Raw genomic sequence first — 57,671 nt, forward strand, 5'->3', positions numbered from 1 at the left:
TTATGCAGAACTGTATAACAGCCAGTTCACTGGGGAAGCAGAGGGTTCGCGATAAATGAATTATCGAATGATCTTCCTGAATGGCTTCGTGATCAAAAGCTGACTTTTTGAGCAACCTCATATAGGTGAATGTCACCGGACATACCTTCCTGGAGTATAGTAATGTAAATGCACTTCTTACAAACCAGGAAGGGAGAATGAGGATGATCCAACTTCCTCCGGGAGAGGCTTCCCAACTGCATACCTTAAATCTAACCATGATGGAGAGGGATATATTGCGGCAGATGCAGCTTAGCCCGGAAACGTATGCATATGAATCCCTTGCGGTGCTGGAATTCGAACTGACGACCAGAAGCAGGATTATAGAGGCGGCAAAAGATTTGAATAACAGCGGTGCCAGCTTTGCCACCTTCGAGGGATCCTACTGTAATGAACGCTACTGGCAGCTTCAGCCTAACGGGGCTTTCCGGCTGCGAAGCGGCGTGACGCCGGCAGAAGGAATCACTGACATTTTCCGAAACGGCCGCCTCTATGCCTTCGAGTGCGCAACGGCAATGGTTATTGTGCTGTACAAAGCTGTGCTCGGAGCGATTGGCGAAGCATCCTTTAACACTTATTTTGGCGGACTGGTACTTTATGACTGGCAGTATGACAGTGACTTGAGGATTATATCTAGGACGACAGGCACGTCTTATCCGGGTGATGTCCGCTATTTCAACAATCCGGATTTCAATCCGACCAATCCCGAATGGCGGGGAGAAAATGCGATCCAGCTTCCTGGCGGCTTATACTATGCCCATGGACTCGGTATCCGCCGCCCCGAGGAGATTCTACGCATACTTAATATGCGCAGGAGACCGGGAAGCCTCACTCCGGCATATCTGCTGGAGCAGTATGAGGTTCTGGATTATGCTTATACTTACAGGCTAAAGTCCGGTGTAGCGAGAATTGGCGGACAGGTCTTTGTGCTTGGGTGAGATCGAACGATGTTGTTCGGTCGGCCCAGGCTTTTTTTCTGAAATGCTAGGTCATTAGGGTGTATATAAGCCGACGCGGGGCCTATTCACAAGCCGAAGCAGTTATGGTTTTCTGGATAATAGCGGCATGCCGTAGTATCTATATAAGTTGAACTATCTAAACTACGTAGAAAGGGCATAAGTGTGAAGTGTTACAAGCTTTCTGTAAGAAAGCTACTTCGGAAGCATAAAGCGTAAGCGTTCGCCTTTGTGAATGGATTTCTACCTTATAATATCTTAGTTCAATAGAGAAATCCGCGAACAACAGCGATCGTAAGCACACTTCTCACGTTGCCCTCAAAACGTAAAATTCAATAGTTCAACTTCTCTAAATGCGCTGCTATTCATTGTTCAGGAGGCATTATACATGGAAAGCAAAACCATTCAAAAGCGCAGGCTCTTACCTGTTATACAGGCAGTAGTATGTCTTTGCTTGCTTGCAGGCTTGGGCAGCGGGGCTGGGGTTCGCAGCGTATCGGCCGATGGCGTACAGGCTGTATTTAAAGATACGGCTACCCATTGGGCCCGCCCGGAGATCGAAGCTATGGTAAGCCAGGGGATTCTTGACGGGTACCCTGATGGCAGCTTCAGACCGACAGAACCGGTTAAGGTCGACCAATTTGTCAAAATGCTGATTCTCTCGTTCAGCGAGCAGCACCCCAACCAGGAGCGAAGCTGGCGCAGCAGCTTTCTAGATTCGTTGACCGAAGAGAATAGAACCATCCTTAAGCAGGACTACCGTTATTTTGACTTCAAGCCTTCCATGACCGGATATTGGGCGAAGCCTTATATTGATGTTGCAAGCGACTTGAATTTCTTAAACAAGAGCCGCTACAGTGACTTCCAGGCGAACATGACCCGGGAAAATGTGGCGGAGTTGATCTATTATACACTGCAGGAAACAGAGTACCTGGAAGATGCAGATTTCAGCCTGTCTGTTGCCCGTAATTACGGGGATTTAACCAGCGGCAACGAACGAATGCAGCGATTTATTGCAGAGTCGCTGATCAAGGGAATTATGGAAGGATATCCTGACGGTAATTTTGGGGTAGGCCGTTATGTAACGCGTGCAGAGGCATTGGTTATTTTGACGCGTCTAACGGACAAATCTAAGCGGATTCCGATGAAGCCGGAGAAGGATCAACTGCAGCGTATTGTGCCGGCATCCACCGGGAGCTACAAAATTGTGGCCTTTCCGGATCAGAAGATGCTGGACATGTACGATACATTAGTGGAGGCAGGCAAACTGAGGGGAACCAACTATAATTTGCAGGATACGACACTGCGGCTGTTCAAGGATGATAAGGAGAAGCAAGCTGTGCTCAATGCCTCTGCCATGGGCAATCTGGGTGCGAGCGCCAATTCGGCTTCGGCTAAGGAAGAGGTGGCGCTATGGCTTGATCCTGCTTATAACACCTATGGGATCACGGTCAGACTGCGGGAGGGGACACTGGCCCGTAACAAGGAAGCCATCGAGTTGTTCGGCAACCGGCTGTTTACTTATGAGGCGATTGCCTTCCATCGCTGGTTCAACTCCATTTGCGAGGAGGTAGAAGCCGGCCGGCCGATCGCTTCCAAGCAGGCAGAGGTTGGCGGATATACCGTTAATCTTCTGGTGGACAGCGAGAACAAGACGGCCGTATTCTCGATCGCTGCCACAAAATAAGCAACGGTAATAGGCTGCCCTGGATAGTCTGAATGACTGGGGCGGCCGCTTTTTCCGAGAAAAATGTAAGCGTTTCAAAATAGGGATTGTATCCGGGGGTTATTTTTGCTACAATGCTTTTGAAAAGCTTTTCAAAATGAAAAGGATGAATACAAGATGAAAGCAACCATACGGGATGTAGCTAAGCTAGCAGGTGTATCCATCAGCACAGTGTCCAGAGTAATGAACTCGCCTCAGAGCGTGATAGAAAGTAAGCGCCGGAAGGTACTGGAGGCTGTGGAGCAGCTGTCGTACCAGCCTAATTCTTTTGCACGCGGGTTGATATACCGAAAGTCCTTCACGCTAGGCCTGCTTATTCCCGATATTGAGAACATGTATTATGCAGGTATCATTCGCGGAATGCAGGAAGCTTGCAACAAGCTGGGTTACAGCCTGATGATCTGCAATACCGACCGGGATTCGGCACGTCTGCTATCGTACATCGATACGTTTCATGAGAAGCAGGTGGACGGTATCGTGTTCGCTAGCGATAGAATGTCCCCCGAATATTATGATAAGTTGTCAGCCTATCGAATTCCCGTAGTGATGCTGTCCTCCCATAGTGATGAGTTCGAGATTCCGTCGATTGAGGTGGATGATGAAGCTGCGGCCTATGATGCCGTTAAATATCTAATCGGGCTCGGTCATCAGAAAATCGCGATGATGGGCTTCAACGATGTCAACTCCGTCTCCGGACCGCCGCGGCTTAAAGGCTATTTGCGCGCACTCTCCGACGGGGGAATTGATGCCTCAAGCCTCTTGGGCAGAGTTAAGCATGCCGCTCATTATTTCGAGCATGCCTACGAAGCCGCTCATGAGCTCTTTATGGAGTATCCCGATACCACAGCCGTCTTTTGCGTTGCCGATGAATTTGCTATGGGGACGATCTCTTATCTGAAGGATCAGGGGGTGTCCGTCCCGGAACAGGTGTCAGTTATCGGCTTCGACAATATCCGGATGGCCGGAATTTATATTCCCAAGCTGACGACGATTGCCCAGCCTACCTTTGAACTCGGATACCGTTCTGCCGAGAAACTGCATGAGCTGATCACAACTGGCCAAACGGAGATCATGAGGGAGAAGCTGCTGCATAAACTGATTATTAGGGAATCAGCAGGGACGGTGAGCTAGCTCACTTTCACTGTCTCATTTTGAAAAGCTTTTCACAATCAAGGTATCAATGTTGCAAGCGCATACATTTTAATAGATATACTATAAAAATTTTTCAGACTACCTCGTGTTAAACGCAAGCAACTCTGCAGCAATAAGATTGTCTAGCCTAATTCCATCATTCTTTAGGGATGACACACCCAACCGGACCCTTACCCAACGAAGCCTACCTTTACTCGCATTCGCAACATGCAACATAAAATTTTGAAAAGCTTTGCAAGGAGGTGATCCGAACCAAAGGCGGATAAGAAAGAACAGGATGTTGAAGCGCAAAATCACATGCATGAACCGATTTTGGCAGTGAAAACAATTAAAGGGGATGTAACGAGATGAGAAAAGCTAATAAGCGGAATTATTCACTTCTTCTGATTCTTTGCCTGTCGATAACCATGCTGCTTAGCGCCTGCGGGGGCAATAAAGCCGCTAATAATGAACCTCCAGTCCCGGCGCCAAGCAACAATGCCGGATCCAATAATAGTACGGATGGAAATGATGCTGCAGGAGACCAGGGCGGTTCCCCGCTAGAGCTGGCGTTTAAAGGCGAATACAAGGGAACGAAGGTGACCATGTTCGGACCGTTCGTAGATGCGGACCAGGTAAACTTCGAGACGAGCATTAAGGAATTTGAGGAGAAAACGGGTATCGATATTCAATATGAAGGCTCCAAGGAATTTGAAGCAACGATCAACATTCGCGTTGATGGCGGCAATGCGCCGGATATCGCCGATTTTCCGCAGCCCGGCCTGCTCGCTTCGATTGCGAAGACCGGCAAGGTGATCGATCTGACACCGATTCTGGATCAGGAGAAGCTGAAATCGAACTATAACCAGAGCTGGCTGGACATGGCGACGATGGAAGGCAAGGACGGTCAGATTATGGCCGGTATTTGGAACCGGAGTAATGTGAAGAGTCTCGTCTGGTATCCGAAGAAGCAGTTTGAAGAAGCAGGATATCAAGTTCCGGAGACATGGGAGCAGTTGATGGACCTCACCGAGCAAATTGCTAAGGATGGCGATCCGGCTTGGGTGATTGGAATTGAAAGCGGAGCAGCAACAGGATGGCCTGCAACGGACTGGGTCGAGGATATCATGCTTCGTACGACAACTCCTGAAAACTATGATAAATGGGTAAGCGGAGAACTGCCGTTCACATCCCCGGAAGTCAAGCACGCTGTGGAAAAAATGTCAGAGATCTGGATGAATCCGGACTATGTGTACGGCGGGACCAAATCGATCGTAACGACTCCGTTCGGCGATGCTCCCGCTCCGATGTTCGACAATCCGCCGAAGGCATGGCTCCATCGCCAGGCGAACTTTATTACAAGCTTCTTCCCTGAAGGGACGAAGGTAGATGAGGATTACGACTGGTTCTACATGCCGCCGATCGACGAGCAATATGGCAAGCCGGTATTAGTGGCGGGCGATATTTACGCCATGTTTAATGATCGGCCTGAGGTTCGCGCAGTCATGGAGTTCTTTACTACCGGGGAATCCATTAAGAGCTGGGTGCAGTCGGGCGGCGTGATCGCGCCGATGAACGATGCCCCTCTGGACTGGTACAGCTCCGAGTCTGACCGCCGGATGGCGAAGCTTGTGCAAGAGGCTTCTACACTTCGCTTCGACGGCTCCGATCTGATGCCGGGTAAAGTCGGCGCAGGCACGTTCTGGAAAGGAATGACCGACTATGTGAGCGGGGCCGCAACCCTAGACCAAGCCATGGAGCAGATTCAATCCGGCTGGAGCAATTAGAATGAATTCAGGAAGGATGGCGCCTTGCCAAGGATAGGTTCGGCAGGCGCCGCCTTCTTCATTTTCGGCTATGGCTGTGGCAGCCAGTAGCCCAAGGAGGAGTAAGACATGAGTTCACAGACGACGCCGGCCGCACCGATGAAGGCTCCTTCGTCCGGACCGTCCGAGCGGAATGTCCCGGTTAAGGCAGTTCTGATTTCCTTGCTCGTCATTCTCGTCAACATCGTGGTCCATGGAGCCATCTTTTTATTTTTCCGCGATTCGGGATTGAATCCGCTGGTGACCGCATTCCTCGCGGTCCTGTGGGGCGTGCTGGGCGTGTACGAGATTTATTATTCTCTGAACTGGGCAGCCGAGCAGTATCCGGACCGGGTCCGGCGCAAGGTACTGCCAATCATATTTATCGGCCCGGCAATACTGCTCTTGGGCTGGCTGGTATTCATGCCTGCGCTTCGCACGCTCTATTTGAGCTTCTTCAATGCGGCTTCGGACCAATTTGTCGGTCTGGACAATTATGCCGCGATCTTTAGCGACAGACTGATGGGAATTGCACTGCGGAACAACCTTCTATGGGTGTTCATAGGCACTCTTGCCTGCGTTACCCTTGGTCTGTTGATTGCCATTCTTGCGGATCGAAGCAGCTTTGAAAAGCTGGCGAAATCGATTATTTTCATGCCGATGGCCATCTCCTTCGTTGCTGCAGGGGTTATATGGAAGTTCGTGTATTATTATCAGCCGGGGAATGAGCAAATCGGCTTGTTGAACGCAATCGTTACCTTTTTCGGCGGAGAGCCGCAGGCATGGACGAGTATGCTTCAACCGTGGAATAATCTGTTCCTCATTCTGATTCTCATCTGGATGCAGACGGGCTTTGCGATGGTGATCTTTTCTGCAGCGATCAAGGGCGTACCCGAGGATATTCTAGAGGCTGCCCGGGTGGACGGAGCAGGAGAGATCAAGATTTTCTTCCGCATCATGATTCCTTATATTTCCGGTACAATACTGACGGTAACGACGACAATTATCGTATTTACACTGAAAATCTTTGATGTCGTCATGGTCATGACCGGAGGCCAATACGACACCGAGGTCGTAGCCACGCAGTTCTACCGCCAGTTCTTCATGTACCGTAACTTTGGCTACGGATCAACCTTGGCGATTGTCCTGCTTATCGCGGTCATTCCCGTAATCATCATCAATTTGCGCCAATTTCGCAAGCAGGGGGGATTCTGATGGTCGGCCGCAAAAAGAGAAAGTCCAGCAAGCTGCTTGTCAATCTGGTGCTTGGCTTCATTTGCCTGATCTGGCTTGTTCCGACGCTCGGCTTGTTCATTTCCTCCTTCCGCCCGGCGGCAGATATCCTCAGTACCGGATGGTGGAAGGTGTTTCCTCATCAGTCCTGGGTGAAGTCTGGAGAGACGGTACAGCTATCGGAGGATCTGGATCTTAGGGAGCCCATTGAAGTCGGCGGAAAAACCTTCACGGACGAGCAACTGAAGTCCGGCGTCATGGTCGATGGCGAACGGCTGATGTGGGAGAACCGCCGGGCTCGAACGTTAAGCGTAATGGAGCAGGGCTGGCAGTTCAATCCGGCCTTGACGCTGGATAATTACAAAAACGTGCTGTCCGGCAAGGAATACCGGCTCAAGGCGGCAGACGGCAGCGAGACGGTGCAGCGCGGCAGCGGATTGTCCCAGGCGTTCTGGAATACGCTCACGATTGCGGTGCCTGCGACAGTGATTCCGGTTTTGATCGCTTCATTTGCAGCTTACGCCTTCGCATGGCTTCGTTTCCCGGGGAGGAAGACGATCTTTGCGATTATTATCGCAATGCTGGTCATTCCGCTGCAGGTAGCGCTGATTCCGGTGCTTAAGGATTACACGGCATTGGGGCTGAACGGGAGTTATTTGGGCATCTGGCTTGCTCACACCGCCTTCGGTCTGCCGCTAGTGACCTATTTCATGTACAACTTCATTAGCCAACTGCCGAAGGATCTGTTTGAGTCGGCGTTCATTGACGGAGCCAGCCATTTCACGATCTTCTCCAGGCTGATCTTGCCTTTATCGGTGCCTGCGCTGGCGTCCATCGGCATTTTCCAGTTCCTGTGGGTGTGGAATGATTACCTTGTCTCGCTGATCTTTATTGGGAACCGGCCGGATGTGCAGGTCATGTCCATGAAGATTGCCGACCTTGTCGGCTCACGGGGCAATGACTGGCATCTCCTGACCTCGGCAGCGTTCATTTCCATGCTAATGCCGCTGGCGATATTCTTCCTTCTGCAAAAATATTTTGTTCGAGGGTTGATGGGCGGCTCGGTCAAGGGGTGACGATTCATCTGGTAACCGTAATATACAGAGAGGTGCCGGGCAGAGATTGCTGCCCGTACCACCGGAGACGGAGTTGAAAATGAACATGAGCTTGAATACTAGAATATATGCTTCTGGTCAGGAACCGCTGTATCGCGATGAGTGGTGTATCCGGGAGACGGGACATCAGGAAGAGGATCATCAGAAGAACGAAAGCTTGTTTGCCTTGGGGAATGGTTATATCGGGATGCGGGGCAATTTGGAGGAAGGTTACCGTGGTACGGCAGGCTCCTCCGTTATAGGAAATTATCTGAACGGTTTCTATGATACGGAACCCATCGTGTATCCGGAGGGGGCTTATGGATATCCGGACCAGAACCATGCCATGCTGAACGTACCTGACGCCAAGGCGATTCTTCTGCTAGTAGAGGGAGAGCTTTTTCATCTGCATACCGGCATTGTGCTGAAATCGGAACGGATTCTCGATATGCGCAGCGGGATGCTCTGCCGGCATATAAAGTGGGAGTCACCTGCCGGGCATCAGGTTGGCATCACAACCCGAAGACTGGTCTCGCTGGAGCATAAGCATTTGGCAGCCATGGAATATGAGGTAACGGCGCTTAATTTTTCAGGGGAGTTATCCTGGATATCCCTGATGAATCCTGTAGTTGCCGGTCCGGAGGGTTCGTCTGATCCTCGGGTAGGCGCGCGGCGGAGCGAGCCGAGCTTGCTGCTTGAGGACAGCGGCTTCCGGGAAGACGGGCTAATGTATTGGATGAGGCATCGTACCCGGCGGACACGGTTTGCACTGGTTACCGCGATGAGCCATTCCTTGGAGGTTCCGGGAGGTGAAGTTCCTGTTCAATATAGCGATGCGGGCCAGCTTGGGATTCGGTTGGACTTTCGCCTGGAAGCCGGGCAATCCGGCAAGCTGACGAAATTCATAGCTTACCATACCTCGCGGGACTATCCCGAGGAAGAATTGCTCAAACTTAGCCGGGAAATGCTGGAGTCCGCCCGCCAAGGCGGCTTCGGCTCCTTGGCGGGGGAGCAGCGGCAGGCGCTCGACTACTTCTGGGGGAAAGCGGATATAGAAATCGGCGGAGACCCGGAAATGCAGCAAGGCGTACGCTTCAATGCCTTTGGCCTGCTGCAGTCCACCGGGCGGGACGGGATGACGAATATCGCGGCAAAAGGTCTGACCGGCGAGGGCTATGAAGGACATTATTTTTGGGATACGGAAATGTATACCCTGCCGTTCTTCACATATACGCTGCCGGAGATTGGAAGAAAGCTGCTGGAGTTTCGCTACAGGACGCTGGATAAGGCTAGAGAGCGGGCTGCCGTCATGTCACAGAGAGGCGCGCTGTACCCTTGGCGGACGATAGCAGGCGAAGAGAATTCGGCCTATTTTCCTGCCGGAACGGCTCAGGTCCATATTAATGCTGATATTTGCTACGGTCTGCAGCAATATGTGCTGGCAACCGGCGATGAGGCCTTTCTTGCGGCGATGGGGGCGGAAATCCTGTTCGAGACTTCCCGGTTTTGGGTTGACCTTGGACATTACAATCCGGCGCGCGGCGGTGCGTTCTGCATTGATGCGGTAACAGGACCGGATGAATATACGGCGATTGTCAATAACAATGCCTATACCAATCTCATGGTGCAGGAACAGCTGCGTTTTGCTTGCCGAACCGCAGAACTGCTGCGTTCAAGCTATCCGGATCATTATGAGCGGCTGAAGCGCAAGATCGGACTCTTGGAGTCTGAGATTGCAGAATGGAAGCGGGCCGGGGAATCGATGTACGTGCCGAAGGACGAGGGGCTTGCTGTTTATGCCCAGGACGATACGTTCCTGCTGAAGAAAAAATGGGACTTTGAAGGCACGCCGGAGGACAACTATCCGCTGCTGCTGCATTACCACCCGCTTGTGATCTATAGGCATCAGGTACTGAAGCAGGCGGATCTCGTCATGGCTCTCTTCCTGCTTGGAGACCGCTTCACAATGGAGGAGAAGGTACGGAATTATCAATATTATGAGCCGCTTACAACGCATGATTCCTCTTTGTCGCCTTGCATCCACAGCATTGTTGCTTCCGAAATCGGCGAGACGGAGGAGGCGTACCGGTATTTCCGCCGGACGGTAAGGATGGACCTGGACGATGTGAACAGAAACGCGAAGGACGGGTTGCATACGGCCGCAATGGCCGGGGCATGGATGGCAGTGGTCCAGGGGTTCGGAGGGATGCGGATGTATGGGGACGGCGTCTTGTCCTTTTCGCCTACGCTTCCTGCCAATTGGAACAGTCTTCGCTTTCGGGTGGCCAAGGAGGGAAGAATGCTTGAGGTCTTTATCAGCCATGAGGAAGTTGCCTATTCCTTGGTTGAAGGGGAGGCACTGAGAATCCGGCACGGTGGACAAGAGGTGGAAATCCTGCCTGAACGAGGTGTGCGCTTAACTTGAAATGCGCTATAATGCCTGTATATAGCTACCTTTTCAGGAGGCATAATGGAGGCGGGAATCTTGTACAAGACGCGAGAAGAAGATATTCGCTACGTGATTTTACTAACCTTGAATACCGGTAAACAAATGTCGGAGGCGTTAATCCGGGCTCATGTGGAGCACCTAAAGCAGTTGGATGATCAGGGCAAGCTTGAACTGTGCGGCCCGTTTGCCGACTATCGGGGCGGGATGGTCATTCTTAAGGGGGTTGCGTATGATGAAGCCAAGGCGATTGCCGAAGCCGATCCTTACGTCTCATCCGGAACGGAGTCTTATGAGCTGAGGACCTGGGAGCTATCGACGGCATCCAATGGTCACATGGGCATGGGTTAAATGATTACAATGAGTTGTTGCATCATAAAGAACTGTATCCGGGACGGAGCTCATCCGCCATCGGGTGCGGTTCTTTTTTTGCAGAAAAATAGGCAGAAAAATAGGTTAACCAATGGACGCTGCAGAGGAAAAGATACAATAACACCTTGTTTCGATAAAAATACACACCGGAATGTAAGCGCTTCTATTCTAAGATGAGAAGGTAATCCATTCAGACAAGGAGGTCGCCAAATGAAACGTTGCAAAACGCTGATCGCCGGGCTCTTATCCCTGTTGCTTTTATGCGGGATATTGCCCGTCTATCCGGCGGCAGCTTCCTCAGGAAGCGGAGCCGCTGACATTCCCGCAGGGAAGGTATTGATCAAGAACAAATGGAAGAACAACTATCTGTACGAAGCCTCGAACGGGACCGTCAGGTACGGCATGACCAACCCGCAGGATGAATCGGCCCATTGGACGGTGGTCACCGAGAACGGGAAGTCGGTGATAAGAAACAGCAAGACGGGAAATTACATCACGGCAGCGCGCACCCCGGAGCGCAATCAGCCGCTCATGACATCTTCACAAGCGGATACCGATGCGGAGAAATGGTTCATTGATCTTTCCAATCGAAGCGGTTATTTGATTATCCGCAGCGCTACCGTGCCGAGCGGCAATCTGGTCATTCACGAAGAGGATCAGCTTGGGTTCGCGGAAGTAAGCGCGGATATCAACATCACCTTCGAGAGTCCGCAGTGGGCGTTTATTTCGCTTGATGAGTCGCCTGTACGAATCGAAAGCCTGATGCGGCCAGGGCATGTTATTTATGAAGAGGAGGGACGGGTCAAGCATGGAGTGATCGCAGCCGGCGATCCGCAGTCCCACTGGTTTCTGGAGGATGACGGAAACGGTCAATTGCAGATCCGCAATCAGGCCACGGGACACGTTATTTTGCAAAATGAGACCACTTATGAGGGGATCGCTGCTGGAGAACCCGATGCCGACAACCGGGCACTAAGCCTGTGGCAGATGGCAGATGCCGCTACTCCGGAGTACGTTGTATTTCAGAATGTCGGATTGCCGGGCAACTGGATGAATCCTCAATTCGAGGATGACAATGTCCGGTCAAATGACTGGGCTGGCGGAGCTGACGGGGTAAATGCCCTTTGGAAGGTCGAGCCTTATTTAGAAGAGTTGCCTTCGGTTCGAATCGGAGCTTACACGGATGAGGCGACCGCTACAGATTATCTGTATGAGGATCAGGGTCAAGTAAAGCATGGAGGTATCGGCAGCAGCGGGTCCGATCCCGATTACCTCTGGATTATCGAGGATTATGATTTCAGCAAGCGAATCCGGAACGCAGGGACAGGCCATTATCTGAAGCTTGAGGGCGACAGCCTGCTTGCAGAATCGCTGCTTGCAGCATCGACTGCTTATGAATGGTCGTTCACGGATTCAGATGCCTACGATGACTACAAGACGATCGGCAGTACTGCCAGTCAGGGGAGATATATAGCGATCGGAACATCGGGGGGGCAAGTGAGAGCAGGAACGGATGCCGAAAGCCTGGAAGCTCAATGGGAGCTTATTGATCCCTCCTTGCCGGCAGGTGAAGGAGAGCGGTATATCCGGATTCAAAACGCTTGGCAGCCTTTCTATCTGTACGAAAATATGGACAGCACTTTGAAATATGGAAATCTCCGCAAGGAGGATAAGCGGGATCAGTGGCTGGTCATTAAGCATCAGGGGAGAAAGCTGCTCCAGAACCGCGAGACCGGAAACTACATGAATATTGCTGATATGCCGGACGGGCATATTCAGGTTACAGCCCTGAGCGATCCCGAACAGGCTCCGCAGGCATACATCTGGAGCGGCAAAAATCTGGGCGGAAACACTTATCTGCTCAGCAATGCTACGGATAAAGTACCAGGTGAGCCGTTCACGAAATTCTTATCTCTGCAAAATCTGACAAAGTATGCTGAGTATAGCGTGATTAATCCGAATTGGGGCAGCCCGCAGTGGAGATTCCTGCCCGTGACAGAGCAAGCAAGTCCATACTTCCGTTTTCAGTTGAAGGACTTCCCGGGCTTGTACCTAAGAGATGCTGAGAATGAGAATTCGGTTACGGATGCGACATACGGACCCATCGATGATGCTTATTCTATTTGGTATTTGCAGCAGCCGGCGGGAAGCAGTGCCTATATGCTTAAGAACCAAGGCAGCGGCAGATTCCTGTCCATCCAGAACCTGGCGGATCAGCAGGTGGAGAGCGAGGATGAGCCGATGCTGCCGGTGGAGACCCGGAGCGAAGTATACGAGGTGTGGGGCAGTATTAAATGGGTTATAGATCCGAAGGCGGACAATGGGAATGTAACCCTTAAGAGCGGCTGGACCGGGCACTACTTATATGCGGTTACGGACGAGAACGGCCAGGCGCTCCTGAAGGTCAGCCGTGCCGAAGGGGCATCGAATCGTCCGGAGGCCCAGTGGATGGCAGAGTCTGTAACCCTTCCTGAACAGCCGATTCCGAATACGCCGGTAAGAATCAAGAGCGCAGTCGAGAATTCCTATCTCTATGAAAATCCGGGAGGCGTCGTCATGTACGGCTCGCTTGCGGACAACAACGGGTATTCCCACTGGGTGATAACAGAAGAGGGCGGTGTCCAGCAGATCCGGAATCGGGCTACCGGACATGATCTGACTTTGAATGAGGACTACATGTTCCTGGAGAGCGTGTTGGATCATCCTGCGGATCAGGGGAGGTCTGACTGGTTGGTCGAGCGCTCGGATGATGGAAAGAATGTGACCATTCGAAGTGCTAGCAGCAGTTATAACGATGAGTATATTCATTTGGAGAATCATCTCGGTTATGCGGAGCGCGGATTGCTTCCGACATCCTATGGGACGGTGCAGTGGTCGCTGGAAGCAGCTCCGCAGGATTTCATCACACCACCCATGGCAGAGGAGCGCAATTTGAACACCTCGACCCCCATTCAGAATGATACGAACGAAATTTATATTTCCTTGAAGACAAAGCCTGATAAAGTACTGGCTGATCAGGCTGGACGATTGGTGTATGCAGACGCTGGGGATACGGCAGCCGCAAAGAGCTGGCTGATGCAGGATTTTAACGGACGGCATTTACTGAAGAACACGACCACAGGCCGTTATCTGACTTTGAGTGGGCAGCTCCAGCCAGCCCTTGCTTCTCAGGCGGGATCGTTGGGAACGCAATGGACTGTTGAGACTAGGGGCGGCTTCTACACACTTGAGAATGCCTCGGCATCAGGTTATTTGTCTGCGGGAACAAGTGTGGCAGGTCCGTCCTATAGTAATAGTGAAGCTGATTATGACGAAGTGTTATGGAGTTTTACGAAGCTTAGTTCAGATGTAACCTATCCTGCGGACGAAGCGTTCCGAGGTGGCGAGGTAATCCGGTTCGCCGTACATGCGGCCGAGGCGCAGCCGTACGATGCGGTGATTCGCTACCGCAATCTCTCCGGGGCAGAGCAGCACCTCCAGCTCCAAGTGAACGGCTTGGATGCGGGCGAACTGCTGGTTTCTGGTGAGACCTCCGGATGGAGAACGGCGGAGGTGAGGCTGAGTCTGCGCGCCGGGATGAACAGCGTGTCCTTGGAAGGAGAAGGCGATGCACTTGTGAAGTCCGGAGTTGCTTCATTGATGGTAAAGAATAGTGTCAATAAAGACTATCGTGGAGCAACTACTCCGTATATCACCTATGAGGCCGAGCATGGAAAGAGTAATGCCGAGCTGATCGGACCTTCCCGGAAATACCGGTCTATGGCTTCGGAGGCCTCTGGCCGCCAAGCGGTTAAGCTTTCGGATATTGGGGATTATGTGGAATTCGAAGCGGCTGAACAGGCGAATTCACTCGTCCTTCGGTATTCGATCCCTGACAGTGCTGATGGAAGCGGGTTAGAGGAGACGTTATCTCTCTATGTGAATGGACAATTTAAGCAGCGTTTGGAGCTGACCTCAAAATATGCTTGGGAATACGGCAGCTACCCGTGGTCCAATGATCCAAGGCAGGGCAGCGGACATCGTTTCTATGATGAAATTCATGCACGAATCGGCGAGGTTCCGGCTGGCTCTGTCATTCGTCTGCAAAAGGATAATGGGGATAATGCAGCGTATTATGTGATCGACCTTGTAGATCTGGAGCAGGTTGAATCGGCGTACGACATGCCTGATGGCTTCCTGTCTGTAACGGAATTCGGGGCGGTGCCGAACGATGGCATCGATGATACAGACGCCTTCAGGGCAGCGCTCGCAGAAGCGATGCTAAGCGGAAAAGGAATATGGTTTCCAGAGGGGAGCTTTGATTTCGGTGATGATCTGCTGGGCCTGGACTCGGCCGTCATCCGGGGTGCCGGAATGTGGCATACCCGCTTGAATGGAGCCAAATTCTATGGACATGGCGGCAGAATTGAAGTTTATGATCTGTTGATTGACGGCGGCATTAACGAACGTGATGATGAGGCCTTTACCAATGCATTTCATGGAGCTTACGGTCAAGGATCGATTCTTCAGCATGTATGGATCGAGCATACAAAGGCCGGTCTCTGGCTGACCCAGCCTATTGGAGAAAGAGCGCGGACCAACGGGTTGTACATGATGGGACTGCGCATCCGCAATTTAATGGCGGACGGCATTAATTTTGCGGTTGGCACAAGCAACAGCATGATGGAGCATAGCGATATCCGCTATCCGGGGGATGACGGGATCGCCATGTGGTCCTTCACGGATGCGAAGCTGAAGGATGTAAACGGGGATGAACGCACACCGAGTGTAAATAACACGGCGCGCTTCAACACCGTGAGCCTGCCATGGCTGGCTGACAATATTGTGGTGTTTGGAGGCAAGGACAACAAAATCCAGGATAACGTGGTAATGGATACCGTAACGAATGGTGCAGGCATTGCTGTCTCTACACGTTTCAGTGCGGAACCGTTTGAAGGCACTACGATTGTTGAACGCAACACGATGCTTCGTGCGGGCAGCTACGATACTGGCTACAGTGTCAGTCTGGGGGCATTGTGGCTGTACGCCGGGGAGAGCAACATGAACGGCAACATCATAGTTCGCAATAATGTGGCGAAGGATAGCACCTACGCCGGGTTGATTCTGCACGGCGATTATGCCATGAACCAGGTTCATCTGCAAAATCTGGTTATTGACGGGACTGGAACGAACGGCATCGATGTTACAGCGAATTTGAAGGGCTCTGCCACCGTGGATAACGTAATCGTCCGTGGAGACAGGGTAAGTATGATATCGAATCCTGCTGAAGCCTTCAGCTTCCTTGAACAGAACAAAGGCTTCGCCTCGGTGAAGAAGCCTGTTGTGGATCCGGGAACGCCGGGAGAAGGCGGTGGCAACGGTAATGCAAATAATAGTGGCACATCACAGAATGGCAGCTCTCAAGGGGAAGGAAGCACGGATACGAATGATAGCAAGCTGACGCAGGGGCTGGCAACGGGAAGCTCAATGGTTGAGATTTCTGTTGGAGACAATGGGGTAGCGGCCTTTAGCTTGAAGCTGTTATCGGAGGAAGCTTCACGGCACCCAGATGCTTCGATTTTGTTGAGTGACCCGCTCACCAAAGGAAGTTTTACTTTCCCGCTCAAGCTGGTGGAGCAGGTTCTTCTTCAGGCAGGAATCACTGACGGGAGTCAGGCGCGTATTGAGTTCGGCATTTTACCTGTGCAAGACACGGTGCAGAGTATTTTGAATGAAAAGGCAGCCGGGCTTGGAATGGGCCAGTCAATACCTGCCGTGAAATTTACAGTTAGCGTCGTGCAAGGGGAGATAGTGAAGGAGCTGTCGCGGTTGCCGGTACGGGTCGAGCGGACTCTTGCGCTGGAAGGACCTTGGAATCCGGATCGTGCGGTGGCACTGCGCTTTGATACGGTAACGGGCGAGCTGAGGTATGTTCCAGCTCTGTTCCGCCAAAATAGCGATGGCAGCTTCACGGCGGTCTTGAAAACGGCTGAGAACGGAATCTTTACCGTGGCCGATCATCCAAAGAGCTTTATCGATCTGGCGGGCCATTGGGCCCGAAAGGATATTGAGAAGCTGGCTTCCCGAATGATCGTGAACGGGATATCGGAAGAGCGTTTCGCGGCCGATCGGCCGGTAACCCGCTCAGAGTTCGCCGCCATGCTGCTTCGGGCGCTTGGCGTGCATCAGGATGCCGAGGAGGGCGACAGCTTGGCTCCGGTATTCACCGATGTAGGACGGGATGACTGGTTCCATGATCCGGTGATGCAGGCTGCCAAGCTGGGGCTGCTGCAGGGCTACACGGATGGAAGCTACCGTCCCCAAGCGGCGATCACCCGCGAAGAAATGGGAGTCATTGCTTATCGGGCAATGACATTGCTGAGCGAAAGCGGGGAGCAGAAGACGGATGCTTCGCTCGAAGCGTTCAGTGATGCCGGTCAGGTCCACGGCTGGTCGCAGGAAGCGATCCGGAGCATGCTCGGAGCCGGGATGATGCAGGGGCGCAGCAACGGCACTTTTGCTCCGGCTGAACAGAGCAGCCGCGCGGAAGCGGCTGTGCTGGTAGCCCGCTTGCTCGTATGGGGACAGCTAATGAATCCATAGGATTGCAATTGTCGAGGATAGACTTACAGAACCGTGTGCAGCTAATCATGCACGCGGTTCTTTTTTGAGGGGAAACAAGTGACAAAAGGCATTAAAATACCGTGAAGGAGCAGAATGGTGGAGTAAACAAGTGCCAAAAAGCAGTAATAAAGCAGCCCGGATCCAAGGCCCCGGGCTGCTTTATTACATTCATCCAGCTGATTACTTAAATTATTTAATTAGCTGGTCTCTAAATTGCTCCAAGGAATCAGTGAGCTTGTAATTCGCTTTGGCTGCTTCGTCCATAAATTTCTTTAAATCGCCGAGAAGCGTTCCTTCAACTGCTGCATCGCCAGAGACAGCATCCGTATATGCTTTTCGAGCTTCTTCATCCATTACCTTGTTTTCGTAAGCGAACAACGGGGTGTTGTTGGCGCCTAGGAATACGGTGTTCTTATAGTTGCTGAACATGGCGGCTACGTCTTCCTTGCTGGAGGAATCCGGATAGTTGTTAAGGAAATCCTCTGCAGCAATTGCCCGCTTAAGCAGCTCTTCCCACGGAATGACGAGGGCTGCATCACGCTGTGAAGCTTGCTCCGATTCGACAGACTTTAGCTTCAAATAAGCCGCTGTATCCTCTGTAGCTATATCACTGTATTGTGCCGTACGGCGATAATCCAGCTCCGGTCCGAACATGCCTTCAGCCGTGTTCAACTGATATCCGCTGTCGAGCGTTTCTTGAAGCAGGGCCTTCAAGTCCGCATCCTTTGCTTTATTGATTAGCTCCTCCAGGCTATCGCCGATTTCATAGATCCCGGCAATCTGTTCCTGATTGTTGCCCGAGAAATACCGGTCTAACAGGCTTTGAAGACCTTCGATCTGAGCATCCTCCAGCGCCAACAGCATCTGGGAGACGTGTTCGGGCTTCAGTTGATCAGCATGCTTGTCGAGGAAATCAAACGCCGCAGGAAGCTTGCCTTCCTGTCCCAGCAAACTTTGAAACTCGCTGACAAGCTGTTCCGAAGCCGCTGCGCCGTCTGAGTTGGAGCTATTATCCGGATTCGTAGAATTCTGATTCTGTCCGGATTGGTTTTGACTATTCTCCTGAATGGCCCCCGTATTGGAATTCGGGGCAACGGAATTATTGGTACATGCGCTTAGTAAGAGAACAGAGCACACGGACATGGCCGCGAGCATTGCTTTTTTGTTGGTTGAAATCATGATAGATTCAATCCTCCTTCATGTAATGAATTACAGCATTCTAGCATACTCTAAACGCGGATCAGGGGAAAAAGGTTTCGCGCCAAATAAAGGATAAGAACCAATGGTCAATAAAAAATGTAATAAAAATAGTGACACAGATGGTTTAATAATCTATACTTATGAGGAAAATTACAATGTAACAGATAGATAAAAGTATTAATACAACAATGAATTGATGTCGGCTGCTTCTGAACTGGAGGTGTTAGACCGTGATTACCCTGCAAGAGGTTAGCAAAAGCTATTCAGGAGAAGCTTCGGCGGTTGAAGCTGTCTCGGTACACATTCGGGAAGGAAGCATTCACGGAATTATCGGACCGAGCGGAGCGGGGAAATCCACGTTATTGCGCATTATGAATGTCCTCGAACGCCCGGATCGAGGCTCCGTTCTTGTTGATGGGCAAAATCTGATGCAGATGGCCGAAGCAGATCTTCGCTCCCTGCGCAGGCAGATGGGTATGGTATTTCAGCAATTTCATCTGCTGCATAACCGAACTGTCAGCGGCAATGTGGCGATTCCGCTGGAAATGGCCGGAGAGCCCAAAAAGTCCAGAGCGGAGCGGATTCAGGAATGTTTGCGGTTCGTTGGGCTGGAGGACAAGGCACAAGAGTATCCTTCCAGTCTGAGCGGCGGACAAAAGCAGCGTGTAGCAATAGCGCGTGCTCTTGCCCCTCGTCCGCGCGTGCTCTTATGTGACGAGCCTACGTCCTCTCTGGATCCGGCAACGACGATGGAGGTTCTGAATGTCCTCAAACATGCTAATGAATCGCTCGGTGTTACCATTGTCATCGTAACCCATGAGATGGAGGTCATTCGGGCTGTCTGTAATGAAGTTACTGTGATGGACCAGGGGAGAATTGTCGACAGCTTTCCGTTGGAACAAGCCCAAACACAGGGCCTAGGCACCGTGTTGTCCTACAGAGAACAGCTGCTTGGAAAGGCTGTGATGCCGGGTGATTGATGTGGAGCTGATGCTGGAACGGGTCGCGCAATATCAGGCTCAGATTACCGAGGCCATTGCGGAGACGTTCATTATGGTAGGCATTTCCCTGACTGCGGCAATTCTGCTGGGCTTGCCCTTGGGTGTTCTTCTCTTTTTCTCGGCAAAGGGACAGCTGTACGAGAACCGTTTCTGGCACCAAGTACTGAACGGCTTTGTAAACATTATTCGCTCCTTTCCCTTTTTGTTATTCGTCGTATTTATGATCCCGGTAACAAGGTGGCTGGTCGGCACCGCGATCGGTACCCTTGCTGCTTCTGTCCCGCTGGCCGTTGTATCGCTGGCGATTTATTCCCGTCAGGTGGAGCAAGCGCTGCATGACGTTCCCCGCGGCATATTGGAAGCCGCCCGGGCAATGGGGGCTACGCGTCTGCAGATCATGTTCAAGTTCCTGCTGGTTGAAGCGCGGTCCGGTCTGATTCTGGGATTGACCAACTCCATGATCAGCTTCATCTCTTACTCAACGGTAATGGGGGTGGTCGGCGGAGGCGGTGTTGGAGATTTTGCGATTCGCTATGGCTATCAGCGCTTTGAGACGGAGCTGATGCTGGCGGTTATTCTGCTCATGATTGTGATCGTTCAGTTTATTCAGCTGTTCGGGAGCCTGCTGTCCCGCTGGCTGGATAAGCGATAAATAACAAGCCAAAGGCTTGAAAATAAAAGAATGGTGGGAGGATGTTGATGATGAAACATACTGGAACAAGAAGAGGCTCTAAGGGGTGGATAGCGGCATTGATGGTAGTTCTGATGCTGTTCAGTGCCGGTTGTGCGAAGAATAATACTTCAGGAGCGGCCGAACCGGACACAAGCTCGAATGCAGCAAAAGAAAACGCGGCAGTAGACCAGGAGGTCACCCTGAAAGTAGCTACTTTAATTCCGCCAATGACGGATATGCTTGAATTAATCAAGCCGCTGCTTAAGGAGGACGGCATCAATCTGGAGCTTGTTGTACTGTCTGATAATGTTCAGCCCAATGATGCCTTGGCTAACAAGGAAGTGGATGCAAACTTTTTCCAGCATGTGCCCTACATGAATGAATACAATGCAAGCAAAGGCTCTAGCATGGTGGCCATTCAGCCGGTTTATCACGCGATCTACGGCGTCTACTCGAAGCGCTATAAGAGCATGGACGAGTTGCCGGATGGAGCGGTAGTTGCCGTAGCCAACGATTCCACGAATTTGGGCCGGTCGCTTGTTATGCTGGAGAAGGCGGGATACATTAAGTTGAAGGACGGGGTTGGCATTAAAGCTACCGTTGCTGATGTTACCGAAAATCCACACAACTTTAAATTTGAAGAGGTCGATCTTCTGATGTTGGCCAGAATGCTGGACGATGCAGATATTGCGCTTATGACACCAGCCTATGCCAGTCCATTAGGGCTGACCCCCAAGAAGGATGCACTCTTGACGGAGACGACGGAATCCGAGTTCGCGATTACACTTGTTGCCCGTGAAGATAACAAGGATTCAGAGCCGATCCGCAAGCTCGCAGAGCGTCTGTCCGGACCGGAAGTGAAGCAATTCCTGGAGGATAATTACAGTGAAATCGCGATTCCGGCATTCGAATAGAGCGGTCCGGCATCAGTTTCATGGAAATAGAGGGTTCCATTCTGCCTTGAAAATGATATAATGTAAACATGATTTCATTTTCATGAAAAGACAGAAACAAAATGCACAGCACTTGTGATTTTTGTTACAGAGAAACGCGAAATGTCGCAGTACTATGAAATCAGCCTATAAACGATAAAAATTTAAATGAATATGGATCTTCGGGGTAAGGTGAAATTCCTGACCGGCGGTGATTGTTATCTGCGGATAGCACAGCCCGCGACTCTCCAGTCTATCTAACGATGAGATTGGCGACTGATCTGGTGAAATTCCAGAGCCGACGGTAAAGTCCGGATGGGAGAAGATCAAAGATAGGCGTGCATGCCCGTTAGCGGGCTTTGCCATGCTTATTTGATCAGCCCCCGAATGTTGACTCAGGTCAATTCGGGGGTTTTCTGCGACAGACCCCATATTCAGAAAGAGGAGCAGGGAATATGGATAATGCATCAAGTGTAAGACTGCAAGGAAGTTCACCTTTAACCGTAACAGGTTCGCGTTCGAAGAGCGGATTCTGGCTGGTCGTGCTGGGGGCGGCCCTTTGGGGTGTAGATCCGTTATTCCGGATCATTCTGCTAGATTATATTACGTCGGCCCAATTGGTTCTGCTGGAGCATGCGATCATTGGAATTATTGCGGCACCGATCCTGTGGAAGAACCGTCGGGAGCTGCTGGGCTTGAAGTGGAAGCAAGCGGGTGCCCTGCTGTTCATCTCCTGGGGCGGTTCAGCCATTGCGACGATTCTGTTCACGAAAGCGCTGGAGGGCGGCAATTTTAACGCGGTATTGCTGCTGCAGAAGATGCAGCCGTTGTTTGCAATCATTCTTGCCAGATTGTTGTTAAAGGAATCGCTGCCAAAGCATTTCTCGTTTCTGCTCACTGTAGCCGTTATCGGCACATATTTTCTGACATTCGGCTTTACGATTCCTTTCGGCCATTGGAACGAGTTCATTCAAGTCGGCAGTCTGTTATCGCTGGGTGCTGCGGCGTTTTGGGGCGGCTCGACGGTGATGGGGAGATTGATGGTTGGTCAGATGAAGTATGAGACCGTGACCGCACTCCGCTTCATTTTGGCTCTTCCGCTGCTGCTCGCAATTACTTGGAATGAAGGAGTGGCATGGAGCTTTCCAAGCAGTACATCTGGAATTGCAGGCTTTTCCTTGAATCTGCTGGGCCAGGCATTATTGCCAGGACTGTTGAGCCTGTTGGTGTATTATAAAGGTCTGACAACGACTAAAGCATCGGTTGCTACGCTTGCGGAATTAAGCTTCCCGATGGTTGGTGTGCTTGTGAACTGGCTCGCATTTCAGGAAAGAATTACTGTGGCGCAAGCGGTGGGCTTCCTGTTGATCTGGTCTGTATTGTTTATGATCTCCAGACAAAGCAAGCCTGCGACAGCGACAGTCCAGTCCTGATTGCCCAAACATAATATAATAGTTCTACGTTTCTAACCAGAAGCGGCCTTGTCTTGAAGCAGACAGGGCCGCTATTTGTATTTTCAAAATCTAATCGAAAAAGCATGCTTTTTCTGGTATTATACAGAGCAAGGTTGAAGTCGGATGTTTTATCCAACCAACATTAAATTGACAACATAAGATGAATAAGAAATGGATCTGAACCCTATGCGAATTCAAATGGATATGCAAACCGTCTTTATCCTGCTGGTTCTGGGACACTTGTTTACCGTAATCCTGATTACCGCTTATAAGCACAAGCAGGTTAAGGACCCGGCTGTCAATACGTTTTACACAGCGAAATGGCTTCAGGCAGCTACATGGGCCATGATGTCTGTTCCGCTGATCACTGACCATATCTTGCTGCTCACAGTTGCCAATATTTTATTGCTGCTTGGGGTATCTTTGGAGACCAAAGCGCTGTTAACGGTAGTTGGCGGATTTAACGCTCACGCACGTCTATTTTATAATTATTTTACAATTTTAGCGATTTTAGGATATTGCAGCATTGTTGTCTTTTACAATACAGAAGGATTTCGAATTGCGGTAGTTTCTTTTTCGACCGCCGTTTTTTTGATTCCTCCGGTACGCAGGATGATCGCTGTTTCGCGTAGATCCATGCTCCGCCTGATCATCGGATATATGTATCTTGTAATCTCCCTGGGGCTGCTGTGCAGAACAATCATGCCATGGATTCCGATCATTCCGGTATCCATGTTTGAGCCTGGGCTTTATCAGAACTTATCCTTCCTGACTCTTTATCTGATTATGATGCTAGGAAATACGGGTTTCGTGCTTCTGTCGAAAGAGCGGGCAGACCGGGAATTGCTGAAATTGGCAAGCTACGATGATCTGACAGGAGCGTTGAACCGCAGATCCTTTACGCTGAAGGCTCAAAAGCTATTGGAAGCAAAGGACCGGAAGAGTCCTGCAAGCTTTATTCTTCTTGATATCGATCACTTCAAGCAAATCAATGATGGTTACGGACATGATGCAGGAGATCGGGTTCTGGAGAATATCGCCTTCATTGTCAGCAGCAGTCTGGAGACTTCAAGCTTGTTCGGAAGATTCGGAGGGGACGAGTTCGCCATTCTGTTGCCGGAGTCGGGAGTGGAGGAGTCGGATGTAATCGCGGAACGGGTTCGCCGTTCAGTGGAATCCCTGGAAATTCGTTACGGGCTCAAGGCAAGCACGATCAGCATGGGGATTGTTACAGTTCCTCCCGATCAAGATATACCGCTGGAAGAACTGTATACGACGAGTGATCTGGCGCTCTACCGGGCCAAGCAACTCGGCCGGAATTGTGCGGCACGAATAGATATCCCATTGGAATAAAATGAGTTCTTTCTGTGATTTATACTCCTGTGCTACGATAGGAATAATTATCTTAATCCGAAATTGGGGTCAGAGAATATCATGAATTCTTCAGTAAGCGTATTTATTGTACTGGCTGCTCTATCCGGCGTGCTTAGCGTACTGCTGACCATTTATTCCTATGTCAATCGCAACCGGTATTCCGGAATCAAACTGTTCTTCTGGATTTCAATCTGCTCTGCAATTTATGCGTTCGGCTTCTCTATGGAGCTTGCCAGTACTTCGCTGGAAGAGATCATGTACTGGGTCAAATTTGAATATCTGGGCATGCCCTTTATTTCGCCTTTGAGCTTGGCGCTAGTTATGTATTATGTGGGAATGGAAAAATACGTCACCAGGCGGAATATCATGCTTCTGCTGGTCATTCCGGCGCTAACCTTTCTCTTCGTCTTGACCAATGAATATCATCATTTGTTCTACCAAGACGTCTATCTGAATCCTGATGCGCCGTCACCGATGATGGATATGAATATGGGTGAATGGTACATCGTTCATGGCAGCTATACGGTGAGCTGCATTCTGACGGGAATTTTCTTGCTGCTCCGGTACTGGAACCGCCGTAAAAATGTACTCCGCAGCCAATTGATTGCTTTGTTTATCGGCTTTGCCCTGCCGTGGGCAGCCGCATTTGTATACTTAATGGGGCTGACGCCTTATCAAATGGACCCGGTGCCACTCATTATGTGCATCACCTCTTTCTTTTATATGTGGGCGATTCGAACCTCCGGCTTGCTGGTCGCCTCTCCGGTGGCTAGGGAGTATATCTTTGATAGTATGCGGGACGGGGTATTAGTTGTTGATCCGCAAGGCTTCCTGGCCGATTATAATCCCGCGGCCGAGGTGATGATTCCAGGGCTTCAGGCAGACTGTATCGCCAGACCGGTCAACCAGATTCGGCTGACCGAGGATTTTGATGAAGAAATCTTTGAGTTCTACCCGGATTCCAATCTGATTCATATCAAGGAAGTTGGCTGGAATATCGGTCATGTGGCTTGCCATTATAAAATTCAATCCTCACCGGTCATTAACCGGAGAGGCCAGTTTGTAGGCCGTACATATACGGTCCTGGATGTGACCGAGCAAGTCCGGTTGGAGGAAGAGCTCCGCAGACTTGCTACTTACGATGGGCTTACCGACATATATAACAGGACTCATTTCATGCAGGAGAGCCAAAGAGAGCTGGAGACCGCAAATCGTAATGCTCAGCCCTTCTCCTTAATGATGATTGATATCGACCATTTCAAGCGGATCAATGACCTCTTTGGTCATGATACTGGCGACTTAGCGCTTCGGCATATCGCCTCGATCTTAAAGGGGAGGCTCGCTAATGAGTATTTATTGGGCCGATATGGAGGAGAGGAGTTCGTGGCGGCTTTGCCTGGTCTGGACCTGCGGGAGGCTGCCTTGTTTGCTGAGGAGCTTCGCCGAGAAATTGAGCTTGTCCCTCTGAATTGTGCTGCCGGAGAGATTGGAATCACGGCCAGCTTTGGCGTAGCGGAATCCCGTCTGGATGGCGCTCCGTTGGAGAGTATCTTTACGGAGGCGGACAAAGCGCTCTATGCCTCCAAGAAGAACGGCCGAAATCGGGTAAGTACCGCTTCCTAATTGTTTTTGCTATTTATATATTGAAGGGATATGAAAGTCATGAGACAATCGCAAAGCTTAAGCGGATTCACATCGGCAACGGTAGTGGCTACGACATCCAACTTTATTATGGTGCGTGAGGGGCCTTTTACCCACACTTATCGCACGGTGATCCGGCTGCGGGAGCAAGGAACATTGAAGCTGTGCTTCGGCTTCTCGAATGCCGTGGATTCGACTTGGGAGCAGGGAACAATCGCCTGGGCCGGACGCGAAGGCGGGGCATGGCGTATTGAGGCTGCCTGTATTGCAGATGGGGGAAGAGACCAAAGCTGCAGTTACAATGAAGAAACGCTGGTAAATCTGACCTTTGGAGGAGCTGGTACAAGGGACGTGTTTCCCGGAGAACAGTTCTATAGCGATCCTGTTGAAATTTACTTGCCCGACGGGCATGATTTGATGTTTAGCTGGACCCTTTCTGCTGGACCGGGTGCTTCAATTCCTTACAATACAGAGCAGATGCTGGTCACAGCCTATGATGCCCCAGGCTTCCGGGCGGCTCAGCCGAATGAGGATGGATTTCGTAAATCGGACAACCTGCTCGTGCTTCCATCCTGGATTGGTTATGAGACGGATACCGTACAGGAGCTGGTGTTCTTTGGCGATTCTATCACGCAGGGTGTACGTACGGCTCAGGATGGCTATGACTATTGGGTCGCAAAAATCGCGAATCAACTCGGCTCCTCCTGCGGGGTATGGAATCTTGGCTCCGGCTGGGCTAGAGCCTACGATGCTGCAACCGATACGGCTTGGCTAAGCAAAGCAAAGCGGGGCAAAGACAAGATCGTGCTCTGCTTGGGAGTCAATGATATCGATATTGGCTGCCGCACCGCTGAACAACTGATGGCCGATCTGCAGGATTTGATCCATCGCTTGAAGAACCACAATTCTGATGTGAAAATTATTTTGTGCACTGTACCTCCGTTCAACTTCGCGGAGGAGCGGGAACAGATTTGGCGCACAGTCAATGCACAGATCCGCGGGCTAAGCCTGAACGGCGTAGACCGTGTGTTCGATATTGCGGAGGTGCTGTCCCAGCCGGCACCGCATGAGCATCTGCTGCAGCGGCAATTTATGAGCTCGGAATTTGATCCACATCCTAACGGCCATGCCGGAACCAAGATCGCCGAAGCATTTTTACGTTGGTATTAATCCAAGCGGTTAGTAGTCAACCTCTAATAGAAGAAGTTGCCGAAGTTCTTTACTTTGAAGTTTGTATGAACGACGATATCCATGTCCTGGATGTAATTGTCCTTATAAAAGGCTTTCCATTCTTGATAGCTGACTTTATTGCGAACATACTGTCCGATCCCGATACTGTCTACGCCAAGCTGCTGTAGCTTTTTTACGACGCGGTTGCACTCCTCTTCGATATGGCGGCTCAGAATATGCTCCAGCTCAGTGCGTTCAGACGTACTCATCTTCAAGTTTCCGATGTATTCTGTAACCCCGCCGTGAATATTTATCCTAATATCCGCCCGATACCTGCCATCGGGCGTTTTGCTGATTGTTTTGCGGGTGGTATTGTTGATGGCGTGGAATGAAATGCTGTACAGCTCAGGACGGTTCAAGCCGAGCGTAAATTCTCCCCGGTCCTGATCGTGATAGATGATGGAAAAGTAAAAAATATCATTTGCGCTCAACTTGCCGACCATTCGATCCTTCTTGAAGAGGGCGATGCCGCTGACCTCAAGATCCTTTCCGGACTTCGAGAGGAATGGGGTGATCGGGTCGCGTCCTTCATCGAAGTAATCCCGGCAAAAATGATGCAGCAGCACATGAGGCAGCGTCTGAGTTTCAAATTCTTTTTTCAGCATACGGTCAATGTACTGATTCGTTCGGGAGTGACCCGGCAAATGCGTCTCGATAATGTCGCGCGCCGATTCCTCCACAACCGCGATTTCCGTCCGTTTGGATATGGTGAAATCCCGAAGCAAGCTGTCCATGTGGCTCCATAACCCTCTTCTGGATAGTTCCTCATTGAACAGGATGGTATTGATCTGTCCGCTGACCATTTTCCGGCTGGTTCTCCGTGACATTAGAATTCGTGCTTCCTTGCTGCTTCGTACGACTTTGGAGAAAATCTCCTCTTGCTGGCGAGTCTCATTCGCTTCCGCGATAATCAAGGGGATATTGACAGTCACCCTGATCATGTTGTCCTTCTCCGCATCAAATCCTACCGTACGGACATAACCTACCCGCTCTAAGATGTTCCTGTCGCTGCTGCACCCTGCTGCTATAGCAAGAAAGAATAGCGCGAGCACGCAGAGCCGTCCCCTATGATGCATGATGTTTACTCCTCCCTCTCTGAATCAGGATAGCTAGTAAGGCCAGAAGCGGTAATCCAACGGCTGTTCCGATCTCGAGCAAGCTTAATACATCAAACCATTGTTCAACGATAATCAGTGATTTTGGAATGTAGGAGACTCCTATAGCCAGTATCATGATCAGGAAGAGCAGCAGCCTCCAGGGGAGTTTGGGTAAGACGGCAGAATACATTTGCTGGCTCGACCAGAAGTACATGCCCGAGGTCATAATTATGCTAAACAGGAACAGACTGAAAATAAAATTCTGAATGCGCTCGACAAAGGGGAATTGCAAATATCCGAACATATCCAGAAGCGGAAAAGATAAATATTTTAGCTCGTGATAATTAAAGAACCCGTAGCACAGCAGGGCGACGAGCAAATAGATGAGCATCGCGATGCTGTTGCCAAGATGGACATACTTAAGCCATTTATTGTTTTTCTCCGCATAGGGAAATAGGAGGATCGATAACTCATACCCCATAAATGCTGCGTACACACTTGCAAAGCCCTTCAACCAGTCATGACCCTCCTTAAACACATAAGGAGTAAGACGAAGCAGATCAAAGTCGCCTAGCATCATAAAGCCTGAAGGAACGATCATCAGGAGTATGAATACCATCAGGAGATTGGCTTTGGACATGTTGTAAATTCCTTTGGTGACAAACAGAAAGACCAAGATATCAACAAATATCTTTAGCATTAAGTCCGAGGTGGAGGGGAAAACGATCATTTGGTAGATCAGTACGTATTGCTTGACGACAAGACATCCGATCATAGCAAAGAGGCTTCCCGCAACCAGATATACTGGAATAAGCATGAAGCGCGGCAATCCATCCTGCAAAATCACAAATAGAGACTTTCCTTTACCCAGACGATAGACCGCGTTGATCAGCATGATGTTAAGAGTGACAATCAGGTAGACCAGGATAATGACGATCCAGCCGTTGGTTCCGAAATAAGTGGCAATTGTCCTGGGAAGAATGAACTGCACGACGCCTGCCTGGGTATTGAAAATCAACATAGCGATGGAAAAACGATGAAGCTTTTCTTGTGCCAACGAGATCACCTATTTCTTCATCTTGTTCTGCTTAGTATTCGGGGAGCGCGATTGGGCGGGACGCCTGTTCAATGCCCAGAATGGACCGCGAATAAAGATATCGATCCAGTCCCGAGGTTTAACAGGTGCAGCCGGAATTGTGTAAGGGGCGCCCAGACTCGTTAATTTGGCCAAATGGATAATGATCAGGGCGATGCCTGCGCAAAATCCGAAATTCCCCAGCATGCCAGACAGAATAAGCAGGCCAAACCGGATAAGCCGGAGCGAACCGCTCATGATATAGCTAGGAATTACAAAGGAAGCAATGGCCGACATCGCTACAGAAATGATCAGAATATTGCTCGTGAATCCGGCCTGTACGGCTGCGGTACCGATCACGATACCGCCGACGATACCGATTGTTTGTCCGATCTTGGTCGGAAGACGCGCTCCTGCTTCCCGCAGCATTTCTATGGTTCCTTCCATCAGCAAAGCTTCAATTATAGGGGGAAACGGGACACGGGATCTGGATTCGGTCAAGGAAATAAGCAGGTTCTCAGGAATCATCTCGTAGTGATAGGTTGTGATCCCGACATATAAAGGCGTCAGGCAAATTGTAATCAGAAAAGCCAGATAACGAAGCAAGCGCAAGGCGGATCCTACAACCCATCGATTATAATAATCATCCGGTGTAGTAAAGAACTCGAAAAAGGAGGAGGGGGCGATAATCACGGAGGGGCTATGCTCTTCGATAACCACAAGCTTTCCCTCATTCAGCTTGGATACTGCAATATCCGTCCGCTCCGAGGTTTGGAATAGGGGAAATAGAGCGTTTGGAAAGTCGTCAATAAGCTGAGTCAGCATCGTTCCGTCATATAGAGAGCTGAACTCAATAGCTTTAATCCGGTTCTCTATCTCCTGGACATACTCCATGTTAGCTATCCCGTCAATGTAGAGCACACATATTTTGGTCTTGGAGATTTCACCGGCTGTGTATTGGAGAACCTTTAACCGGTTGGATTTTAATCTGGAGCGGATCAATCCCAGATTAGTCCCTAGCGATTCGTTGAAAGCATCATGCGGGCCGTTGATAGTACTTTCGGATTCGGATTGCTCAATGGATCTTTTCTCAGGTCCATAAGCATCCACCAGATAAACTCCCTGAGGAAGAAAAAGAGCCACATAACCATTCAGAATTCCGTGAACGGTATTGACAACATCCTTAGCAGCGACGAATTGCGAGCGCCGGAGTAACTGTTCCAATTCATCCTTGGTGATATTCAGCAAGGGACGAAGAACGTCCCTCTCATACGCGTGAGGATCCAATTGATGATCAAAGAATAGCAAATCTGCCTGGAGCTCGGGCAGGGTATAGTGGGTCAGGTCGCTGCAATCCTTGAATTGATCTTGAATATTCTGTAATGTCACGGGTCCTGAAGCTTGGGGAGAGCTCTGAGGGTTGCCACTGCGACCGCTTTTTTTGTTTTTGGCCTGCACCCATTTACTAATGAACTGGAGCATGGACAAGGCTATCCCCCCTTCAGTGATTTTAAGGTATTATGTGAAGGAGAGGGAATTTTATACAAAAGGCTCTTCTTAATCCAAGAGAAAAGCGGCGATGCCAGATCAAAATCATGGCATTGCCGCTTTTGATGTTACCGCTTATTTATCCGCGAAGGAGAGATTCCGCGCCATCGATATATACTTCTGTTCCGGTAATGTGGAATGATTCATCCGAAGCGAGGAACAGGGCCAGATTAGCTACTTGCTCGGGCTTTCCAGGGCCTTTCTCCAGCGGCTGGCTCCCCTCGGGAAACTCTACCGGAATTTTAATCTCCTCTATATCATCGGAAGGATAAGTGTTGTCGTTGATGTTAGTCTCTATCGCACCTGGACAAATGGCATTGACGCGAATCCCGTACTGAGCCAGTTCAAGTGCAGCCATCTTCATAAAAGCAACCTGAGCTGCTTTAGTCGAAGCATAGGCAGAAAATCCAGTATTGGAAAAGACACGGTTCCCATTAATAGAGCTTGTGATGATAATACTCCCGCCATGCTCTTTCATATGAGGAATTGCATATTTCACCGTAGCGAACGTTCCCCGCAGGTTAATATCCATCGTCTGGTCCCAATCCTTGATCTCCATGGTCTCGATAGGAGCCATCGTGCCATTGATCCCGGCATTGGCGAATACAATCTGAACAGGGCCCGCTTCTTCAGCAATTCGGGCGAAGGCCTGCTCGATCATTTCCGGCTTGGAGATATCGCAAGGAATGACGTTGGCCTCACCGCCGGCATCCACAATTTGCTTACGGGTTTCTTCCGCCTCCTCCGGTGTCCGGTCAAGCATATAGACCTTGGCCCCCTGCTGGGCAAATCTTATTGCTGCCGCTCTTCCGATTCCGGAGCCTCCCCCGGTAACGGCGGCGACTTGATCCTTCAAACGAACTTGCTTCATAGCCAGCTCTCCCTTCTTGATTCCGGATGGTTATAAGGTTCAGTAATTAACTACCCGAACCAGCCCCCCTGAATCAGAGACGGGAGCCGCGTCTGATCGGAATGCTCCGTACAACCTGGTTCATCACTTCGGACAGGATCAGTCCGATCGCAATAGAACCGGAGATGAGGAGCGCCTGTGCCGCCAATTGAACGGCGATGTCATATTCATTCTCTACAAAATTGCGCATGGCATCATAAGCAAGGCCGCCGGGAACCAAAGGAATAATTCCCGATACGCTGAATAAGATGACGGGCTCCTTATAGACCCGTGCGAAAATTAGGCTGACCAATCCTACAATAAAGGTGGCGCTAACGGTAGCAAAGATCGCATTGAAGGGAACGGCAAGCAGGTAATAGGCTGCCCAGCCTAGCATCCCGGATATCCCGCATTGAAGCAGCGTACGCCTGGGAGCATTGAACAGGATGCCGAATGCCGCAGCGGCAACAAAGCTGGCCAGACTATGCAGTATAAGACTCATTCTTATTCCTCCAGAGATTGAATAATGTTAGAGGATCGTGAACACGACCGCGATTCCTGCCCCAATGGCAAAGGCGGTTAGAAAGGCTTCCGCGCCTCGGGACAACCCGGAAACCAGATGTCCAGCCATCAAATCACGCACAGCATTCGTAATTAAGAGCCCAGGGACAAGAGGCATCACGGATCCGATGATGATCTTGTCTAGAGTCGCTCCTATATGGGTCTGAACCAACAGAAAAGCAACGATTCCAATCATCAATGAGGCCGTGAACTCCGCGAAAAATTTAACCCGAACCAGTCGATGAAGCCATAGAAAGGCTGCAAATCCCAGTCCTCCGCATAGAACGCCGGGAAGGAGATCTTTACCGACTCCTCCGAACATAAATGTGAAGCAGCCGCTTGCTACAGCAGCGGCAACTATTTGCAATGGCAGCGAATAAGCATGCCTGGACGTATCAATTTGAACTAATTGCTGATATGCAGCTTCCGGAGAAAGGGTACCGCTGCCTAGCTGTCGTGAGACATTATTCACAGCAGCTACCTTTTCCAGGTCGGTAGTTCTTTCGACAATTCTGATCAATTTGGCCCATTGCATTTCTCCGGATTGAAACACAATCCCGGTCGGAGTGACATAGCTTTGCGATCCGGGCAGGCCGAGCGCAACGGCAAGGCGGGTCATTGTATCTTCAACCCGATAGGTCTCCGCACCGCTCTGCAGCATGATTTTCCCTGCCAGCAGGCAGATCTCCACAGGCTCCTGATCGGGAGGAATCAGTGATTCTTCCATAGGACAAACCCCCTTAGCTTACTATGGGACATTATACATTAGCCTTACAAAAAGCGGAATCATTGAGCTGTTATAAAAGTCACAAATATTGCTAACTCCCCAAATGTATCTGAATGTCGAAAAATATTTTAAATTGTCGAATTTTAGCGATTGATATGTTATGCTTTGTGTATTATTTCCGTGCTAGAAGCAGGGTCTTATATATTGAGAGGGAAGTATTATGCTTGAAAGCTTGATTTACAATTTTACAATTTTAACGACGTTCTTGTTTTTTGGAAATATTGTGTGGGGAATATGGCAGCAGAAGTATCCCAAAAAGGAATGGGAGACTAAAGTACTGCTCGGCTTCATTCTCGGTGTGTTCGGGATTATCCTGATGTACTCGGGTTTTTACAGCGGTCAAACGGCTTACGTTGATTTTCGTCAGCTTCCGATTCTGGTGTCTGTCTATATGGGGGGATGGCTCTCCGGTTCGATTTGTGCTGTCCTGATTCTAATTTATCGGTTGTTTTTCTTAAATGGGTTACATTTTGCCTCCATATTGGGGGCTCTAAATATTCTGCTTACCTTCCTCTTCAGCATTCTGCTGATCCGGCGCCGGAAATTGTCTTTTCCCAGATGGGTGTGGGCGCTGGCGTGCTCTGCATGCTCCAGTGTCATCCTCATCTATATTATTTTTCAGGACAATCTTTGGATTACCGTCGGATTGTTCACTCCCCTTTATCTGATTTCCGGCTTGTTTACATACATGATGCTTCAATATTTGCGCAAGTCGGATGATTCCTTGAGAATTATGAGGGAAGCGGCGAACCGTGATTTCTTGACGGGATTGTCCAATCTGAGAGCCTTTGAGTTTATGATGGAGCAGAAAATATTGTCTTCCAGGCGATATAATACCCCATTTTCACTGCTCATGATCGATATTGATCATTTCAAGAAGGTCAATGATACGTATGGTCATTCCGCAGGGGATGCGGTGCTGGCCCAATTGGCGGATGTGTTAAGGGACACCTTCAGGCCCGGCGATCATATTGCCCGCAAGGGCGGGGAGGAATTTGCAGTCATTGTGGACAATTGCGCCGCGGATAAAATTTTTGGAATTGCGGAGCGTCTGCGGCATAATGTGGAGTCTAATCCATTCTTGTTGCCGGACGGCTCGGAGCTTAAGATGACGATTTCTGCGGGCAGCGCGACTTATCCGGATGTTGCGGAATATGATCTGATTGACCAGGCGGACCAGGCGCTCTACCGTGCAAAATCAGAAGGCCGAAACCGGGTATGCTGAAGAATCATTGAGAAATGCAATGGAACTGGAAAAGGCGATATAGGGAGGGATCCCTGTATCGCCTTTTTGCCGTTATGCATGAATATAAGGGCATTTGGCAAAATAGTTGCATGCACAGATGAATGTAGGAGGCTGCGAGAATGACGACTCATCGGGCGAGCAATGCTGCTAACTGGCTGAGAGAGAAGCTGACCGAGCAATCGGACTACGAAGAGATTACGCTGGGCGCATCCTCGCAAATTCAGCTTCAATACTTGAAGAGTGTGACTAACTCGAACCTGGTGTTCCAATATGTCGTAGTTCCCAGTTATGAGATGGCCGATGTGGAAGCCTATGAAGCGTATATAGCAACCTTTCCCGGAACAGGTAAAGCGGATGATTTGCAAAAACTGATTGAGGGAATTTTAGAGGGCTATACCTTAGTCAGTATTGGCCCTAACAGTTATTTGTTCAACTCGGTGAAGGTGGAGTCCAGCGGTGTCGGAGAAGCGATAAATGAAGCCATTGTTCAAGGGCCTCGCGACGCCTTTAGTGAGAATATCGAGATGAACCTGAATCTGATTCGCCGCAGGTATCAGACTTCTGAATTGAAGGTAGAGACAATGACTCTGGGGAGCTTGTCCAGAACGGCTATCGCGATCGTCTATGATCAGGAGCGGGTCGATTCGAGCGTACTCCAACAAGTAAAAGACCGGCTGAAAAGGGTTAAAATCGATATCTTGCAATCTGCCGGAGAATTAGAGAAATATATAAGTCCTCACCGCTTCAGGATTTTTCCCAATATGGTCGTGACAGAGCGTCCGGACCGGGTTGTACTCAACCTGACAGAAGGAAAGGTTGCCATTCTGATGGATACGACGGGCTTTGCCATTATTGCTCCAGCTGTATTCACCGATTTCTTCTCAGCAATGGATGATAAAATACAAATTCCTCTTGTCAGCCAGTTCTTGAAGCTGATTCGATACGTCGGATTGTTTATAACCTTGACCTTGCCCGGGTTATACGTCACCTTTGCATCTTACAATCCGGAAATCCTAAAGTCTCAACTTGTTCTTCTAATTGCAGGCAGCCGTGCGGCCGTTCCGTACCCGTCTTTTATGGAGGTCTTCTTTATGCTGCTGATGATGGAATTTCTTACCGAAGCAAGCTTACGCCTGCCCAAAGCGATTGGCCCGACTGCAACCACTGTAGGTGGGCTGATTCTGGGACAGGCAGCTACCCAGGCGGGCCTGGTTAGTAACATTATGATTATTCTCGTATCTGCCGTTGCAATCTCCAACTTCGTAATTCCGCTGAGTATGATGGGTTACACGATCCGCGTGCTCAAGTACATTATTGTTCTGACGGCGATGCTCTTCGGAGTAGTAGGCATTATGGTCTCTGTGGTCGGGATTATTATGTACTTGTCCGACGTCCGCAGCTTCGGCAAACCTTACTTCAGATTAACATTGTGGGAATCCAAGGAGAAGGTAGGACACCAGCATGGTAAGTCGTAGATACTACTATTACCTGTTTTTGATGAGTGCGGTCATCAATATTATTAACCTTGTTCCGAGAGTTCTCATATTTACCAGATTCGACGGTGTATTTTGGTCGATTTTACTTGCGGTTGCTTATGGCTCCTTAACGATGTACATGTTCACCCGTTTGATCATCAAATTCGAGGGACAAGGTTTTCCTGAAATTTTCAACACTTATTTACCCAAGGGGGTGGTGATCCCTCTCTTAATCTTGTACTCCATCTTCTGGTTTGTTGCAGGAAGTATCATGCTGTTATCCTTTGTAGATATCACGCTCCGCTTCATCAGCCCGGATATATCGGCTAGAGCTGTCATGACAGGTTTTTTGATTCTGGTGGTCGGAGCCAGCCGTTTTAAGACGACTTCGATTTTGTATGCCACAGAGATTGTGCTCCTGCTGTCCTTTCCCGCAATGGTGTTCATTCTGATCAAGGCCTTAATCAATCCTGCGTTTAATTGGGACTCGGTCCTGCAGGTGCTGACCTATCTATGGACGAAACCCAAGCTGGTTACAGTTACTGGAGCTTCCTTTGCGTTCACCGGATATGTAAACCTCGCGATCTTCAACCGCAGCTTCAATAATCTGACACTCAAGCTGCGTCATTTCTGGCTGGTCCCGGTATCGGGGCTTCTGATTCTGCTGGTTACCTTGCTGGTGCCGATTGGATATCATGGTTCGATCGGAGTGGAGGATCACGTCTATAGCTGGTTTTCAACAGCGGATTCTTTACGGATGGAGACGTTCATTGTGGAGCGGGTCCTGTATTTGTTCTACATCACTTATCTCAGCATGTCGCTTGTCATGGTAGTCATTTACTGGCATGTCGGCCTGGAATTGTTCAAAGGCTGCTTCAACGAAAAGGAAGATAAGAAGGATTCCGGGGACAAAGAGACAGATACCGGAAAAAAGTCAAGAAAGAATCAATGGATCGAAGCAATTCTTCTTTTTACGGTTTCTGCGAGCATGATCTATTTGACGGAGCGGATCAATCAGGTTCGGTTGGCTCAGGCGGGTCAATGGTTTTTAAACCTGCGTTTTTTCTCGGAAACGTTCCTGATCCTGTTATTAATGTTTCTGGTATGGAGAAAAAGGAGAAGTGCTAGAAGATGAGGAAAAGCTTATGGGCTAAGCTATGTGTGATAGGCTTGTTAATGTCGCTAATGAGCGGATGCCAGTTCAAGGATATTGATAAACGCTCCTTTGTCTTGGCGATTGGAGTGGATCGTCCTGAGGATCCGGAAGCCAAGCATCTTTATGAAGTAACTTTAAAGACCGGTTTGCCGGAAGGAGATCCTACCGCTCGCACTCAGGAGTCCATTATGATTACCCAAGTAGCCCCCAGCATTCCGGAGGCTGTACGGCTAATGAAATCGAAAATTGATAAGGAGCTGGACTTCAGCCACTGTAAGGTTGTTGTATACGGACAGGCCTTAGCCCGGGAGAACATCGGTACGGTGCTGGACTGGACGACCCGTCGACGCGACCTTCAATTGATTATGTACTGTGCGGTTGGGGTGCCCAATGCCAAGGAAGTCATTCAAATGCAACCGAAAACGGAAAGAGTGCCGGGCAATGCCCTGATTCTCTCCCTTAGTAAGGACGGCAGTGAGTCACCGTTTGTTCATACGGTATACGCTTTTGACTTGGCCAGAAAGGTGACAGAGAGCGGGATTGATCCGATCATGCCTATCGTGCACACCCAGCATCCCGATATGCTTGTTGTCAATAAGCTGGCTCTGTTCAATAAATCCAAGATGGTCGGTACGCTAACGCCTGATGAGACCCGGTTGTTCAATCTGTTAGCTACCAAAAATCTGATCACGAGCTTCCGAATCAAGACAGAAGGCAATGCCTTTGATTATAATCTGGAGTCCTCGAAATCGGAGTATAAAATTAACAATGTCAAAGCTGGAAAAGCTACGGTCAGCTATAAAATAAAAGGCGCAGGTACGATCGAATTGAATGATGAGGGGATCCCCGTTACCGGGCCGGTATTACGCGAGGTGTCCCGTGCCGCAAATGAACAGTGGGAAAAGGACGTCAAGGCCCTATGTCAGAAGCTGCAAAGATTGGGGGTGGATCCGCTGGGATGGGGGCTCCGCTATTTCTCGAGAAGTTGGGATAATAAGCAGGAGGTACAGCAGTGGAGGGAACTCTACCCGGAGCTCGACTTTCAAGTCAAGGCGAATGTGGAGATGAAGTATACCGGGCTGATTCGCTAAAAAAAGCTGCGTTGAGGGGGCAATGTGTGAAATATACTTCACACGTATGCCCTTTCCACGCAGCCTTGTTGATTAAGAGTTCTCATCACCGTCGAAGCCGTTCAGCAGATCAATCCCCGGCATCGCATCCGGATCTGGCGCACTCCCGTCAATAGGGCTCCCCGGCTGAATCACATCCGCGTCAGGCACATCGGGCAGAGCTGTATCGTCCAGCGCAGTGTAGTCCTCGTTGCGACCTTCGTCTGACTCGCTGATTCCTTGCGTAATTCGCGTATCGTGAGGCAGAAGATCATCTGCGGGTATATCATTCTCCGGCCGGTATTCGCGTTGAATCAGGTAACGGTCATAAGTAAAGTCGCTTTCTTCCTTCATGAAATCCTCATTAGGCATGGTTTGTCATCTCCTTGTGTAAGCGATGCTTCAGCTTTAGTTGAAGTTTGCCCTGATTCGAAAAAAACAACGCGCGAGAGACTCAAAATTTAGGAAATACATACTTGACGATAAAGTATAAAAAGCCGAAGAATAGAATGATGTAGGCAGCATATTTAATGAAGGTTGCTGCTACCATGCTCGGCTCGGATCTGTGCTGCACCTCTTTGCGCTCTACATCTACATTGGTTGTCTCGTTGCGTTCGTGCGGATCATACATTGCAATTCCTCCTTCATAGGGTATAGTGTGGAAGCTGTTAAATCAGCACATTTCTTCGTCTTCATCCGTTTGTCTACTTAATAAACGGGATCCCGCCCTGTGAAACAAAGTATTGACTTAGCGGAGCGTGACGTCTACAATGTCACACATAAACTCGCGGACGGATTTAGGTTTGTCTTGTTGCAGGAGGGCTTGACCAAGTGATCACGATTTATGATATTGCTAAATTAACCGGTTTTTCTCCAACCACCGTATCCAAGGTGTTCAATGATTACCCGGACGTCAGCTTGAAGACTCGCCGTAAAATTCTGGAGGCGGCGGAGCAGCTTGGCTATTTGCCGAATGCACATGCCCGGTCGCTTACCACGAAGCGCTCCTGGACGATCGGGGTACTCTATAACGAGTCCTCTGGCGCTGGCATGCTGCATCCTTATTTCGCAGGGGTTATTGAAGGCTTTAAAAAGATCGCGACCTCGCGCGGATATGATTTAATGTTCATCTCCAAGGATATTGGCGGCAAAAAGAGCGGATATCTGGAGCATTGTAAAATTCGAGGTGTGGATGGAGTAGTCGGAATTTTGCCGGATTACAGTGATCCGGACTTTACAGAGCTGCTGGATTCGGATGTTCCCATGGTCTTGCTTGATCAGGAATCAGAGATCAAAGGGACGGTCTATTCCGATAATCTGGACGGTTCAATTCGTGCTGTTCGATATTTGTATGATCTTGGTCATCGCAAGATCGGCCACATCGGCGGGGGCAACACTTTTGCCGGCGTCAAGCGTATGCAAGGCTACCTTCAAGCAATGCAGGAGCTTAGGCTTCCTATTTGTGAGGAGCACATCATACAAGGAAGCTATGACTATACCATTGAGAGCGGAAAAATTGCGATGGAACAGCTGTTGCAAGCGGTTGATTCTCCGACGGCGGTATTTGCTGCCGGGGATAATCTGGCTATTGGGGCGATGCAGGCGATCAAGGACCATGGCCTAAGCATCCCGGGGGATATATCTATCATCGGCTTTGATGATATTGCGATGGCCGGTTTTCTGACCCCTTCTTTGACAACGATTCGCCAGAACACCCATGCCCTTGGCAATAAGGCAGCCGACATGTTAATCTATACAATAGAAGGCGGTACGACGATCTCTTCGGAAGTGATCCCGGTAGAGCTTGTTGCCAGAGACTCATGCCGAGCCATTGAATGATTTTAGAGAAAATATTATTTTTTCGGCAAAGTCGAAACCGGTTTCGAAAAAAGATAAAGGAGCGATTCTTGCATGGCGAAGTGGACGAAAGTGCTAACCTCCCGGGATTCCGGAGAACGGCTGGCTTATCAAGGTGAATTGGCAGCCGGAGTAAATTCCGCAGAGGGTCAGGCTCACATCAAGCTGGATCCTGCCCGGACGTATCAATCCATTGTTGGTTTTGGAGGCGCTTTTACGGAGGCAACGGCCTATACACTTTCCCGAATCAGTCCGGAGAAGAGAGCCGAGGTCGTCTCGAAATATTTCGATCCCGAACAAGGCCTCGGTTACACGATTGGCCGGGTGCATATTCATAGCTGTGATTTTGCTTTAGGCAATTATACGTATGTGGAAGACAATGATACTGAGCTCAAAACCTTTGATATTTCCCGCGAACGAAAATGGGTGCTGCCGCTCATCCATGATGCTGTTAAGGTTGCGGGTCAAGATATCACGATGCTGGCTTCTCCTTGGAGCCCGCCTGCCTGGATGAAGACAAATGGAGAAATGAATCATGGCGGCCAATTAAAGCCGGAATTCAGAGAAGCATGGGCGCTTTATTATACTAAATTCATTAAGGCTTTCCGTGAAGAAGGGGTGCCTATCTGGGCGATTACGGTGCAAAATGAGCCGGCCGCTGTACAGACCTGGGATTCCTGTATTTATAGCGGTGAAGAGGAGCGGGATTTCGTCCGTGATCATCTTGGACCGACGATGAATCGCGAAGGACTGGCAGATGTGAACATTCTGATCTGGGATCATAACCGGGATCTGATCGTGGAACGCGCTTCTGCTGTGCTGTCTGATCCGGAAGCAGCCAAGTATGTATGGGGCACCGGCTTCCATTGGTATGTCAGCGAAGCCTTTGAGGAAGTGGGCAAGGTCCACGAGCTGTTCCCCGACAAGCATCTGCTCTTTACAGAAGGCTGTCAGGAGGGCGGCGTCAAGCTGGGCGAATGGTTCACCGGCGAACGCTACGGACGCAACATCATCGGCGATTTGAACAACTGGACCGAAGGATATCTGGACTGGAATCTGGTGCTCGATGAGACGGGCGGACCGAATCATGTGAACAATTTATGCGATGCTCCGATTATCGCCGATACGACTACGGATACGGTTCATTATAATAGCTCGTACTATTACATCGGCCATTTCAGCAAGTATATTCGTCCGGGAGCGGTTCGGATCGGCCTGGAATCGGACATTACGAATCTATACATGACAGCTTTTAAAAATGAAGACGGAAGCATCGCAGTCGTTGTTCAGAATGAAGGAGATGCGGCCCAGGACTTTACTTTAGAGCTGGGTTCCGATTCCGTATCGGATAACTTATCCGCTCATTCGATCGCAACCTATCTTATTAAACAATAAGGAGATGAACCCCATGCCAAAATATGGTTTTGAAAAAGAAACATTCGTGATTGAACAGTTCGACAAAGCGAAGCCGTTCTCCAGCTTCTTGCCGGGTCTGGCCGGGCTCAAGGGCATACCGATGTGGACCTTCTATGTAAACCGCGGTCAAGGCGTATGCAGCTTCGGAATCCGGGACAAGAACAGCCCGATCATGGAATTTTCCCCTGCCAATATCACTTATCAATCGGTATCGATGCAGGGCTTCCGGACGTTTGTGAAGCTGAAGGGTCAGGAATTGATTTATGAGCCGTTCCAAAATGCTTATCCTGACGCTTCGGCCAAGCGGACGATGCGCATTTCAGCGAATGAATTCGTGATCGAGGAGCGCAATGAAGCGAAGGGACTGCAGATCAAGGTTACTTACTTTCACATCCCGAATGATGATTATGCCGCACTGGTTCGTAAAGTGGAGCTGACCAATATTTCCGGTGAGGCGATTAGTCTGGAAATGCTCGATGGTCTGCCAGAGATCTTGCCGTTCGGTGTAGAGAACTCCGGCTACAAGGAGATCGGCAACCTGCTTCGCAGCTGGATGGAAGTCGATAACCTGGAAGAAGGGATCCCGTATTACCGCAATCGTTCCAGTACGCATGACGAAGCGGAAGTTAGTGAAGTGCGCAGCGGTCATTTTTACCTGTCATTTGACGAAGAAGGAAGACGCTTCTCGCCTATTGCAGACTTTGAATTGGTATTTGGAGCGAACACTTCGCTTGCCTATCCTGATGGATTCGCAGATTCATCGTTGGCAGAATTGCTTGAGAAGCCTCAATATTGCAAGAACAAGGTCCCTTGCGGATTTTCTGCAATTACAGCTGACCTGGCTGCGGGTGAGACAAAGCAGGTATATACCTTGATCGGCCACTTTGACAGCGTGGAGCGTCTGAATGAAAAGGCGCGGTATATCTCCTCACCGGCTTATGTGGAGCAGAAGCTTGCGGAAGCACGGGAGTTGACTGAGAACCTCACGGCCGATATTGCTACCAAGACCTCGATGCCGCATTTTGATGCCTACTGCAAGCAGAATTATCTCGATAACTTCTTGCGCGGGGGCTACCCGTTTATTTTTGAGAATGGAAAGGAAGGCTTTGTGATCCATCTCTATTCCAGAAAGCACGGGGATCTTGAGCGGGATTATAATTTCTTCTCTATTGCGCCGGAGTATTACTCGCAAGGGAACGGCAACTTCCGCGATGCCAACCAAAACCGCCGCAGCGATATTTACTTTAACCCGCGAGTGGGCACGTTCAATATCAAGACATTCTTTAGTCTGATGCAGGCAGACGGCTATAACCCGCTTGGGGTTGAAGGCACGAGCTTTCAGATAGAGAAGGAGCGGTCCGGCGAACTGTCCGCCTGGCTGGACAAGGCTGTTCAGGATCATCGTGAGGAATTGGCAGCGCTATGTCATGCTAAATTCACGCCTGGCAAGCTGATTTCTTATATTGCCAGCCATGGAGTAGGACTGAATGTGAGCGAAGAGGAATTCCTCACGGGTGTGTTCTCGCTGGCCAAGCAAAATATTGAGGCTAACTTCGGCGAAGGATACTGGTCGGATCACTGGACGTACAATATGGATCTGATTGACAGCTATCTGGATATTTTCCCGGATCGTAAGGCGGAGCTGTTATTTGAAGAGGATGACTACACCTTCTTTGATAGTCCGGCGAGAGTATTGCCGCGCAGCGAAAAATATGTGCTGAACAATGGACAGGTGCGCCAATATGGTTCATTGGTTCATGATGAGGAGAAGCTGCAGAAGCTTGGTATTACGCCTAAGGGTACGCATTGGCTGAAAACCGCACACGGCAGTGGAGAGGCGTACCAGACCAACCTGTTCGTGAAGGTGCTGTCGCTGTCCCTTGTCAAATTTGCAACCCTGGATCCTTTTGGCATGGGAATTGAAATGGAAGGGAATAAGCCGGGCTGGAATGATGCGATGAACGGTTTGCCTGGATTGTTCGGATCAGGTATGAGCGAGACTTTCGAATTGAAGCGGATGCTGAAATTTGTCCTGGAAGCCGTCCAGGAGTACGGAGCGCATACCACTGACGTTCCGGAGGAAATCGCCGATTTGTTTGACCAAGTGAAGGAACTGCTGAGCAGCCACTTGGACGGCAAGCTGGATTCCTTCGCCTATTGGGATCAGACATCATTCGCCCGCGAGGTATACCGGGATCGGATTCGCTTTGGCATCAGCGGAGTGGAGCGCAAGCTGAGCCTGTCAGAGCTGGAGAGCACGGTTCAGAATATGCTGAGCAAAGTGAATCAGGGGATTGCTGAGGCAGTTAAGCTGGGCAACGGCCTGACGCCGACTTATTTTGCCTTCGAAGCCACTGAATTTGAACCGGTACTGAATGAGCAGGGAGCAGCGGAGATCAGCGGATACGGCCTGCCTAAGGCAACCGTGAAGAAGTTTGCGGTTCGTCCGCTGCCGTACTTCCTGGAAGGACCGGCGCGCTGGATGAAGACGATTGAAGATCCGGAAGAGGCTCAAAGAGCCTATGAAGTGATTCGCAGCAGTGATCTGTTCGACAAGAAGCTTAGCATGTACAAGACCTCGGTAAGCCTTGATGAAGAGACTCATGAGATCGGCCGCATTCGCGCGTTTACGCCGGGCTGGCTGGAGCGGGAATCCATTTTCTTGCATATGAGCTACAAGTATTTGCTTTCCTTGCTTAAGAATGGCCTGAAGGAAGCTTTCTTCGCGGAGATGAAAACATCGCTGATCCCGTTCCTGGATCCGGCAGTGTACGGTCGCAGCACCCTGGAGAACTCCTCCTTTATCGCTTCAAGCGTCAACCCGGATCCCGAGGTTCATGGCAGAGGATTCGTCGCCAGACTCAGTGGTTCGACCGCTGAATTCCTCAGCATGTGGGTGATGATGATGGCTGGGAAGCATATTTTCCGTATGGCTGGCGGAGAATTGCAGTTGCAGCTGAATCCTGCATTGCCAGGATGGCTCTTTGATGATCAGGGAGAAGTATCCTTTACCTTCCTGGGAAGCACACAAGTCACATACCGTAATCCGGATCGTCGTGATACCTTCGGCGGAAACGCCGCTGCAATCCGCAGTATGACGGTAGTGAAGAGAGATGGACAGCAGGTTCATCTCGACGGTAACGCCATTACAGGCTCGCTGGCTGAAGCAGTGCGTAACGGCTTGGTGGAATCCATTACAGCAGAATTGGCCTGAGTCTTTGAATTCGGTATCATCCGCAGATAAATCAGAGAGTCTCTCAACGCATCATGTTGAGAGGCTCTCTCTTATTTTGCGGAAGCAGATTTTTTTATTCGCTAAAACTATTCATGGATTTAATATTCCATTAAAGGTAAAATAATTTTGGTGTATAAAAGCTATAAAACCTCGTAATTTTACCATATTATTGAAGTTAATAAAGGTATTTTTGGTCATATTATCGAAGTAAGAGGAATGCATAATAATTTTGGCAGGGGTGCTGGAATGAAGGGGTTTCTAAAGGCGTTTTCGATCTTTATGGTGCTTAGCATCGTTGTGTTTTGTGCAGTATTTCTTGAATTTCCCGGAAGAAATAATATAGATGAGCAGACGATTCCTGGATGGCAGATTGCTTGGACCGATGATTTCGATCCTCAAATGAGTGCAGAAGAACTGGAAGCGACCCAAAATTGGGAACATGTCGAGGCGAATGATCCGACGCCCGAGCGCCCTCAGGGGGCTCAGGCGCAATGGGTGAAAATTGATGCTCCTCTGATTTCATCGTTGTCACCGGCGATTTTGTTCGAGAAAATCTATGGAAGTCACATTGTTATTAGGATAAATGATGAGACCATTTATGAATCCCAAAGAGAGTATAGATATGGGGTTAATACGATTTTGCTTCCGCTCGACCGATCTCAGGATAAAGATTCAGTTTACATCGGAATTGATTCGCTGAAACGAATAGGTCTGCAAGGAAATGTGCTGGTAGGAGACTATAAAGAACTGCAAAAATCATATATCAAAAATAATATTGTCGACTTTATTATTGGCAGTGCCCTGATTTTTGTCGCCGTAGTAATGCTGATCTGCTCGCTGTTTCTGAAAAATGAAAACATGTCAGGCTGGTTCTCATTATGTCTTGTTATTTTATCCGCCGGAACCATTGTGCTTACCTATTCACCTTTCCTTTATTCCTTGTATGGGGCTCTGGGAAATGTTTATGTAGCTTTGTTTGACCTGTCCTTATTTATTTTATTACCTTCATTCACACTCTTTTTTGAAGGCATATTTGGTAAAGGATATAAGTCCATCATTACAAAGTATCGAAAATTTCAAGTCGGGTACTCAACACTCTGCATCATACTTTTGTTCATTAATTTGGCGTGTAATGGCAAAATAGACAAGCTTTACGGAGGCTTTTCCGAAACATTATTGGGTCTGGTTATGATTGTACAGTTTATTCTGATGATCGCGGTCTCTACAATCTATACCATACGCGGGAATCAAGAGGCGATTATTTTCTCGATCGGATTTGCCATTTTCTCTGGCTTGGGGTTAGGAGAGTTAATCTGGTTCTATTTCAAGGAGGCCTATTACGAGCTCTACCTGTGGAAATGGGGAATCGTGTGCTTCTTGATCACATTAATTATCATTTTGGGAAAGAGATTTGCGAAAAATCACGATCAGGTAGTAGAGTATTCAAAACAGCTGGAAATGTTTAATAATGAGCTGCAGCGTTCCGAAAAGATGGAGATTATCAGTGAACTGGCGGCTTCTGTTGCACATGAAGTCCGCAATCCGCTTCAGGTAACGAGAGGGTTCCTTCAGTTGCTTGTGGCCAAGCAAAACTCCAGCGATAAGGTTTATTTGAGTATGGCACTGGAGGAATTGGATAGAGCCTCCAACATCATTACGGACTTTCTGACTTTTGCCAAACCGGAAGTAGGCAAAATTGCTACCCTCAATGTATTGAATGAGTTTATCCATATTGAGGGAATTCTAATTCCGATGGCTAACTTACAAGGGGGCAGAATATCCGTACAAATTCCAAAAGATTTAAATATCAGGGGAAATTCCTCCAAGTTCAAGCAAGCCTTTATTAATATTATTAAGAACAGTATAGAATCCTTGCATGGAGAAGGGGAAATTCAAGCATGGGCTTATGAAGAGAAGGGGGAAGTCTGCATTCATATCAAGGATAACGGTGAAGGCATGGAGGAAGAGGTTCTGGCACGTCTTGGAGAGCCATATTTCTCGAATAAGACGAAGGGCACTGGACTGGGTCTGATGGTTACTTTCCGGATTATCGAGGTCATGAACGGGCGTATTCAGTTTAAAAGTGAAAAGGGAGTAGGGACGGAAGCTATTGTTCGTTTCCCGGCAGTTGATCCTGCATAAGGACTCGAAGCTTCCTGTATCCCTACTCCCTCAATTCTAGTTGCCCCAAATGACTTGCGGTTTAATGTCGGATTTGATCGCTTTGGAAGGGCTTGGTGGTAGTACGACGTAGAATTCGTCAGAATTCTCTTCAACAGCTTTAATCTTGATGTGTTCCGGTAGAGCTATTCCCAATGCCTCTTGGATAGCTTCTCTAGGATTTGCAAGAAGCTTTGCCTTAAAACTCGGGTCTTGCCACGCCTTTTCAATTACTTGTGATTGAAGAGCACTTGTTGTCATAAGATCACCCTTTCCATTAAAATGGTTATATTTTCCTATTAAGTATACCATAATACCTGCTAATCTAGCAATATTAGATGTTTTTTGCGAGCCAGTACCCAAGTCCCCCATTGAGCAGCATGCGTCTGTTATTTATAACATCTTGTGCCCCGTCATTGAGGTTCTTAACCAGATCATAGTGAAAATGATAGAGATCCGGTGCCAAGGTCCTGATGGCTTCAAGAGATTCGTGGTTGCGATTGGCCAGGGCTGACAGCTCGCTTAATGCATCATGGACCATGATGCCGTTTCTGACTTCCTCCGGAGAAGGGCGTGTCCCTGAGGGGAGGTTTAATTGGGCTTGTACAACAGAAACTAATGAATTGTAGCTGCCTTGCTCAAGGTCTTTTTCCCAGTCTTCCCAATCATCCAGAAGCTGAAGCGTCACCAAGGCCGTGTCGACGGCCGACTCAAACATGCCAATCTCTTGTTCGCGTCCCCCAAGAATCATGGAAGAAGCCACGCTCAATTTGACCGGGGCTGCTTTATGACCCATCCGCACCGGGTTCTCATAATAAAAGTCTGCAACTTTTTCGGTGGATACAGCAGCAGCCCATTCGGAGACATACTTTTTATAGTAGACCCAAAAGGCCGCATGATCCTTCAGACATTCTTGGTAGGTCTTAATGAATTCGATGTGAATAAATTCTGCCAGAGTCAGCTGCTGCGCTGCGTCTGTATCCGGATCATCCATGCAAGCATCAATTAAATGAAAATACATCATTTTGAATAAATTAGCTACCGCAATGCGTCGGCATGTCTCCTGATGGATTCCGGTCAAAGATTGAAGCCAGAACGGGAGTAAATAGCATATGTAATTCTTGGAACGATGTTCCTTCAGCGCATGGAACTTGTCTAAATAATCCACCCCCTGCTTGCTAAAGGGAGCGGGAAGCCGGGACAGAATCGACTCTGCTTCCGAGAACGCCAGGTCAAGCTCTTTCTCGTAGTTTGAAAGCCACTTCAAGATATGAACCTCCCCTCTAAATTGGCCGATCCAGAAATCTATTTTGCAAGAATAGAATACCATGAATTCCGGTAAAACTTAAATTTGTATCCGCATTCCAGATTAATGGAAGAAAAGAGCCTGCAGGAACAATCTCCTGGCGGGCTCAGAGGATTTGATGAATGCCTATAAGAATGAGGAGTAATCCGGAAATGACTGTTGCTCGGCTTCCTAACTTGTCGGCAGCATACTTCTCTCCCAGTCCGGCACAGAAGGCAAGCAGAAGATAACTGAAAACGCCGACGAATAGGGAAGTGAGCCAGATGTTCAGATGAGTGATGCCTGCATTGAATCCGCCGGCAAGCGCGTTCATTGCAAGTGCAAGGCCAAGCAGAACCGACTCTCCAAGGCTTAGCGTCTTTGAACTGTCTCTGTCGGCCTCCTCAGGGTTGCGGAGCAGCCGGGTTAATACGGAGGCATCCCGTTCTCTCATGGCCTGCTTCTTCTCGACATAGGGCTGCAGCAGTACCCAGACTCCTACGGAGACGATGACAATGGTTCCAATCCATTGGCCAATCCAGGGATGGATCCATAGAGCAAGCCAATTTCCGAACATGCCTGACAGTAAAGTCGCAAGGAAAGAGATGACGGCGATCATCAGGTTGGAGAACCAGGGGATGTGTATTTTTCGAACGCCGTAAGCAATTCCGACTCCTGCATTATCCAGGTTAGAAGCCAATCCGATAATAATGGCAGCCAACAGGCTGAGCATATCCATGTATTTCGCTCCTTTGCAAGCTTGATGCCACAGCATATGCCCAGAAGCAGGAATTGGTTTCTTGTCGACGTTATCTGAATAGTGTAGTATAATTTTAACAAAAATATGGCGAAGAGGTGACAAAGGTGCTTGAAAATTTGTTGCGACCTACTCATTTACTGTTACTGGTTATTGCCGCATTGCTTTTATTCGGACCGAGCAAGCTTCCGGAATTGGGACGAAGCTTTGGGACGATGCTTAAGGAATTCAAGAAGGGCGCTCGCGGAGATGACGATGAACAGAAGCCGCAGGAGGCTCAGCCCGTGCAAGAGACGAATAAATCTTGACCGAAAATAAAAACAGGATGTCCCGAAGCAGTATCTTCTGCTGGTTGGGGACATCCTGTTTCTATATAGCGTCATATTAAGAATACTGTCATATAAGATCCAATTTAATCATCCTTGCAGTAATAGAAGAATGATTGAAGAGAGACCCAGACAGGTGCTGATCAGATAAAGGAACATGACAGCCTGCTTGCCATTTAAACCTGCCCGAAGCAGGCGATAGTGTACCTGGCTGGCATCAGCTTCATAGATCGCCTTCCCTTGCAGGAAGCGCCGGATTACGACAAATAAATTATCAAAAATCGGAACCCCGAGTGCAAGTACAGGGATAAACAACGATAAGACAGTGGCTTGCTTGAATGCGCCGTCCAGAGCAATTACGGCAAGGATAAAGCCCAGGAAGGTTGCTCCGGCATCGCCCATGAATATTTTCGCAGGCGGCTTGTTATAACGCAGATAGGCAAGAGCCGCACCGATTAGTGTAATAGACAGCATTGCAGATGTCGTTTGTCCCTTGGTTAAGGCGACTATAAATAAGGTAGCAGCCGAGATCGCCGACAGGCCTCCGGCAAGACCGTCCAGGCCGTCCGAGAAATTAATGACCGTAGTTACTCCGAAGATCCAGAGAATAGTCAGTATAAACTGCAACCAGATCGGGAGCAGGACATAGTCTCCGCTAAATGGATTTACGAAGCCCGTAAAAGAAATCCCCGAGAAGAATACGAGTACCGCAGCCGAGACTTGAACGGCAAACTTCGGAAGGGCGGGAAAGTCTTTGCCTTTGGTCTTGTACCAGTCATCCACAGTCCCAATGGCGAGCAATAGAACTCCCCCTAAGAATAAAGCTCCGGTCTCCATGGAGAAGTCTCTTGTCAACAGCAAATAGGAAGCAAAGAAACCGATAAAGATGGCGTAACTCGCAGTCAGCGGGATCGGCTTGCGATGCAGCTTGCGCTCAACATCCTCACGAGGCTTATCTACGAAGTCCAGACGGAAGGCAAGTTTGCCAAGGGGCGGGATAAGAAAGTACACAATCAGGAACGATAGCAAGAATGAGTATAGGTATAAAATGATCAGTCACCACCACAAGCAAGTTTTTTAGTTAGCTCTATTATAAGAACATTTGGGAAAGTTGTCGAACATCCAACCTACGCGCAGGGGCATAACATCGATAATCCGGCATATTTATGGTACATTATATAAGGTATTAAGGAACCACATGCTTTAGGGTACGGAGGGATATACATGCAGGATGACTATGCACGTAAGCTGGAAGACCAGAAAGGCCTGTTCAAACAGCTCGGAATTAAATTAAATGCATTGACGATTCATGAGAAAGACTTTGACGTGAAGATGAGAGGCTATGAAAAGGAAGAGGTTGACCGCTTTCTAGATGATGTGATCGTGGACTACGAGCGTTTTTACGATATCATTACTGATCTGCTGGATAAATATAAAGAAATTCAGCGCCGCCAAGCCTACTGGGAAGAAGAGAAGAAGGCGAATGCCATGCGTAAGCCTGCGCTCGACCCGACACAATCGGTGGACAGAAGAATCGTTGAAGACGGCATACGTCAACTGGAGCGTAGCTTGGAGCAGCTAAAAATTCAGATTCGAGATTAACAATTCTGCCGCAGTCTTGCGGCATTTTTTTATACATTTGCGAGAATATGAATAGGGGCTGCTCAACAGGAGCAGACTTCATTATTGAAGATCAGCGGACAACCCTTCTTCATAGGATGTTCATCTTTTAAAGATTGCACTTTCAGAAACAAAGTGATAAGATAAATACAGGATTTAGAATTAGTCTAAATTTAAAGAAATGATTCACATGCTCTAAGCGAGCTGTTGAAAATGAAAAAATAAATGGAGGATATTTATCATGACAAATCAAAGCCTAACTCAAAATGAAGTAGCGTTGGAAAGACATCTGAATCTTCAGATTGCTAACTGGACGGTAATGTATACAAAGCTCCACAATTTCCATTGGTATGTAACAGGAGGAAGCTTCTTCACCCTTCATGAGAAGTTCGAAGAGCTCTATGATGAAGCGGCAGGCTACATCGATGAAATCGCTGAGCGTCTGCTCGCCATTGGCGGCAAGCCTGTAGCGACACTTCGCGACTCGCTTTCGATTGCGACTATTGCCGAAGCAGCAGGAGGAGAATCTCCGCAAGCGATGGTAAGTGCGGTCATCGACGATTTCAAGAAGCTTGCTAATGAACTGAAAGAAGGAATGAATGCTGCGGAGGAAGCTCAAGATGAAGCTTCCGGCGATCTTCTGCTCGGCATTCTGACTTCACTTGAGAAGCATAACTGGATGCTGAGTGCATACTTGGGCAAATAATTATTCGGAACGATAGCCGCATATTCCACGCCCCGCAATCGCCAGTACCATCTGCGGGGCGTTTCTCTATGTTCAGGACAGTTTGAAGCGCTCGATCAGCGTATGAAGCTTCTCGGACAAGCTGGACAAGAAGGTTGCCGAAGTATCCACTTCCTGCATGGCTGCCAGCTGCTCTTGAGAGGCCGCAGAAATTGTCTGAGTCCCATCTACTGTAGCATTGGCGAAATGAACGAGCTGTTCCATAGACTGAACCAGGAGCTGGGCGTTCTGTGACAACTGGCGGACGGTTTGGCGGACCTCTTCTACTGCAGTTGCAGAGGATTGGTTGGATTGATAGATCACCTCGAACGAGCTTCCGGCCTTATCCACTAAATCGGTTCCGAGCTTCACTTCCTGGGTAGCTTCACTCATTGTTTCTGTAGTAGCTTCCATTTGCTGAATAATCAGGTTGATCAATTCACCGACCTGGTGCGAAGAGGATGCTGAACGTTCCGCGAGCTTGCGAACGGAGTTGGCAACGACCGCAAAGCCCTTGCCTTCTTCTCCGGCCCGTGCTGCTTCAATTGCAGCATTCAGGGCGAGCAGGTTCGTCTCTGCGGCGATTCCGGTGATGACATCGACAATGCTTTGGATTTCCTTGGAATGTCCGCTGAGCTTATCGATGCTGGAAGCCAGTGACGTAATCTTGTGATCGATTTTGTCCATCTGGGTGACACCAAGCTGCATGGAGGTAGCTCCCTCCTTGGAGGCTTGGGCAGATACGTTGGCTTCGTTGGAGACGCTGTCGACCTTGCCTACGATCTGTTCAATGAAATTGGACATCCCCTGAAGCGCTGACGAGCTTTTCTCCAAGCTCAGAAGCTGTGTCTCTGCGCCGTCCGCCAAATCTTGAATAATATGTACAGTCTGCTCTCCGGCTTGTCCGGTCTCTTCTGCACTCGCAGACAACTGCTCTGAGGAAGCAGCAACCTGCATCGAGGTTTCATTTACTTCTGAGATAAGCTGGCGAAGGCTAGAGGTCATATGGGCGAAATCTCTGGACAATTTACCGATTTCATCCTTGCTCGTCAGCGGAGGCTCGTTCAGAGACAGATCTCCTTCGGCAACCCGGTTGACGCTGCGCGACAGCTTCTCCAGCGGACGAACCATGCGGTGGATAAATATGTAGGTTACGATGATCGCCAGCAAAAACACTCCGGCGCCAATGGCAAATGGCAAGGTGACGATTTCCCAGGTTCGTTCCTGAATGATCGACGCGTCAAAGTTAATCACCATGAGGCCTACAATTTCCTTCGTATGATCATGATCCTGGTAGATCGGACCATATCCGCTGAGAAGATCGGCACCGTCGAAGGAGTAGATTTTGGTGTATACGGAATGCTTGGTGCTTTGAATGGTCTCACGATCTGCTTCATCAAAATAAAAAGCATCCCCGGCTTGATAACCGCGCGATTTCAGATTCTGGTCAGCGGCCAGGATTGTCCCATCGAGCGACATGATGAATACTTCCTTGAACAGCGACTTATGATCCACGGTCCAGTTGAGCTGGTCCTCCAGAGCTGCAAGTCCGCTGTTGTCTCCTTGGGCAAGGCTGGCAATGACGGCCGGATCGACGAGGCCGGTTGTAATATTCGCACAACCGACAGTCTCGATACCGACAGATTCTTCTACTTGACGATAGGCCGTCTCGTAACTGAAAATGCCGATTAGTGCGCTGACTAATATTAGAACGGCAATGATTCCTGATGTTATTTTTTTAGCAAATCCCATGTGGACTATCCCCAGTCATATAAGATATGGTACTAAATGCTACATGCATCATTATATATAGGATGTGATATGAGCAAAATGGACTATATTCAGGTTCTGTGTCGAAAAATCGAACAATGTTATCATATTCACGAACTTGACATGATGCGTAAGAAGAATGTAAAACAGAATAGTTAACTTCCGGGGTAAAGTATTCAAAAGTTAATATTGCGGTTACATAAAAAAGAGAGATAGAAAGTTTTAGGATAGGTGTAGGAGGTCTAGTTTGAAATGCAAATTTTTCGACAAAATTCTTATGTCGCTTTATTACTTGGTGTGATATTGGTAGGAGCAGGATCTATCTGTTTACTGGGAGAAGATGAAGCTGTGCCAGAAAAGGCTTTGGAGTCCGGCTCGGTTCATATTTTAGTTCCTGCAAGTCTGCAAGCATCACCTGTCGGGGAACAAAGTTTATTAGTGGAGAGGCCTATACAAGGAGATAGTAGTGCAGAACACGCGCTATCCTTCATGCCCCATCTGATTACCCTTGAACTGAAAGGAATAACAGAGGAGATAGGGATCAGTCATTGTGCCATGCTCGAGGAAATGAATAGGGAACGAATATTGCTGCAAAAAAATAATAACAAGTCCCTGCAGAATGGCGAAGAGATATCTCAGCCTGCAGGTCCCCCCGACAAATTATTCTTCACCCGAACCGAGCTGCTGAGTCCAGCTGAGCAGGAGGATGCTCAATGGAGCTACGCTCTGGTTGATGAAGAACTGCTGCTGCTACAGAAAATCGTCATGGCAGAGGCAGAGGGCGAGCCGTACGAAGGCAAGATTGCGGTTACAAATGTAATTTTGAACCGGCTACGGTCAGCTAATTTCCCCGACACTATTAAAGAGGTAATCTATCAAAAGTCTCAATTCAGTCCGGTTCATAATGGCAGACTGAATAGAGTTACAGCGGATGAGGAGACAATTGCTGCAGTTAATGAAGCGTTGAACGGTAGAAAGGAAGTTACCGATGATACCTATTATTTCCTGTCTTTGAAGCTGGCCAGCGATCTGACGATCGCTAAAACCAAGGATGAAGCAAAAGCCATCGGTAACCATACCTTCTATAAATAAGCCTGGCTCAGGCTCTGTTCCTGCGTCTTCGGCATTAGAATTCCTGCAATTTGTCTGACGCAAAGATCCGGGCGATACGGGGAAGGCGACGTGTTGCGGGAGGTGAATTTGCAGATTTCCGCCAAGGGGCCGCCATCTTCATGACGCGCTCCAAAGCAGGCCTGAGCGAGCAACTGATCCAGCAGATCCGTAGAGGACAAAGTAAGACCATATCCCATTTTGACAAAGTATTCCTGGTTCTTGAGCTCTTGTCCCGGGATGGAGTCATAGAACAACATAGGTAATCTTTTAGCCATACTCTCGGTGCAGGTCATACCTCCCGCTTTGGTTACCAGCAGATCGGAGGCATCCATCCATTTGCTAATTTCTGTGGTGAAGCCAAGCACCCGAATATGGGGATGCTGCAGCTCCGAAAGTCGATTCAGCCTTGCCGCCAATTTGTCATTGCTGCCGGTGCAGCAGATAAACTGGACATGCTCCCTCCAAGCGGAGATGGTCTTGATTAATGCCTCATTATACAGCAGCCCCCAGCCTCCCCCCATTACCAGTACCGTAGGCAGATCTGCCAATTCCAATTGACTCCGAACCAGATCCTTATCCTGCTTGGTCCAAAAATCGGGGTGCACAGGAATGCCTGTCACCTGAATGGCTTCATTACGTACTCCCCGCTGCATAAGCAGACTCCGGACTTCAGGGGTGGAGACAAAATAACAATCGGCACCGGGATGAATCCAGGAGGAGTGGGCATCATAATCTGTAATTAAAGTGTACATCGGGATATCCATCCCGGACTCCTTCAAGCGTGAGACAATCGCGCATGGAATGGGGTGGGTACATATAATGAAGTCCGGCTTCAGTTCTTGGATGGTCCGGTAAGCCTGGCTGTAAAATAATTTATGTAGGGCTAATACAGAGAATCCGCCCAGCGGTTTCTCATATTGATTACGATATAGCTTGCCGATCATTCCGGGGTTAGCAGAGATCGCAGTCCGATAAGCTGCATGAATCATCGGCGCGATCCTTGGGTTTAAGAAGGAACCCAGTTCAAGCACCTTTGCCTGAATGCGTGAATCCGTTATTTCCAGGCCGGCGGCAAGTGCATGAGCGGCCTGAGTATGTCCGCAGCCAAAACCTTCGGAGAGGATCAGCGCGGTTTGCTTCTTGAGCATAGGTATCACCTGCATCATTCAAACTGGATTTGCGGAGTAAAGATTCACCCGCATTTCCAGTTTATTTTTTTGTTCAGAAATGGTACAGAGGCTGCGGGCGGGTCACGGGCTGGACTAAAGTCGGGGATTAAGCAAAGCGTTAAGTACGAGTGAAAACTAAAATGAAACTTGCATGAAATACCACTTGCAAATGAGATATAGGCGTGTTAAAGTGATTTATGACCAAATGACCAAAATTGATTTTTAGTCATTTCATGTTCTATCTTAGTAAGGAGGTGCCGATCATGGCTGTAGTAGATCGAAGGAGATTGGTCGTTGAAGCTGCTGAGAAATCGTTCGCTTTATTCGGATATAAAGCGACGACGATGGACCAGGTGGCCAAAATCGCAAATGTCGCCAAAGGGACGATCTACACTTTTTTTACGAACAAAGAAGAGCTGTTCGATGAGATTCTTCGCTCCGTCATTCTGGATATGCGGCGGATCGCAGAGGAAGAGTTGCGGGATGACCGAACTTTCTTCGATAACCTGTATCATACGGTCGATAAATTGCTGGAATATCGGGCTCAGCATAATCTGCTGATCAAGTTGTTCCAGGAGGTCCGCGATTTCGGGACACCGAAGGCGCGTGAAGGTCTGGAGACGATAGAGCATGCTATTCTGGATTATCTCGAGAAGCAGGTGACGCGGGCGATGCAGCGCAACGAAGTATCGGGGCTTGATCCCAAGGTGGTATCCTTTGTCCTGATGAAGCTGTATATTGCTCTCACTTCCGATTGGAACAAAATCCATGAGCCGCTAAGCAAGGAGCAGATTAAAGAATTCGTTCAGCGATTCGTCGCAGGCGGCTTATCTCCGGAAAGGTCATTGTGAGAATACTTATTTCACCACCCTGCCCCGGATTACAATCATTAGTTCGACTTATATAGTTACAAATTAGAGAGAGCAATACTAAGGAGAGAAGATCAACATGAAGTCAGTCTCAGTTTTTTTTCAAGACATGGTCAATTCCTTCAAGAAACCGAAGGTCATAATACCGATCATTGTCGTCTTATTTATTCCCGTACTGTATAGCGGAATGTTCCTGAAGGCATTTTGGGATCCCTATGGCAAGATGAATGAGATTCCGGTAGCCGTTGTTAATGAGGATGCGGGTGCTGAGTTTGACGGGAAATCGCTGCAGGTTGGCGACGAGCTGGTCGATGAGCTCAGGGAAGGGAATGACTTTGCCTGGGACTTTGTCACTCGCGAGCAAGCGGAAGAGGGGATGAAGTCCAATAAGTACTATATGACCATCGTCATTCCGGATAACTTCTCATCCCAGGCAACGACGCTAATGGATGAGAATCCGCGGCCGGCCGAATTGCTGTATGAGCCGAATGAAGGCTACAATTTCCTGGCAGCACAGATTGGCGGCACCGCAGTGAAGGAGATCAAATCCAAGGTGTCTGCCAAGGTCACAGAGGCATATACAGAGACCTTGCTGGATCAGGTTGAGCAAATCTCCGGTGGTCTGGGCGAGGCAGGCAGCGGTGCCTCCAAGATCAATGAAGGGGCAGTCGAGCTGGATGACGGCGCCGAGAAGCTGAAGGAGAATCTGGCGAAACTCGTGGAGGGAACAACACAGTTAAGCCAAGGTATTTCGCCGCTTCAACAAGGGGCATCCAGCCTCAATCAAGGGGCAACAGAGCTGAGTACAGGAGCAGCTTCCTTGAACAGCGGACTCCAGCAACTGTCCACAGCTCATAAGCAATTGGCGGATGGGGCTGTAAAGGCACAGCAAGGCAGCACACAATTGGAGCAAGGACTCATGGCTTCCGCACAAGGTGCTGAGCAGCTTCATTCCGGACTTACAGCTACAGAGGCAGGAAGTGCTTCACTGGTAGCCGGATTGCAATCCTCGGTAGAAGGAAGCAATAAGGTAGCTGAAGGCGCACAAGGGGTTGCCCAAGGACTGGAGCAACTGGTGCAGGCCAATCCAGAGCTGGCAAAGAATTCAGTGGTACAACAGCTGGTAACAGCCAGCAAAGCGGTAGCTCAGGGCAGCACCCAGCTTGCCCAAGGCCAGGCACAGCTGCTCTCTGGCGGACAGGAGCTGCATGCTGCCCAGCAACAATTACTGCAAGGCAGTGAACAGCTTGCCCAAGGCCAGCAGCAGCTAGTACAGGGTGCTAGTCAGCTCACGGCAGGTCAGACTCAATTGGTTGATGGGATGAGCCTGTTTGGCAGCAAGCTGACTGAAGCTGCTGCAGGCAGTAATGCGCTGGCACAAGGCGCGAGCAAGCTGAGTGCGGGCGCTGGGCAGATTGCAGGAGGTATGGGGCAGTTGTCAGGCGGTGTATCCACCTTGGCTAACGGCTCCAAGCAATTGGATGCCGGAGCCGGAGAGATCAAGAGCGGCATGGATC

General features: G+C 49.2%; 46 protein-coding genes and 1 riboswitch (2 of these 47 only partly in view). Of the genes, 31 read left to right on the top strand and 15 right to left on the bottom strand.

What is annotated here, in order from left to right; genetic code table 11:
- From KQJ23_RS05050 to KQJ23_RS05095, 10 genes are all read left to right on the top strand, one after another.
- Positions 1-55, top strand: partial view of an ABC transporter ATP-binding protein gene (locus KQJ23_RS05050; protein WP_216477592.1) — the end only. 1,700 nt of this gene lie to the left of the window's left edge; the window shows 55 of its 1,755 coding nt (coding positions 1,701-1,755); its start codon lies off the left edge, out of view; its stop codon occupies positions 53-55.
- Positions 56-203: 148 nt separating this feature from the next.
- A complete protein-coding gene (locus KQJ23_RS05055) occupies positions 204-977 on the top strand; it encodes a protein-glutamine gamma-glutamyltransferase (RefSeq protein ID WP_216477593.1) in 774 nt (257 codons plus the stop codon).
- 406 nt (positions 978-1,383) lie between these two features.
- Positions 1,384-2,682 (top strand): S-layer homology domain-containing protein, encoded by a 1,299-nt coding sequence (locus KQJ23_RS05060; RefSeq protein WP_216477594.1) that lies wholly within the window; start codon positions 1,384-1,386, stop codon positions 2,680-2,682.
- A gap of 156 nt (positions 2,683-2,838) precedes the next feature.
- The gene (locus tag KQJ23_RS05065) at positions 2,839-3,852 is read left to right on the top strand and encodes a LacI family DNA-binding transcriptional regulator (RefSeq protein WP_216477595.1); all 1,014 of its coding nucleotides are present in this window, start codon (positions 2,839-2,841) and stop codon (positions 3,850-3,852) included.
- 368 nt (positions 3,853-4,220) lie between these two features.
- Positions 4,221-5,639: an ABC transporter substrate-binding protein gene (locus tag KQJ23_RS05070; RefSeq protein WP_216477596.1), complete on the top strand. Its 1,419-nt coding sequence runs from the start codon at positions 4,221-4,223 to the stop codon at positions 5,637-5,639.
- Positions 5,640-5,777: 138 nt separating this feature from the next.
- On the top strand, positions 5,778-6,872 hold the full coding sequence (locus KQJ23_RS05075; RefSeq protein ID WP_216477664.1) for a carbohydrate ABC transporter permease: 1,095 nt from the start codon (positions 5,778-5,780) through the stop codon (positions 6,870-6,872).
- On the top strand, positions 6,872-7,966 hold the full coding sequence (locus KQJ23_RS05080) for a carbohydrate ABC transporter permease (RefSeq protein WP_216477597.1): 1,095 nt from the start codon (positions 6,872-6,874) through the stop codon (positions 7,964-7,966). The genes KQJ23_RS05075 and KQJ23_RS05080 overlap by 1 nt, the downstream gene beginning before the upstream one ends.
- 91 nt (positions 7,967-8,057) lie before the next feature.
- Positions 8,058-10,409: a glycoside hydrolase family 65 protein gene (locus KQJ23_RS05085; protein WP_249529506.1), complete on the top strand. Its 2,352-nt coding sequence runs from the start codon at positions 8,058-8,060 to the stop codon at positions 10,407-10,409.
- Between the two features lie 45 nt (positions 10,410-10,454).
- Positions 10,455-10,781, top strand: a complete 327-nt coding sequence (locus KQJ23_RS05090) for a YciI family protein (RefSeq protein WP_216477599.1) — start codon at positions 10,455-10,457, stop codon at positions 10,779-10,781.
- A gap of 231 nt (positions 10,782-11,012) precedes the next feature.
- On the top strand, positions 11,013-17,384 hold the full coding sequence (locus tag KQJ23_RS05095; protein WP_216477600.1) for an S-layer homology domain-containing protein: 6,372 nt from the start codon (positions 11,013-11,015) through the stop codon (positions 17,382-17,384).
- Positions 17,385-17,594: 210 nt separating this feature from the next.
- On the opposite strand, the gene KQJ23_RS05100 is transcribed toward KQJ23_RS05095, so the two are convergent.
- Positions 17,595-18,584 carry a hypothetical protein gene (locus tag KQJ23_RS05100; RefSeq protein ID WP_216477601.1) on the bottom strand — a complete coding sequence of 330 codons (990 nt, stop codon included), beginning with the start codon at positions 18,582-18,584 and terminating at the stop codon, positions 17,595-17,597.
- A 251-nt stretch (positions 18,585-18,835) separates the two neighbouring features.
- Here KQJ23_RS05100 and KQJ23_RS05105 point away from each other — a divergent pair, with 251 nt between their 5' ends.
- From KQJ23_RS05105 to KQJ23_RS05135, 7 genes are all read left to right on the top strand, one after another.
- Positions 18,836-19,585 carry a methionine ABC transporter ATP-binding protein gene (locus tag KQJ23_RS05105; protein WP_216477602.1) on the top strand — a complete coding sequence of 250 codons (750 nt, stop codon included), beginning with the start codon at positions 18,836-18,838 and terminating at the stop codon, positions 19,583-19,585.
- Positions 19,586-19,595: 10 nt separating this feature from the next.
- Positions 19,596-20,258 carry a methionine ABC transporter permease gene (locus KQJ23_RS05110; protein ID WP_216477665.1) on the top strand — a complete coding sequence of 221 codons (663 nt, stop codon included), beginning with the start codon at positions 19,596-19,598 and terminating at the stop codon, positions 20,256-20,258.
- A gap of 47 nt (positions 20,259-20,305) precedes the next feature.
- On the top strand, positions 20,306-21,193 hold the full coding sequence (locus KQJ23_RS05115) for a MetQ/NlpA family ABC transporter substrate-binding protein (RefSeq protein ID WP_249529507.1): 888 nt from the start codon (positions 20,306-20,308) through the stop codon (positions 21,191-21,193).
- Positions 21,194-21,385: 192 nt separating this feature from the next.
- A riboswitch (FMN riboswitch) is annotated at positions 21,386-21,542 on the top strand.
- 124 nt (positions 21,543-21,666) lie between these two features.
- Positions 21,667-22,644, top strand: coding sequence for a DMT family transporter (locus tag KQJ23_RS05120; RefSeq protein ID WP_212938801.1), 978 nt, complete (start codon positions 21,667-21,669; stop codon positions 22,642-22,644).
- Positions 22,645-22,863: 219 nt separating this feature from the next.
- Positions 22,864-24,018, top strand: a complete 1,155-nt coding sequence (locus KQJ23_RS05125) for a GGDEF domain-containing protein (protein ID WP_216477603.1) — start codon at positions 22,864-22,866, stop codon at positions 24,016-24,018.
- A gap of 81 nt (positions 24,019-24,099) precedes the next feature.
- Positions 24,100-25,662 carry a histidine kinase N-terminal 7TM domain-containing diguanylate cyclase gene (locus tag KQJ23_RS05130; RefSeq protein WP_216477604.1) on the top strand — a complete coding sequence of 521 codons (1,563 nt, stop codon included), beginning with the start codon at positions 24,100-24,102 and terminating at the stop codon, positions 25,660-25,662.
- 39 nt (positions 25,663-25,701) lie between these two features.
- On the top strand, positions 25,702-26,850 hold the full coding sequence (locus KQJ23_RS05135; RefSeq protein ID WP_216477605.1) for an SGNH/GDSL hydrolase family protein: 1,149 nt from the start codon (positions 25,702-25,704) through the stop codon (positions 26,848-26,850).
- A gap of 23 nt (positions 26,851-26,873) precedes the next feature.
- On the opposite strand, the gene KQJ23_RS05140 is transcribed toward KQJ23_RS05135, so the two are convergent.
- From KQJ23_RS05140 to KQJ23_RS05165, 6 genes are all read right to left on the bottom strand, one after another.
- Positions 26,874-27,986: a Ger(x)C family spore germination protein gene (locus KQJ23_RS05140; RefSeq protein ID WP_216477606.1), complete on the bottom strand. Its 1,113-nt coding sequence runs from the start codon at positions 27,984-27,986 to the stop codon at positions 26,874-26,876.
- Entirely contained in the window at positions 27,976-29,064 is a 1,089-nt protein-coding gene (locus KQJ23_RS05145; protein WP_216477607.1) for a GerAB/ArcD/ProY family transporter, read from the bottom strand. The genes KQJ23_RS05140 and KQJ23_RS05145 overlap by 11 nt, the downstream gene beginning before the upstream one ends.
- 9 nt (positions 29,065-29,073) lie before the next feature.
- Entirely contained in the window at positions 29,074-30,564 is a 1,491-nt protein-coding gene (locus KQJ23_RS05150; RefSeq protein WP_216477667.1) for a spore germination protein, read from the bottom strand.
- Positions 30,565-30,709: 145 nt separating this feature from the next.
- Positions 30,710-31,501 (bottom strand): SDR family oxidoreductase, encoded by a 792-nt coding sequence (locus KQJ23_RS05155; protein WP_216477608.1) that lies wholly within the window; start codon positions 31,499-31,501, stop codon positions 30,710-30,712.
- Positions 31,502-31,574: 73 nt separating this feature from the next.
- Complete coding sequence (locus KQJ23_RS05160; protein WP_216477609.1) at positions 31,575-32,021, bottom strand: threonine/serine exporter family protein; 447 nt, start codon at positions 32,019-32,021, stop codon at positions 31,575-31,577.
- Positions 32,022-32,048: 27 nt separating this feature from the next.
- The gene (locus KQJ23_RS05165; protein WP_216477610.1) at positions 32,049-32,807 is read right to left on the bottom strand and encodes a threonine/serine exporter family protein; all 759 of its coding nucleotides are present in this window, start codon (positions 32,805-32,807) and stop codon (positions 32,049-32,051) included.
- A gap of 220 nt (positions 32,808-33,027) precedes the next feature.
- Here KQJ23_RS05165 and KQJ23_RS05170 point away from each other — a divergent pair, with 220 nt between their 5' ends.
- The 4 genes from KQJ23_RS05170 to KQJ23_RS05185 all read left to right on the top strand — a co-directional run bounded on the left by KQJ23_RS05170 (position 33,028) and on the right by KQJ23_RS05185 (position 37,835).
- Positions 33,028-34,092: a GGDEF domain-containing protein gene (locus KQJ23_RS05170; protein WP_216477611.1), complete on the top strand. Its 1,065-nt coding sequence runs from the start codon at positions 33,028-33,030 to the stop codon at positions 34,090-34,092.
- A gap of 140 nt (positions 34,093-34,232) precedes the next feature.
- The gene (locus KQJ23_RS05175) at positions 34,233-35,588 is read left to right on the top strand and encodes a spore germination protein (protein WP_216477612.1); all 1,356 of its coding nucleotides are present in this window, start codon (positions 34,233-34,235) and stop codon (positions 35,586-35,588) included.
- Positions 35,575-36,723, top strand: a complete 1,149-nt coding sequence (locus KQJ23_RS05180; protein WP_216477613.1) for a hypothetical protein — start codon at positions 35,575-35,577, stop codon at positions 36,721-36,723. The genes KQJ23_RS05175 and KQJ23_RS05180 overlap by 14 nt, the downstream gene beginning before the upstream one ends.
- Positions 36,720-37,835: a Ger(x)C family spore germination protein gene (locus tag KQJ23_RS05185; protein ID WP_216477614.1), complete on the top strand. Its 1,116-nt coding sequence runs from the start codon at positions 36,720-36,722 to the stop codon at positions 37,833-37,835. The genes KQJ23_RS05180 and KQJ23_RS05185 overlap by 4 nt, the downstream gene beginning before the upstream one ends.
- Positions 37,836-37,907: 72 nt before the next feature.
- On the opposite strand, the gene KQJ23_RS05190 is transcribed toward KQJ23_RS05185, so the two are convergent.
- Both KQJ23_RS05190 and KQJ23_RS05195 read right to left on the bottom strand, forming a co-directional pair.
- Positions 37,908-38,225, bottom strand: coding sequence for a hypothetical protein (locus tag KQJ23_RS05190; protein ID WP_216477615.1), 318 nt, complete (start codon positions 38,223-38,225; stop codon positions 37,908-37,910).
- Between the two features lie 82 nt (positions 38,226-38,307).
- Positions 38,308-38,484 carry a hypothetical protein gene (locus KQJ23_RS05195; RefSeq protein WP_187375120.1) on the bottom strand — a complete coding sequence of 59 codons (177 nt, stop codon included), beginning with the start codon at positions 38,482-38,484 and terminating at the stop codon, positions 38,308-38,310.
- A 200-nt stretch (positions 38,485-38,684) separates the two neighbouring features.
- On the opposite strand from KQJ23_RS05195, the gene KQJ23_RS05200 reads away from it, so the two are divergent.
- From KQJ23_RS05200 to KQJ23_RS05215, 4 genes are all read left to right on the top strand, one after another.
- Complete coding sequence (locus KQJ23_RS05200; RefSeq protein ID WP_216477616.1) at positions 38,685-39,692, top strand: LacI family DNA-binding transcriptional regulator; 1,008 nt, start codon at positions 38,685-38,687, stop codon at positions 39,690-39,692.
- Between the two features lie 72 nt (positions 39,693-39,764).
- Complete coding sequence (locus KQJ23_RS05205; RefSeq protein WP_216477617.1) at positions 39,765-41,105, top strand: glycoside hydrolase family 30 protein; 1,341 nt, start codon at positions 39,765-39,767, stop codon at positions 41,103-41,105.
- Positions 41,106-41,118: 13 nt separating this feature from the next.
- Complete coding sequence (locus KQJ23_RS05210; protein WP_216477618.1) at positions 41,119-44,340, top strand: cellobiose phosphorylase; 3,222 nt, start codon at positions 41,119-41,121, stop codon at positions 44,338-44,340.
- Positions 44,341-44,607: 267 nt separating this feature from the next.
- Positions 44,608-46,503: a sensor histidine kinase gene (locus KQJ23_RS05215; RefSeq protein WP_216477619.1), complete on the top strand. Its 1,896-nt coding sequence runs from the start codon at positions 44,608-44,610 to the stop codon at positions 46,501-46,503.
- A 36-nt stretch (positions 46,504-46,539) separates the two neighbouring features.
- Here KQJ23_RS05215 and KQJ23_RS05220 read toward each other — a convergent pair whose 3' ends face one another.
- The 3 genes from KQJ23_RS05220 to ytaF form a co-directional block, all read right to left on the bottom strand.
- The gene (locus tag KQJ23_RS05220) at positions 46,540-46,893 is read right to left on the bottom strand and encodes an NHLP leader peptide family RiPP precursor (protein WP_346779345.1); all 354 of its coding nucleotides are present in this window, start codon (positions 46,891-46,893) and stop codon (positions 46,540-46,542) included.
- The gene (locus tag KQJ23_RS05225) at positions 46,856-47,788 is read right to left on the bottom strand and encodes a hypothetical protein (RefSeq protein WP_216477620.1); all 933 of its coding nucleotides are present in this window, start codon (positions 47,786-47,788) and stop codon (positions 46,856-46,858) included. The genes KQJ23_RS05220 and KQJ23_RS05225 overlap by 38 nt, the downstream gene beginning before the upstream one ends.
- A gap of 145 nt (positions 47,789-47,933) precedes the next feature.
- Positions 47,934-48,581 (bottom strand): sporulation membrane protein YtaF, encoded by a 648-nt coding sequence (gene ytaF / locus KQJ23_RS05230; RefSeq protein ID WP_346779346.1) that lies wholly within the window; start codon positions 48,579-48,581, stop codon positions 47,934-47,936.
- 101 nt (positions 48,582-48,682) lie between these two features.
- Here ytaF and tatA point away from each other — a divergent pair, with 101 nt between their 5' ends.
- Complete coding sequence (tatA, locus tag KQJ23_RS05235) at positions 48,683-48,871, top strand: twin-arginine translocase TatA/TatE family subunit (RefSeq protein WP_216477622.1); 189 nt, start codon at positions 48,683-48,685, stop codon at positions 48,869-48,871.
- A gap of 108 nt (positions 48,872-48,979) precedes the next feature.
- Here tatA and KQJ23_RS05240 read toward each other — a convergent pair whose 3' ends face one another.
- A complete protein-coding gene (locus KQJ23_RS05240) occupies positions 48,980-49,918 on the bottom strand; it encodes an MraY family glycosyltransferase (RefSeq protein WP_430522278.1) in 939 nt (312 codons plus the stop codon).
- Between the two features lie 195 nt (positions 49,919-50,113).
- Here KQJ23_RS05240 and KQJ23_RS05245 point away from each other — a divergent pair, with 195 nt between their 5' ends.
- Both KQJ23_RS05245 and KQJ23_RS05250 read left to right on the top strand, forming a co-directional pair.
- Positions 50,114-50,491 carry a DivIVA domain-containing protein gene (locus KQJ23_RS05245; RefSeq protein WP_216477623.1) on the top strand — a complete coding sequence of 126 codons (378 nt, stop codon included), beginning with the start codon at positions 50,114-50,116 and terminating at the stop codon, positions 50,489-50,491.
- A 259-nt stretch (positions 50,492-50,750) separates the two neighbouring features.
- Positions 50,751-51,215, top strand: coding sequence for a Dps family protein (locus KQJ23_RS05250; protein WP_216477624.1), 465 nt, complete (start codon positions 50,751-50,753; stop codon positions 51,213-51,215).
- A gap of 72 nt (positions 51,216-51,287) precedes the next feature.
- Here the strand turns inward: KQJ23_RS05250 and KQJ23_RS05255 are convergent, their stop codons facing one another.
- Positions 51,288-52,985, bottom strand: coding sequence for a methyl-accepting chemotaxis protein (locus KQJ23_RS05255; RefSeq protein WP_216477625.1), 1,698 nt, complete (start codon positions 52,983-52,985; stop codon positions 51,288-51,290).
- Between the two features lie 270 nt (positions 52,986-53,255).
- Here KQJ23_RS05255 and KQJ23_RS05260 point away from each other — a divergent pair, with 270 nt between their 5' ends.
- Positions 53,256-54,095 (top strand): cell wall hydrolase, encoded by an 840-nt coding sequence (locus KQJ23_RS05260; protein WP_216477626.1) that lies wholly within the window; start codon positions 53,256-53,258, stop codon positions 54,093-54,095.
- On the opposite strand, the gene KQJ23_RS05265 is transcribed toward KQJ23_RS05260, so the two are convergent.
- Positions 54,086-55,282, bottom strand: a complete 1,197-nt coding sequence (locus tag KQJ23_RS05265; RefSeq protein ID WP_249529508.1) for an MGDG synthase family glycosyltransferase — start codon at positions 55,280-55,282, stop codon at positions 54,086-54,088. The genes KQJ23_RS05260 and KQJ23_RS05265 overlap by 10 nt on opposite strands.
- 266 nt (positions 55,283-55,548) lie before the next feature.
- On the opposite strand from KQJ23_RS05265, the gene KQJ23_RS05270 reads away from it, so the two are divergent.
- Positions 55,549-56,136: a TetR/AcrR family transcriptional regulator gene (locus KQJ23_RS05270; protein ID WP_216477627.1), complete on the top strand. Its 588-nt coding sequence runs from the start codon at positions 55,549-55,551 to the stop codon at positions 56,134-56,136.
- A 97-nt stretch (positions 56,137-56,233) separates the two neighbouring features.
- Positions 56,234-57,671: the 5' portion of a YhgE/Pip family protein gene (locus KQJ23_RS05275; protein WP_216477628.1), read on the top strand. The gene runs 755 nt beyond the window's last position; the window shows 1,438 of its 2,193 coding nt (coding positions 1-1,438); its start codon is at positions 56,234-56,236; its stop codon lies beyond the right edge, outside the window.

This window comes from Paenibacillus brevis (genome assembly GCF_018919145.1).
Classification (GTDB): Bacteria; Bacillota; Bacilli; order Paenibacillales; family Paenibacillaceae; genus Fontibacillus; species Fontibacillus brevis.

What these genes read in the sequence shown, in the direction of transcription:
- KQJ23_RS05055 (WP_216477593.1), top strand. Translation starts at nt 204, where the DNA reads ATGATCCAACTTCCTCCGGGAGAGGCTTCCCAACTGCATACCTTAAAT.
- KQJ23_RS05060 (WP_216477594.1), top strand. Translation starts at nt 1,384, where the DNA reads ATGGAAAGCAAAACCATTCAAAAGCGCAGGCTCTTACCTGTTATACAG.
- KQJ23_RS05065 (WP_216477595.1), top strand. Translation starts at nt 2,839, where the DNA reads ATGAAAGCAACCATACGGGATGTAGCTAAGCTAGCAGGTGTATCCATC.
- KQJ23_RS05070 (WP_216477596.1), top strand. Translation starts at nt 4,221, where the DNA reads ATGAGAAAAGCTAATAAGCGGAATTATTCACTTCTTCTGATTCTTTGC.
- KQJ23_RS05075 (WP_216477664.1), top strand. Translation starts at nt 5,778, where the DNA reads ATGAAGGCTCCTTCGTCCGGACCGTCCGAGCGGAATGTCCCGGTTAAG.
- KQJ23_RS05080 (WP_216477597.1), top strand. Translation starts at nt 6,872, where the DNA reads ATGGTCGGCCGCAAAAAGAGAAAGTCCAGCAAGCTGCTTGTCAATCTG.
- KQJ23_RS05090 (WP_216477599.1), top strand. Translation starts at nt 10,455, where the DNA reads ATGGAGGCGGGAATCTTGTACAAGACGCGAGAAGAAGATATTCGCTAC.
- KQJ23_RS05095 (WP_216477600.1), top strand. Translation starts at nt 11,013, where the DNA reads ATGAAACGTTGCAAAACGCTGATCGCCGGGCTCTTATCCCTGTTGCTT.
- KQJ23_RS05100 (WP_216477601.1), bottom strand. Translation starts at nt 18,584, where the DNA reads ATGATTTCAACCAACAAAAAAGCAATGCTCGCGGCCATGTCCGTGTGC.
- KQJ23_RS05110 (WP_216477665.1), top strand. Translation starts at nt 19,596, where the DNA reads ATGCTGGAACGGGTCGCGCAATATCAGGCTCAGATTACCGAGGCCATT.
- KQJ23_RS05115 (WP_249529507.1), top strand. Translation starts at nt 20,306, where the DNA reads ATGATGAAACATACTGGAACAAGAAGAGGCTCTAAGGGGTGGATAGCG.
- KQJ23_RS05120 (WP_212938801.1), top strand. Translation starts at nt 21,667, where the DNA reads ATGGATAATGCATCAAGTGTAAGACTGCAAGGAAGTTCACCTTTAACC.
- KQJ23_RS05125 (WP_216477603.1), top strand. Translation starts at nt 22,864, where the DNA reads ATGGATATGCAAACCGTCTTTATCCTGCTGGTTCTGGGACACTTGTTT.
- KQJ23_RS05130 (WP_216477604.1), top strand. Translation starts at nt 24,100, where the DNA reads ATGAATTCTTCAGTAAGCGTATTTATTGTACTGGCTGCTCTATCCGGC.
- KQJ23_RS05135 (WP_216477605.1), top strand. Translation starts at nt 25,702, where the DNA reads ATGAGACAATCGCAAAGCTTAAGCGGATTCACATCGGCAACGGTAGTG.
- KQJ23_RS05140 (WP_216477606.1), bottom strand. Translation starts at nt 27,986, where the DNA reads ATGCATCATAGGGGACGGCTCTGCGTGCTCGCGCTATTCTTTCTTGCT.
- KQJ23_RS05150 (WP_216477667.1), bottom strand. Translation starts at nt 30,564, where the DNA reads ATGCTCCAGTTCATTAGTAAATGGGTGCAGGCCAAAAACAAAAAAAGC.
- KQJ23_RS05155 (WP_216477608.1), bottom strand. Translation starts at nt 31,501, where the DNA reads ATGAAGCAAGTTCGTTTGAAGGATCAAGTCGCCGCCGTTACCGGGGGA.
- KQJ23_RS05160 (WP_216477609.1), bottom strand. Translation starts at nt 32,021, where the DNA reads ATGAGTCTTATACTGCATAGTCTGGCCAGCTTTGTTGCCGCTGCGGCA.
- KQJ23_RS05165 (WP_216477610.1), bottom strand. Translation starts at nt 32,807, where the DNA reads ATGGAAGAATCACTGATTCCTCCCGATCAGGAGCCTGTGGAGATCTGC.
- KQJ23_RS05170 (WP_216477611.1), top strand. Translation starts at nt 33,028, where the DNA reads ATGCTTGAAAGCTTGATTTACAATTTTACAATTTTAACGACGTTCTTG.
- KQJ23_RS05175 (WP_216477612.1), top strand. Translation starts at nt 34,233, where the DNA reads ATGACGACTCATCGGGCGAGCAATGCTGCTAACTGGCTGAGAGAGAAG.
- KQJ23_RS05180 (WP_216477613.1), top strand. Translation starts at nt 35,575, where the DNA reads ATGGTAAGTCGTAGATACTACTATTACCTGTTTTTGATGAGTGCGGTC.
- KQJ23_RS05185 (WP_216477614.1), top strand. Translation starts at nt 36,720, where the DNA reads ATGAGGAAAAGCTTATGGGCTAAGCTATGTGTGATAGGCTTGTTAATG.
- KQJ23_RS05190 (WP_216477615.1), bottom strand. Translation starts at nt 38,225, where the DNA reads ATGCCTAATGAGGATTTCATGAAGGAAGAAAGCGACTTTACTTATGAC.
- KQJ23_RS05195 (WP_187375120.1), bottom strand. Translation starts at nt 38,484, where the DNA reads ATGTATGATCCGCACGAACGCAACGAGACAACCAATGTAGATGTAGAG.
- KQJ23_RS05205 (WP_216477617.1), top strand. Translation starts at nt 39,765, where the DNA reads ATGGCGAAGTGGACGAAAGTGCTAACCTCCCGGGATTCCGGAGAACGG.
- KQJ23_RS05210 (WP_216477618.1), top strand. Translation starts at nt 41,119, where the DNA reads ATGCCAAAATATGGTTTTGAAAAAGAAACATTCGTGATTGAACAGTTC.
- KQJ23_RS05215 (WP_216477619.1), top strand. Translation starts at nt 44,608, where the DNA reads ATGAAGGGGTTTCTAAAGGCGTTTTCGATCTTTATGGTGCTTAGCATC.
- KQJ23_RS05220 (WP_346779345.1), bottom strand. Translation starts at nt 46,893, where the DNA reads ATGGGGGACTTGGGTACTGGCTCGCAAAAAACATCTAATATTGCTAGA.
- ytaF (WP_346779346.1), bottom strand. Translation starts at nt 48,581, where the DNA reads ATGCTGTGGCATCAAGCTTGCAAAGGAGCGAAATACATGGATATGCTC.
- KQJ23_RS05245 (WP_216477623.1), top strand. Translation starts at nt 50,114, where the DNA reads ATGCAGGATGACTATGCACGTAAGCTGGAAGACCAGAAAGGCCTGTTC.
- KQJ23_RS05250 (WP_216477624.1), top strand. Translation starts at nt 50,751, where the DNA reads ATGACAAATCAAAGCCTAACTCAAAATGAAGTAGCGTTGGAAAGACAT.
- KQJ23_RS05255 (WP_216477625.1), bottom strand. Translation starts at nt 52,985, where the DNA reads ATGGGATTTGCTAAAAAAATAACATCAGGAATCATTGCCGTTCTAATA.
- KQJ23_RS05260 (WP_216477626.1), top strand. Translation starts at nt 53,256, where the DNA reads ATGCAAATTTTTCGACAAAATTCTTATGTCGCTTTATTACTTGGTGTG.
- KQJ23_RS05265 (WP_249529508.1), bottom strand. Translation starts at nt 55,282, where the DNA reads ATGATGCAGGTGATACCTATGCTCAAGAAGCAAACCGCGCTGATCCTC.
- KQJ23_RS05270 (WP_216477627.1), top strand. Translation starts at nt 55,549, where the DNA reads ATGGCTGTAGTAGATCGAAGGAGATTGGTCGTTGAAGCTGCTGAGAAA.